The 57,172-nt window shown below is 36.5% G+C and carries 64 protein-coding genes, 1 rRNA gene and 1 pseudogene (1 of these 66 cut by a window edge); 35 read left to right on the top strand and 31 right to left on the bottom strand.

Features of this window, described 5'->3' with window-relative positions; all coding sequences use genetic code 11:
• Nucleotides 1–208: the start of a MocR-like pyridoxine biosynthesis transcription factor PdxR gene (gene pdxR / locus I2F23_RS06420; protein ID WP_195771732.1), read on the bottom strand. 1,295 nt of this gene lie to the left of the window's left edge; 208 of the gene's 1,503 nt are visible here — the first part of the coding sequence; the start codon lies at nt 206–208; the stop codon falls past the left edge of the window.
• Nucleotides 209–351: 143 nt separating this feature from the next.
• Here pdxR and gabT point away from each other — a divergent pair, with 143 nt between their 5' ends.
• Nucleotides 352–1,602, top strand: a complete 1,251-nt coding sequence (gabT, locus tag I2F23_RS06415; protein ID WP_195771731.1) for a 4-aminobutyrate--2-oxoglutarate transaminase — start codon at nt 352–354, stop codon at nt 1,600–1,602.
• A 30-nt stretch (nt 1,603–1,632) separates the two neighbouring features.
• Nucleotides 1,633–3,075, top strand: coding sequence for an NAD-dependent succinate-semialdehyde dehydrogenase (locus I2F23_RS06410; RefSeq protein ID WP_195771730.1), 1,443 nt, complete (start codon nt 1,633–1,635; stop codon nt 3,073–3,075).
• A gap of 42 nt (nt 3,076–3,117) precedes the next feature.
• Here the strand turns inward: I2F23_RS06410 and I2F23_RS06405 are convergent, their stop codons facing one another.
• Entirely contained in the window at nt 3,118–3,495 is a 378-nt protein-coding gene (locus tag I2F23_RS06405) for a hypothetical protein (RefSeq protein WP_195771729.1), read from the bottom strand.
• 50 nt (nt 3,496–3,545) lie between these two features.
• Complete coding sequence (locus I2F23_RS06400; protein ID WP_195771728.1) at nt 3,546–4,157, bottom strand: LysE family translocator; 612 nt, start codon at nt 4,155–4,157, stop codon at nt 3,546–3,548.
• A gap of 235 nt (nt 4,158–4,392) precedes the next feature.
• On the opposite strand from I2F23_RS06400, the gene I2F23_RS06395 reads away from it, so the two are divergent.
• Entirely contained in the window at nt 4,393–4,635 is a 243-nt protein-coding gene (locus tag I2F23_RS06395; RefSeq protein ID WP_195771727.1) for a hypothetical protein, read from the top strand.
• 237 nt (nt 4,636–4,872) lie between these two features.
• The gene (locus tag I2F23_RS06390; protein WP_195771726.1) at nt 4,873–5,241 is read left to right on the top strand and encodes a hypothetical protein; all 369 of its coding nucleotides are present in this window, start codon (nt 4,873–4,875) and stop codon (nt 5,239–5,241) included.
• A gap of 131 nt (nt 5,242–5,372) precedes the next feature.
• On the opposite strand, the gene I2F23_RS06385 is transcribed toward I2F23_RS06390, so the two are convergent.
• Nucleotides 5,373–6,185 (bottom strand): hypothetical protein, encoded by an 813-nt coding sequence (locus tag I2F23_RS06385; protein WP_195771725.1) that lies wholly within the window; start codon nt 6,183–6,185, stop codon nt 5,373–5,375.
• 95 nt (nt 6,186–6,280) lie between these two features.
• Here I2F23_RS06385 and I2F23_RS06380 point away from each other — a divergent pair, with 95 nt between their 5' ends.
• Nucleotides 6,281–6,838 carry a TetR/AcrR family transcriptional regulator gene (locus I2F23_RS06380; RefSeq protein WP_195771724.1) on the top strand — a complete coding sequence of 186 codons (558 nt, stop codon included), beginning with the start codon at nt 6,281–6,283 and terminating at the stop codon, nt 6,836–6,838.
• Between the two features lie 98 nt (nt 6,839–6,936).
• Nucleotides 6,937–7,491: a YqcI/YcgG family protein gene (locus I2F23_RS06375; RefSeq protein WP_195771723.1), complete on the top strand. Its 555-nt coding sequence runs from the start codon at nt 6,937–6,939 to the stop codon at nt 7,489–7,491.
• 58 nt (nt 7,492–7,549) lie between these two features.
• Here the strand turns inward: I2F23_RS06375 and pncA are convergent, their stop codons facing one another.
• A complete protein-coding gene (pncA, locus tag I2F23_RS06370) occupies nt 7,550–8,170 on the bottom strand; it encodes a bifunctional nicotinamidase/pyrazinamidase (RefSeq protein ID WP_195771722.1) in 621 nt (206 codons plus the stop codon).
• 314 nt (nt 8,171–8,484) lie between these two features.
• Between pncA and dapA the strand changes: the two genes are divergently transcribed.
• From dapA to I2F23_RS06350, 4 genes are all read left to right on the top strand, one after another.
• A complete protein-coding gene (dapA, locus tag I2F23_RS06365; RefSeq protein WP_195771721.1) occupies nt 8,485–9,378 on the top strand; it encodes a 4-hydroxy-tetrahydrodipicolinate synthase in 894 nt (297 codons plus the stop codon).
• 12 nt (nt 9,379–9,390) lie between these two features.
• Nucleotides 9,391–10,002 carry a lipoprotein-34 precursor (NlpB) gene (locus tag I2F23_RS06360; protein ID WP_195771720.1) on the top strand — a complete coding sequence of 204 codons (612 nt, stop codon included), beginning with the start codon at nt 9,391–9,393 and terminating at the stop codon, nt 10,000–10,002.
• A gap of 37 nt (nt 10,003–10,039) precedes the next feature.
• Nucleotides 10,040–10,759: a phosphoribosylaminoimidazolesuccinocarboxamide synthase gene (purC, locus tag I2F23_RS06355; RefSeq protein ID WP_195771719.1), complete on the top strand. Its 720-nt coding sequence runs from the start codon at nt 10,040–10,042 to the stop codon at nt 10,757–10,759.
• A 212-nt stretch (nt 10,760–10,971) separates the two neighbouring features.
• Entirely contained in the window at nt 10,972–11,871 is a 900-nt protein-coding gene (locus I2F23_RS06350; protein WP_195771718.1) for an alpha/beta hydrolase, read from the top strand.
• Here the strand turns inward: I2F23_RS06350 and I2F23_RS13905 are convergent.
• The 3 genes and pseudogenes from I2F23_RS13905 to I2F23_RS06340 all read right to left on the bottom strand — a co-directional run bounded on the left by I2F23_RS13905 (nt 11,863) and on the right by I2F23_RS06340 (nt 14,017).
• Nucleotides 11,863–12,190 (bottom strand): annotated as a pseudogene (locus tag I2F23_RS13905) (tRNA-binding protein). The gene I2F23_RS06350 and the pseudogene I2F23_RS13905 overlap by 9 nt on opposite strands.
• A gap of 11 nt (nt 12,191–12,201) precedes the next feature.
• Nucleotides 12,202–13,473: a replication-associated recombination protein A gene (locus I2F23_RS06345; RefSeq protein ID WP_195771757.1), complete on the bottom strand. Its 1,272-nt coding sequence runs from the start codon at nt 13,471–13,473 to the stop codon at nt 12,202–12,204.
• A gap of 100 nt (nt 13,474–13,573) precedes the next feature.
• A complete protein-coding gene (locus I2F23_RS06340; RefSeq protein ID WP_195771717.1) occupies nt 13,574–14,017 on the bottom strand; it encodes a MerR family transcriptional regulator in 444 nt (147 codons plus the stop codon).
• Between the two features lie 70 nt (nt 14,018–14,087).
• Between I2F23_RS06340 and I2F23_RS06335 the strand changes: the two genes are divergently transcribed.
• Nucleotides 14,088–14,723 (top strand): cation transporter, encoded by a 636-nt coding sequence (locus tag I2F23_RS06335; protein WP_195771716.1) that lies wholly within the window; start codon nt 14,088–14,090, stop codon nt 14,721–14,723.
• A gap of 31 nt (nt 14,724–14,754) precedes the next feature.
• On the opposite strand, the gene I2F23_RS06330 is transcribed toward I2F23_RS06335, so the two are convergent.
• On the bottom strand, nt 14,755–15,207 hold the full coding sequence (locus I2F23_RS06330; protein WP_195771715.1) for a YcgN family cysteine cluster protein: 453 nt from the start codon (nt 15,205–15,207) through the stop codon (nt 14,755–14,757).
• 252 nt (nt 15,208–15,459) lie between these two features.
• Between I2F23_RS06330 and I2F23_RS06325 the strand changes: the two genes are divergently transcribed.
• The 7 genes from I2F23_RS06325 (at nt 15,460) to ahr (ending at nt 20,315) form a co-directional block, all read left to right on the top strand.
• Nucleotides 15,460–16,194, top strand: coding sequence for a dienelactone hydrolase family protein (locus tag I2F23_RS06325; RefSeq protein WP_195771714.1), 735 nt, complete (start codon nt 15,460–15,462; stop codon nt 16,192–16,194).
• Nucleotides 16,195–16,294: 100 nt separating this feature from the next.
• Nucleotides 16,295–16,675: an HIT family protein gene (locus tag I2F23_RS06320; RefSeq protein WP_195771713.1), complete on the top strand. Its 381-nt coding sequence runs from the start codon at nt 16,295–16,297 to the stop codon at nt 16,673–16,675.
• 86 nt (nt 16,676–16,761) lie between these two features.
• The gene (mutY, locus tag I2F23_RS06315) at nt 16,762–17,811 is read left to right on the top strand and encodes an A/G-specific adenine glycosylase (protein ID WP_195771712.1); all 1,050 of its coding nucleotides are present in this window, start codon (nt 16,762–16,764) and stop codon (nt 17,809–17,811) included.
• 23 nt (nt 17,812–17,834) lie between these two features.
• A complete protein-coding gene (locus I2F23_RS06310; RefSeq protein WP_195771711.1) occupies nt 17,835–18,380 on the top strand; it encodes a M23 family metallopeptidase in 546 nt (181 codons plus the stop codon).
• A complete protein-coding gene (locus I2F23_RS06305; RefSeq protein WP_195771710.1) occupies nt 18,380–18,631 on the top strand; it encodes a PH domain-containing protein in 252 nt (83 codons plus the stop codon). The genes I2F23_RS06310 and I2F23_RS06305 overlap by 1 nt, the downstream gene beginning before the upstream one ends.
• A gap of 77 nt (nt 18,632–18,708) precedes the next feature.
• Nucleotides 18,709–19,257, top strand: coding sequence for a DNA-3-methyladenine glycosylase I (locus I2F23_RS06300; protein WP_195771709.1), 549 nt, complete (start codon nt 18,709–18,711; stop codon nt 19,255–19,257).
• Between the two features lie 32 nt (nt 19,258–19,289).
• Entirely contained in the window at nt 19,290–20,315 is a 1,026-nt protein-coding gene (ahr, locus tag I2F23_RS06295; RefSeq protein ID WP_195771708.1) for an NADPH-dependent aldehyde reductase Ahr, read from the top strand.
• 113 nt (nt 20,316–20,428) lie between these two features.
• Here ahr and I2F23_RS06290 read toward each other — a convergent pair whose 3' ends face one another.
• The 4 genes from I2F23_RS06290 to I2F23_RS06275 all read right to left on the bottom strand — a co-directional run bounded on the left by I2F23_RS06290 (nt 20,429) and on the right by I2F23_RS06275 (nt 23,717).
• Entirely contained in the window at nt 20,429–20,962 is a 534-nt protein-coding gene (locus tag I2F23_RS06290) for a GNAT family N-acetyltransferase (protein ID WP_195771707.1), read from the bottom strand.
• Between the two features lie 198 nt (nt 20,963–21,160).
• Entirely contained in the window at nt 21,161–21,982 is an 822-nt protein-coding gene (gene dapB / locus I2F23_RS06285) for a 4-hydroxy-tetrahydrodipicolinate reductase (protein WP_195771706.1), read from the bottom strand.
• Nucleotides 21,983–22,106: 124 nt separating this feature from the next.
• Nucleotides 22,107–23,234 (bottom strand): molecular chaperone DnaJ, encoded by a 1,128-nt coding sequence (gene dnaJ, locus I2F23_RS06280; protein ID WP_195771705.1) that lies wholly within the window; start codon nt 23,232–23,234, stop codon nt 22,107–22,109.
• A gap of 105 nt (nt 23,235–23,339) precedes the next feature.
• Nucleotides 23,340–23,717, bottom strand: coding sequence for a hypothetical protein (locus tag I2F23_RS06275; protein WP_195771704.1), 378 nt, complete (start codon nt 23,715–23,717; stop codon nt 23,340–23,342).
• A 371-nt stretch (nt 23,718–24,088) separates the two neighbouring features.
• Here I2F23_RS06275 and ppc point away from each other — a divergent pair, with 371 nt between their 5' ends.
• Nucleotides 24,089–26,776 (top strand): phosphoenolpyruvate carboxylase, encoded by a 2,688-nt coding sequence (gene ppc, locus I2F23_RS06270; RefSeq protein WP_195771703.1) that lies wholly within the window; start codon nt 24,089–24,091, stop codon nt 26,774–26,776.
• Nucleotides 26,777–26,821: 45 nt separating this feature from the next.
• Here ppc and I2F23_RS06265 read toward each other — a convergent pair whose 3' ends face one another.
• Nucleotides 26,822–27,088, bottom strand: coding sequence for a metal/formaldehyde-sensitive transcriptional repressor (locus I2F23_RS06265; RefSeq protein WP_195771702.1), 267 nt, complete (start codon nt 27,086–27,088; stop codon nt 26,822–26,824).
• A 60-nt stretch (nt 27,089–27,148) separates the two neighbouring features.
• On the opposite strand from I2F23_RS06265, the gene dmeF reads away from it, so the two are divergent.
• Nucleotides 27,149–28,135, top strand: coding sequence for a CDF family Co(II)/Ni(II) efflux transporter DmeF (gene dmeF / locus I2F23_RS06260; RefSeq protein ID WP_195771701.1), 987 nt, complete (start codon nt 27,149–27,151; stop codon nt 28,133–28,135).
• A gap of 124 nt (nt 28,136–28,259) precedes the next feature.
• On the top strand, nt 28,260–29,549 hold the full coding sequence (locus I2F23_RS06255; RefSeq protein ID WP_195771700.1) for a solute carrier family 23 protein: 1,290 nt from the start codon (nt 28,260–28,262) through the stop codon (nt 29,547–29,549).
• 45 nt (nt 29,550–29,594) lie between these two features.
• Here the strand turns inward: I2F23_RS06255 and I2F23_RS06250 are convergent, their stop codons facing one another.
• From I2F23_RS06250 to I2F23_RS06240, 3 genes are read right to left on the bottom strand one after another with little or no spacing between them, the layout of a single operon-like run.
• Nucleotides 29,595–30,650, bottom strand: coding sequence for an aromatic ring-hydroxylating oxygenase subunit alpha (locus I2F23_RS06250; RefSeq protein ID WP_195771699.1), 1,056 nt, complete (start codon nt 30,648–30,650; stop codon nt 29,595–29,597).
• 28 nt (nt 30,651–30,678) lie between these two features.
• Complete coding sequence (locus I2F23_RS06245; protein WP_195771698.1) at nt 30,679–31,644, bottom strand: PDR/VanB family oxidoreductase; 966 nt, start codon at nt 31,642–31,644, stop codon at nt 30,679–30,681.
• Nucleotides 31,645–31,690: 46 nt separating this feature from the next.
• The gene (locus tag I2F23_RS06240) at nt 31,691–32,740 is read right to left on the bottom strand and encodes a Rieske 2Fe-2S domain-containing protein (RefSeq protein WP_195771756.1); all 1,050 of its coding nucleotides are present in this window, start codon (nt 32,738–32,740) and stop codon (nt 31,691–31,693) included.
• 106 nt (nt 32,741–32,846) lie between these two features.
• Between I2F23_RS06240 and I2F23_RS06235 the strand changes: the two genes are divergently transcribed.
• The 4 genes from I2F23_RS06235 to I2F23_RS13990 all read left to right on the top strand — a co-directional run bounded on the left by I2F23_RS06235 (nt 32,847) and on the right by I2F23_RS13990 (nt 35,215).
• Nucleotides 32,847–33,764: a LysR family transcriptional regulator gene (locus I2F23_RS06235; RefSeq protein WP_195771697.1), complete on the top strand. Its 918-nt coding sequence runs from the start codon at nt 32,847–32,849 to the stop codon at nt 33,762–33,764.
• Nucleotides 33,765–33,866: 102 nt separating this feature from the next.
• A complete protein-coding gene (locus tag I2F23_RS06230) occupies nt 33,867–34,205 on the top strand; it encodes a DMT family protein (RefSeq protein ID WP_195771696.1) in 339 nt (112 codons plus the stop codon).
• Between the two features lie 167 nt (nt 34,206–34,372).
• Nucleotides 34,373–34,672 (top strand): ArsR/SmtB family transcription factor, encoded by a 300-nt coding sequence (locus tag I2F23_RS06225; RefSeq protein WP_195771695.1) that lies wholly within the window; start codon nt 34,373–34,375, stop codon nt 34,670–34,672.
• A 15-nt stretch (nt 34,673–34,687) separates the two neighbouring features.
• On the top strand, nt 34,688–35,215 hold the full coding sequence (locus tag I2F23_RS13990; RefSeq protein WP_195771694.1) for a rhodanese-like domain-containing protein: 528 nt from the start codon (nt 34,688–34,690) through the stop codon (nt 35,213–35,215).
• A gap of 40 nt (nt 35,216–35,255) precedes the next feature.
• Here the strand turns inward: I2F23_RS13990 and murJ are convergent, their stop codons facing one another.
• Together murJ and ampD are read right to left on the bottom strand one after the other, a co-directional pair.
• On the bottom strand, nt 35,256–36,797 hold the full coding sequence (murJ, locus tag I2F23_RS06215; protein ID WP_195771693.1) for a murein biosynthesis integral membrane protein MurJ: 1,542 nt from the start codon (nt 36,795–36,797) through the stop codon (nt 35,256–35,258).
• A gap of 54 nt (nt 36,798–36,851) precedes the next feature.
• Complete coding sequence (gene ampD / locus I2F23_RS06210) at nt 36,852–37,430, bottom strand: 1,6-anhydro-N-acetylmuramyl-L-alanine amidase AmpD (RefSeq protein ID WP_195771692.1); 579 nt, start codon at nt 37,428–37,430, stop codon at nt 36,852–36,854.
• Between the two features lie 178 nt (nt 37,431–37,608).
• On the opposite strand from ampD, the gene I2F23_RS06205 reads away from it, so the two are divergent.
• Complete coding sequence (locus tag I2F23_RS06205) at nt 37,609–37,983, top strand: diacylglycerol kinase (protein WP_195771691.1); 375 nt, start codon at nt 37,609–37,611, stop codon at nt 37,981–37,983.
• 58 nt (nt 37,984–38,041) lie between these two features.
• Here the strand turns inward: I2F23_RS06205 and gap are convergent, their stop codons facing one another.
• Together gap and I2F23_RS06195 are read right to left on the bottom strand one after the other, a co-directional pair.
• The gene (gap, locus tag I2F23_RS06200) at nt 38,042–39,043 is read right to left on the bottom strand and encodes a type I glyceraldehyde-3-phosphate dehydrogenase (RefSeq protein WP_195771690.1); all 1,002 of its coding nucleotides are present in this window, start codon (nt 39,041–39,043) and stop codon (nt 38,042–38,044) included.
• 59 nt (nt 39,044–39,102) lie between these two features.
• Nucleotides 39,103–39,390 (bottom strand): hypothetical protein, encoded by a 288-nt coding sequence (locus tag I2F23_RS06195; RefSeq protein WP_195771689.1) that lies wholly within the window; start codon nt 39,388–39,390, stop codon nt 39,103–39,105.
• 760 nt (nt 39,391–40,150) lie between these two features.
• Between I2F23_RS06195 and sodC the strand changes: the two genes are divergently transcribed.
• Nucleotides 40,151–40,696, top strand: a complete 546-nt coding sequence (sodC, locus tag I2F23_RS06190) for a superoxide dismutase family protein (protein WP_195771688.1) — start codon at nt 40,151–40,153, stop codon at nt 40,694–40,696.
• Nucleotides 40,697–40,797: 101 nt separating this feature from the next.
• Here sodC and rph read toward each other — a convergent pair whose 3' ends face one another.
• Together rph and tsx are read right to left on the bottom strand one after the other, a co-directional pair.
• On the bottom strand, nt 40,798–41,514 hold the full coding sequence (gene rph / locus I2F23_RS06185) for a ribonuclease PH (protein ID WP_195771687.1): 717 nt from the start codon (nt 41,512–41,514) through the stop codon (nt 40,798–40,800).
• Nucleotides 41,515–41,671: 157 nt separating this feature from the next.
• A complete protein-coding gene (tsx, locus tag I2F23_RS06180) occupies nt 41,672–42,523 on the bottom strand; it encodes a nucleoside-specific channel-forming protein Tsx (protein ID WP_195771686.1) in 852 nt (283 codons plus the stop codon).
• Between the two features lie 326 nt (nt 42,524–42,849).
• Between tsx and I2F23_RS06175 the strand changes: the two genes are divergently transcribed.
• From I2F23_RS06175 to I2F23_RS06165, 3 genes are all read left to right on the top strand, one after another.
• Complete coding sequence (locus I2F23_RS06175) at nt 42,850–43,749, top strand: 5'-methylthioadenosine/S-adenosylhomocysteine nucleosidase (protein WP_195771685.1); 900 nt, start codon at nt 42,850–42,852, stop codon at nt 43,747–43,749.
• 66 nt (nt 43,750–43,815) lie between these two features.
• A complete protein-coding gene (locus tag I2F23_RS06170; RefSeq protein WP_228284784.1) occupies nt 43,816–44,601 on the top strand; it encodes a 5'-methylthioadenosine/S-adenosylhomocysteine nucleosidase in 786 nt (261 codons plus the stop codon).
• A 143-nt stretch (nt 44,602–44,744) separates the two neighbouring features.
• A complete protein-coding gene (locus I2F23_RS06165; RefSeq protein WP_195771683.1) occupies nt 44,745–45,362 on the top strand; it encodes a TetR family transcriptional regulator in 618 nt (205 codons plus the stop codon).
• Nucleotides 45,363–45,400: 38 nt separating this feature from the next.
• Here the strand turns inward: I2F23_RS06165 and I2F23_RS06160 are convergent, their stop codons facing one another.
• On the bottom strand, nt 45,401–46,018 hold the full coding sequence (locus I2F23_RS06160; RefSeq protein WP_195771682.1) for a thiol:disulfide interchange protein DsbA/DsbL: 618 nt from the start codon (nt 46,016–46,018) through the stop codon (nt 45,401–45,403).
• Between the two features lie 179 nt (nt 46,019–46,197).
• Between I2F23_RS06160 and ubiG the strand changes: the two genes are divergently transcribed.
• The 4 genes from ubiG (at nt 46,198) to I2F23_RS06140 (ending at nt 48,954) form a co-directional block, all read left to right on the top strand.
• On the top strand, nt 46,198–46,914 hold the full coding sequence (gene ubiG, locus I2F23_RS06155) for a bifunctional 2-polyprenyl-6-hydroxyphenol methylase/3-demethylubiquinol 3-O-methyltransferase UbiG (RefSeq protein WP_195771681.1): 717 nt from the start codon (nt 46,198–46,200) through the stop codon (nt 46,912–46,914).
• Entirely contained in the window at nt 46,911–47,582 is a 672-nt protein-coding gene (locus tag I2F23_RS06150; protein WP_195771680.1) for an HAD family hydrolase, read from the top strand. Before ubiG ends, I2F23_RS06150 begins: the two co-directional genes overlap by 4 nt.
• A gap of 36 nt (nt 47,583–47,618) precedes the next feature.
• The gene (locus tag I2F23_RS06145) at nt 47,619–48,365 is read left to right on the top strand and encodes a YciK family oxidoreductase (protein WP_195771679.1); all 747 of its coding nucleotides are present in this window, start codon (nt 47,619–47,621) and stop codon (nt 48,363–48,365) included.
• A gap of 172 nt (nt 48,366–48,537) precedes the next feature.
• A complete protein-coding gene (locus tag I2F23_RS06140; protein WP_228284783.1) occupies nt 48,538–48,954 on the top strand; it encodes an RcnB family protein in 417 nt (138 codons plus the stop codon).
• Nucleotides 48,955–48,976: 22 nt separating this feature from the next.
• Here I2F23_RS06140 and I2F23_RS06135 read toward each other — a convergent pair whose 3' ends face one another.
• The 6 genes from I2F23_RS06135 to argA all read right to left on the bottom strand — a co-directional run bounded on the left by I2F23_RS06135 (nt 48,977) and on the right by argA (nt 56,064).
• On the bottom strand, nt 48,977–49,459 hold the full coding sequence (locus I2F23_RS06135) for an FKBP-type peptidyl-prolyl cis-trans isomerase (RefSeq protein ID WP_195771678.1): 483 nt from the start codon (nt 49,457–49,459) through the stop codon (nt 48,977–48,979).
• Nucleotides 49,452–49,988 carry a signal peptidase II gene (gene lspA / locus I2F23_RS06130; protein ID WP_195771677.1) on the bottom strand — a complete coding sequence of 179 codons (537 nt, stop codon included), beginning with the start codon at nt 49,986–49,988 and terminating at the stop codon, nt 49,452–49,454. Before lspA ends, I2F23_RS06135 begins: the two co-directional genes overlap by 8 nt.
• Complete coding sequence (gene ileS, locus I2F23_RS06125; protein ID WP_195771676.1) at nt 49,981–52,818, bottom strand: isoleucine--tRNA ligase; 2,838 nt, start codon at nt 52,816–52,818, stop codon at nt 49,981–49,983. Before ileS ends, lspA begins: the two co-directional genes overlap by 8 nt.
• 57 nt (nt 52,819–52,875) lie before the next feature.
• Nucleotides 52,876–53,874, bottom strand: a complete 999-nt coding sequence (gene ribF, locus I2F23_RS06120) for a riboflavin biosynthesis protein RibF (protein WP_195771675.1) — start codon at nt 53,872–53,874, stop codon at nt 52,876–52,878.
• 98 nt (nt 53,875–53,972) lie between these two features.
• Nucleotides 53,973–54,596: a TetR/AcrR family transcriptional regulator gene (locus tag I2F23_RS06115; RefSeq protein WP_195771674.1), complete on the bottom strand. Its 624-nt coding sequence runs from the start codon at nt 54,594–54,596 to the stop codon at nt 53,973–53,975.
• A 127-nt stretch (nt 54,597–54,723) separates the two neighbouring features.
• Nucleotides 54,724–56,064, bottom strand: a complete 1,341-nt coding sequence (gene argA, locus I2F23_RS06110) for an amino-acid N-acetyltransferase (protein WP_195771673.1) — start codon at nt 56,062–56,064, stop codon at nt 54,724–54,726.
• A 195-nt stretch (nt 56,065–56,259) separates the two neighbouring features.
• Between argA and I2F23_RS06105 the strand changes: the two genes are divergently transcribed.
• Nucleotides 56,260–56,931 carry a DUF1345 domain-containing protein gene (locus tag I2F23_RS06105; protein WP_195771672.1) on the top strand — a complete coding sequence of 224 codons (672 nt, stop codon included), beginning with the start codon at nt 56,260–56,262 and terminating at the stop codon, nt 56,929–56,931.
• Between the two features lie 81 nt (nt 56,932–57,012).
• On the opposite strand, the gene rrf is transcribed toward I2F23_RS06105, so the two are convergent.
• Nucleotides 57,013–57,127: ribosomal RNA gene (gene rrf, locus I2F23_RS06100) — 5S ribosomal RNA — on the bottom strand.
• Nucleotides 57,128–57,172: the final 45 nt, after the last annotated feature.

Here is a 57,172-nt window from a genome sequence, read left to right as displayed (position 1 = left end):
CCTGTAATTGGTCGTAAGCACTTAAAACCGTATTTCTAGACACATGTATTGCTTGAGCAAGATCGCGTGATGCGGGCAATCGTGTACTTGGTTGTACAACACCTTTGACAATAGCATGTCTTAAACAACGAAATAAGCGATAATGTAACGTACCAGTTTGCTCATTTTGTAAATGTTGTAAGACATAATCTCCAAGTAGACTCCGCAATTGGTACCCTCCACATTTAAGAAAATGGCTCTCGTCAACATCTATAAAAACAGACACATTAGAGCATAAGAAATTTCTGACTCAGCTTTACATTATAAAGCATTGTATATGCACGATGTAGCCATAAACTCAAGGATGCCACCATGGAAAAAAATACTTTAAATACTCGTAAGCAAAAAGCTACCCCTCGTGGTGTAGGTGTTATGTGTAACTGGTACGCAGAGAAAGCTGAAAACGCTACGATTTGGGATACCGAAGGACGTGTATTTACAGATTTTGCAGGTGGAATTGCTGTACTCAATACAGGACATCGTCACCCCAAAATTATTAAGGCCGTCACGCAACAACTTGAACATTTTACGCATACTGCATATCAAGTCACACCTTATGAAAGTTATATTTCTCTCGCAGAACGTATTAATGACATTGCGCCAATTGAAGGTGAAGCAAAAACAGTATTTTTTACAACAGGTGCAGAAGCTGTAGAAAATGCGGTAAAAATTGCAAGATCGTATACTGGTCGTCATGGCATTATTACATTTGGCAATGCATTTCATGGCCGTTCTTTTATGACCATGGCAATGACAGGAAAAACAGCACCTTATAAACGTGATTTTGGTGTAATGCCTGCTGGTGTATTTCATGCTCGCTATCCGGTGGCATGCAATGGTGTCACTGTCGATGATGCCATTGAAAGTATTCATAATATTTTTAGTGAAGACATCTCTGCACATGATGTCGCTGCAATTGTTCTCGAACCTGTTCAGGGTGAAGGTGGTTTTCATATTGCTCCACCTGAATTTCTGGTTCAGCTCAGAAAAATTTGTGATGAACAGGGTATTTTACTCATTGCAGATGAGGTTCAATCTGGCTTTGCTCGCACAGGTCAAATCTTTGCAATGCAATATCATCAAGTAAAAGCTGATCTCATCACTATGGCAAAAAGTTTAGGTGGCGGATTTCCAATTTCAGGTGTAGTCGGTCATGCAGAAGTCATGGATGCACCCCAAGCTGGAGGCCTTGGTGGCACATATGCAGGTAGTCCAGTTGCTGTCGCTGCCGCTCATGCTGTTTTAGATATTATTCAAGAAGAAAACTTATGTGAGCGTGCGCATACTTTAGGTAAATCACTTGTTTCTTTACTTGAGCAGTTAAAAGAAAGTTATCCTTCTGTTATTCAAGATGTTCGTGCACTTGGTTCGATGATTGCGGTTGAAGTGACAACAGCCGATATTGCGAAAGCAATACAAAATCATGCAATGGAAAATGGTTTGCTGTTATTAACTTGTGGTAAATATGGCAATGTAATTCGCTTTCTTTATCCACTGACTATTCCAACAGAACAATTTAATGCAGGGTTACAAATCCTAGAACAAAGTTTTGCATCTTTATAAATACAAAAGCGTAAAGCACGGAGAAATTTAATGATTGCAACAAAACTACAATACCTACTCAAACATCCCGATATTTCTTTTGATAAGCAAACTTCGGATTATCTTGAAGTCACAGATGCAGCAACCAATGAAACTTTGGCATGGGTTAAAAAGCATGACAAAGTTGCTGTAGAAAAAATCATTCAGCGAGCTGAAAAAGCACAAGTATCTTGGAAAAATCAAACTGCTTTGGCACGTGCAGATATCTTATTGGCTTGGTATCAATCAATGATTGAACATAAAAAAGATCTTGCACAAATTCTTACAGCAGAACAAGGTAAATCGCTTGCAGAGGCTGAAGGTGAAATTGGCTATGCAGCTTCATTCATTCGTTGGTTTGCGGAGCAAGCAAGACGAACTGAAGGTGAAATTATTCCACAAACCCAAAGTCATCAACGTCTTCTTGTCATTAAACAACCTATTGGTGTTACGGCGGCAATTACCCCTTGGAACTTTCCTGCAGCAATGATTACACGTAAAGCAGGACCTGCTCTCGCCGCAGGCTGTGCCATGATTGTTAAGCCTGCTGAGCTAACCCCATTAACTGCTTATGCACTTGAAGTGTTAGCACTACAAGCAGGTTTACCTCAAGACCTCTTAATTCATGTAAGTGGTGAAACTGAAGATGTTGGACAAGTTCTTTGTGAAAGTGATGTTATTCGCAAATTGAGTTTTACAGGATCTACAGAAGTCGGGCGTATTCTCATGAAGCAATGTGCGCCCACTATTAAAAAACTTTCTTTAGAACTCGGTGGAAATGCACCTCTTATTGTGTTTGACGATGCCAACCTAGAGCAAGCAGTCCAAGGTATTATGGCAAGTAAATTCCGTAATAGTGGACAGACGTGCGTTTGTGCAAATCGTATTTATGTACAAGACGGTATTTATAACGCACTAAGCGAGAAACTCGTTGAAGCTGTTAAAAAACTTAAAGTCGGTGATGGTCGCGATGAAGGTGTAACTCAAGGGCCACTCATCGAACAAGCTGCTGTAGATAAAGTTTTATCACACATTGAAGATGCAACATCTAAAGGTGCCCATATTGCAACGGGTGGAAAATCTACAGATCAAGGCGCTTGCTTTTTTGAACCAACAGTCCTTACAGATGTTACACAAGACATGAAAGTTGCCAAAGAAGAAACTTTCGGACCAGTTGCACCTCTTTTTCGTTTTAAAGAAGAAAGCGAAGCGATTACTATGGCAAACGATACAGAGTTTGGCTTAGCTGCCTATTTATTTACGCAAAACACTGGTCGCCAATGGCGTGTTGGCGAAGCTTTAGAATATGGTATGGTAGGTATTAATACAGGTGCAATTTCAAATGAAGTCGCACCATTTGGCGGAATTAAACAATCTGGTCTTGGTCGTGAAGGTGGTCAGGTCGGCATTGACGAATACCTTGAAACAAAGTACTTATGCCTTGATATTTCATAAACACATTAACCAGCCTTATTTACTAAAATAAGGCTGGTTTTTTTATGCATTAAAACGACAACCGCATTGCTTACACAAATAATCAAAAAAAACATTCTTATCGACAACTGTACCAGCTTTATTCCCAAACTTTCTACCTAAAAAACCACCTGTTACACCTGCACTAATTGCACCGACAAAGGTACCAATTGTTGCACCTGTAATAACACCTAAAGGTCCGGCCAATGTCCCAATAGCGGCACCTGTAGATGCACCTGCTGCTGCACCACCAACTGTGCCTGCGGCAACACCTGCAGAACCAAGAACAATGCCACCTAAACTTTTTAACCGCTGTTCATGATCTCTAATTTCTAGTTCAGATGAACCACACTTTGGACATATCATCATTTTTCCAGATTTATGAATGCATGTTTTAATCATAAACTGTATTCCATGCATGTGCGTTGGCAAAAAACCTCTTTCATTTTTCCTTATGTTAAGCTGGTGATCGCTCCATAAATGGCAATAAATATTAAAATTATCCCGCAGAGATATAAAGTTTTAGAGTAATGTCGACTTTTAGATAATCGATTAAATCCCATATAAACAATAGATAGCGTAAGAAAATCTAAAATAATCCAGAGAACAATCAGAACCATCAAACTCATATTTACATCGGATGTAACATTGACAAACTGAGGAAAAAAAGCCGAGAAAAAAATAATATCTTTAGGATTAGAAATACCTACCAAAAAACCCTTCTTAAAACCACCTGCTTGAGGAGAAATTTGATCTATTTTTTCTTTATTGCCACTCTCTTTTGCATCCTTGAGTGTCTCATAACCCAAATATGCGATATATAAACAGCCCAACAATTTAAATAAAATAAAAAACTGCATATTTAAAGTAAATATGCCCTTTAAAATACAAATAGAAGCGACAATTAAAACTAATGAAGCAGTATTGGTACCGAAAATTGTTTTTAAAGCTTGTAAATATCCACCTTTTAATCCTGCACTAGCAACAAGTAGCATAACAGGGCCAGGAACAGCAATCATTACTACAACCGTAATAATATAGCTCAATAACTCTAACCAATTCATTTCTTTACCTTTCTATTTTTCAATTTCAAATAATTGATTGAGATATGAAAAATAATAAATTTATACGATAAAAATATTCAACTAAAAATATATTATTTATGTGCCTTGTTTTACAAAAATATATATAACCGTGATTATTTTTATTAAATCACAGCGAATATGTTACTTATATTCTGTTTAAATACTAAACTTACATATATATACTCTCATATTTAAAATTAGATATTTATCTCCTATGAATACTAGTACAATATTGCTTACCAACTCCCCAACATTAATTACAAATAAAAAAGTTTATCTTCAGGGAATTAATGGGAATTTCCTATTTGCTTTTTCAGATAAACGTCCAACACTCGACATTGTTCGACATGCACATGTAGACAATGAAATCTATATTGATGAAAATTTAGGCAATTTATGGGTGTGGAAAAAGTACTCATGGAAGACTAAATTAATTGTTTCAAAATCACATAAATAGTATATAAATTAATAATATAAGATAATTTGTGGTACTGAGTTAAAATTAATAATTAAACCAATACTGTCATTTTTATATGTATATTTTAATTTAAAAAATAATCTTTAATTTAAGTACCATTTAAGTTATTTACATTAAATAGAGAACTATTTAACTAAATTAGACAGACCGGTCTTTATTAGTGTAAAATAAAACCAATTCAAGCAAGAAAGTTGAAGAAAAATGCATTTGTACGAAATGACTTTTCAGATTACACCTTGGGAAACTTACAGCAGAGTTTTCCCATGTAACAATACAGAAAATAGAGAATTATTCTTTGAACATATACAGAATAATAACTATAAAGAAATAGTGAACTTACTCAATACAGAAGGTAGCGATATTTCAGTATTTACAAATGTATATAGTGAAATTAATGATAATCTAGAAAAAATGAAAGAAATTTTTATTCAGACTGGTAATGCTGCTATTGATGATTTTACATTTTTGAACGTAGAAAAAACTACAAATCCTTCAAATTACTTAACAGTAGAATCGATTGATATAGATAATGACATTTACTCAGTATCAGCAAATGAAGACTTAGAGCTTGTAAACATTATTTAATATATAAATAAAGCTAAAAAAATAAATACTTTATAATAATAAAATTTTAGCTATATAAGTAATTTTAAATACATACTAACATCTACTCTAAATAATCATTTGCCTAACAGGTCTAGTTATAACAACTACACTTATTCCATCTTACTCCAAAATGCATACCATAAGTCACAATACTCAATCGCGACTTTTCTAACGTCTTCAAAGTCTGTTAAATGTAATGCATGATTAAGTAATAGCCATAAGTCTTCTTCATGAAGATCATCTGCAGCCGAGATACTTTCATCCTCTGTAGTACCATGTACGTCATAGTAGCCCTGATCTATATCGATATCTAAATTTTTAACAGACTGTTTCAATGGTGGAGAGAATGTAATCACTTGTTGTTCCGCAATTGCAAGTGCCAGTACCACTTTAATGTAGTCAGAATAAGTGTTTTCTAAAAATGTTCTGAGATTGTTTGCTTCTTGAGAACACACATATTGCTCAATTTTTTCTTTAGAAATACTTAAATCATCAAGCACGCGATTAAACAAACAAAAATGGGCATTCAAAGGCGTATCATCATAACTATTATGTTCTGAAGACAAACCGAACTCATCATTAATATTAAAGGCAATCAGGAATCTTGGGTACATTTTAATTGTTGGAAATATTTTCGGATCTAGCTGGCGTGCCTGAAATTGTGACATTAACAGTGCATCCGTAAATATCTCAACAATACTGTGTTGATACTCTAAATGTATATCTTGTACTTGTTCTAAACTAAAAAATTTATTGTTCAATTTTTCAATAATGGCATGTTTGAATAATGGATGTGCTAGAATCTCTTTTTTCAAACCAATAAGTTTATTTTCGCTTTCATTCCATATATTTTCAGGAATAGATTTTTTTAGAAGATCAATGGCAGTATACCTAGCCGATTGATTATTCGCTATATTACACACAAGGCTTCCCCTTTTTTAATACAACTAACAGACTTATCTGTATATAATATTACACATAATATTTTTATATCATAATATTTTAAAGAGATTAAATGATGTCAAAAAAGCAAAAAGATATCCTTTATAAGGCTATAGAATTGTTTAACCAATTTGGTTATGCAAGTGTGGGAATTGACCGCATTATATCGGAATCGAAAGTAGCAAAAATGACATTTTATAAGTATTTTCCGTCTAAGGATAATCTTATTACAGAATGTCTTTTAGAAAGAGATCGACTTATCCGAGAAAGTATTCAGTCTTCATTAGAAGAGAATCAAGACTCTTATTTCAAACTAAAAACAATTTTTGATTGGTTTGAAAAATGGTTTTATCAGGAAGACTTTCATGGATGTATGTTCATTAAAGCCTTAGATGAGTTACCGCATCATCCAGACTCCCAAACAATATCAAAAGCTCACAAACAATGGTTAACCGATACGATAGAACAACTATTACAGGAAATGAATGTTGTAGATAATCATAAATTAGCCATACAAATTCGCTTATTACTCGACGGTGCTATTATTCATGAACAACTATTTAAAGATTATCAAGCAATCACTTTCGCATGGGATGTTGTTGCAGCAATGTTATCGCATGCTACGATCTCATAGCTAGTTACAAAAAAGTGAAAATAAATACAGAACTGTCTATCTTTTTAATGTATCATTACATACATACAAAATGTTAATATATATTTTTGGGTGATTATATGATTTACCAGTCTGAAGATCATTTCACGCATGATAGAAGTTGGAAAAATGAAATCATTGATGATTTAAAATCTGTTGCGATAGCAAAGAATTTTCCATGTACATCTGCCCAAAAATTTATTACGACGCATCGGTTCTTCTATAGTTTCTGTTGCAAAGAGCAGTTTAAAAACTATCATCAGTTTACTTCTGCTCTCTTGCTCTATACCAATACGCTGAAAGAACATTTAGATGATTCTTTAGTTGAACAACCATTAGTCGTATTTTTTGATAAAAACTTGAATCGATTCTTCAAGCATAATCCAAAGGAGCTCATTTGGGATGCCTTAGGTTATGCACAGCAGTTTGATTCTGGGTTATCAAATAACAGAAAATTTAATGAGATGACAGATACCAAACAAACTTTCTTTTTCAATGATTTAGAGCTTTGTTTAAATATTGTTGACTCATCTGTCAAATACTCCCGAGGTGTTTTTGACAAGAACCTGATGCTTATATTGCATCTAAAGAAAAAAAATAGCCCTCGTATAATTACAATGAAAAAAGCGAGTTAACGTTTTTTATCCCAACAGTAAAAATATAGTACCCCCTATATTTTTACTGTCCTTTTTTTTAAATATCTTTCATCAAAATTCTTTTGACACCCATTTGTGTCATTTGCAACCAACTTTGCCCTAATGATCCATTTAAATTAATTGCAGCTGTCGCATCTTCGATGACATAAGTGTTAAATCCAAGTTTAATTGCATCGATCGCAGTCCAAGCTACACAAAAATCTGTAGCAACACCTACAATATATACCGTATCAATTTCTCTTGAATTTAAATATCCTTTTAAGCCAGTAGATGTCTGATGATCGGCTTCTAAAAATGCAGAATAACTATCAATATGTTGATGAAATCCTTTGCGAATAATTAATTGTGCTGTTGGAATATCTAGTGCAGGATGAAAATCTGCATCATGAGTGCCTTGTACGCAATGTTTTGGCCATAAAACTTGCGTACCATATGCTAACTCTATCGTTTCAAAAGGCTGTTTGCCTATATGATTTTCTGCAAATGAAATATGGTCTTCTGTATGCCAATCTTGAGTAAGTACAACACAACCAAACTGCCTAGCTATTTGATTGATACTTGGAATAATCTGGTCTGCCTCTTTTACTGCAAGGTTTCCCCCAGGCATAAAGCCATTTTGTACATCAACCACAATTAACGCAGATTTTTTAGATACCATATGAGCACCTTCTATATAACAAGATATTTATAAAATTACGACGAATAATATGTAATTACATCTATTTTTTTCAAAAAATGAGCAGGTTTATTTTTTCTATTTAATAAACAGACAAATATGGTTGAAAAAATAACAAAAAATGACTATAAAGTTTTATAGACTTATTTCAAATGATATTGTTCTTCACGTCATGATCATTCATAATTTGAATAAGCATTATGCAATGATCAATTTTTTCATTCAATTTTAAAATTACTTTCACCATCCGCTTTATTGATTAAAATATGGATGACCAAACAGGATATTTTTTCAAAATGACTCAGCTAGCTCAGAATATTCAAGGCTCAATTGTCGCACTCGTCACCCCTATGTTTGAAGATGGCAGCGTAGATTGGAAGGGTCTAGAAAAGCTCGTTGAGTGGCATATATCCCAAGGTACAAATGCTATTGTTGCTGTAGGTACAACTGGTGAGTCATCTACACTTACCATGCATGAGCACGCTCAAGTGATCAAAGAAATCATTCGTGTTGCAAATAAACGTATTCCTATTATTGCAGGTACAGGTGCAAACTCAACGCATGAAGCGATTGAGCTAACCAAAGAAGCTTATGAATTTGGTGCTGACGCAGTTCTCTCTGTAACACCTTATTATAATAAGCCGACACAAGAAGGTTTATACCAGCACTTTAAAGCAATTGCTGAATCTGCAGATATTCCTGTTATTCTTTACAATGTTCCAGGTAGAACCAGTGTAGATTTAAAAAATGAAACTGTTGTTCGCCTTGCAGAAATTGAAAATATTATTGCAATTAAAGATGCAACAGGTGATGTCCCTCGTGGTCAAGCACTCATTGAACAATTAAATGGTAAAATGGATGTGTTTTCAGGTGATGACGATACTGCCGTAGAACTCATGCTTTTAGGCGGTAAGGGAAATATCTCAGTGACTGCAAACATTGCTCCAAATACAGTCAGTCAAGTCTGTAAAGCTGCTATTGCAGGAAACGCCCAAGAAGCACGCCATTTAAATGAAAGAATTGCAAATCTAAACAATATTTTATTTTGCGAATCCAATCCAATTCCTGTGAAATGGGCACTATACGAAATGGGTCTTATGTCTACAGGTATTCGACTTCCGCTTACGCCACTTGCAGAAGAATATAGAACACCGCTGAATGAGGCACTCAAAGAAGTCGGAATTATTTAAGAGCACAATATTATGCAATTACGTTTAGGTCTTACATTTATCACACTTTCAGTGTTAGCAATCACAGGTTGTAGCACTTTAGGCCATAAATTGGCTGTGAATAATGGATCTTTAGATTATAAAAAAGCAACTACGCTTGAACCACTTAAATATCCAGAAGGTGATCAAGTTAGACCTGCAACTCCTTTATATCCTGCTCCAACGATTGATCCACTTGCACTTCAACACGCACCTGATTTTGAAAATCAAAAGGGAAATCGATTTGCAATGCCTAGACCAGGCGAAATAGTTGCAAATAGAACATCTGCAAAACAGGGATTGTATGTCCGTCCTACTGTATTATTTGATGCTCAGCAAAATCCTTTACTGAAAGTCAGCGGTAAACCTGATACTATTTGGCAGTATACGCTTGGCGCGCTCAATCATCTGAACTATCAGGTCACTGACCAAAGTCGTTCAAAGTATCAAGCAACGATCCAAGGTAATGATGGTACATATATCATTAAACTTTCGGCTGTTGGCAAAGACAGTACAATCGTATTGTTTAACCCTGATAATAGTTTTGCTGATCAAACAAAAGCAAAAGCATTATTGGATCAAATTTCTCAAAATTGGCCAGCCTAAATTTTAAGCATTATTTTTGAAAAAACAGGTTTATCCCATGTTAAAACAAGCCCTGCTCTATACCGGTAAAGCAAAATCTGTGTATGAAACAGATCATCCAGATCATTTAATTTTAGTGTTCCGTGATGATGCTTCAGCATTCAACGGCGAAAAAGTTGCTCAATTAGACCGTAAGGGCAAGGTAAATAACCTATTTAATGCCTTCATTATGGAAAAACTTGCAGAAGCAGGTATCGAGACCCATTTTGAAAAGCTTTTAAATCCAAGCGAAGTGTTAGTTAAGAAATTAGATATGATTCCTGTAGAGTGCGTTGTTCGTAACTATGCAGCAGGTTCATTATGCCGTCGTTTGGGTGTAGAAGAAGGTAAACAACTTACACCACCAACATTCGAGCTCTTTTTCAAAGATGATGCTTTAGGTGATCCAATGGTGAACGAGTCACAGTCTGTGGCTTTAGGTTGGGCAACTGAAGAACAACTTGCACAAATGAAAGTACTTACTTATAAAGTGAATGAAGTACTTACTGCTCTCTTTAATGAAGGCGGTATGATCCTTGTCGACTTTAAACTTGAGTTTGGTGTATTCCATGATCGTATCGTTCTTGGTGATGAATTTTCGCCAGATGGTTGCCGTCTATGGGATAAAGAAACAAAGAAAAAACTAGATAAAGACCGTTTCCGTCAAGGACTTGGCGATGTCGTAGAAGCATATGAAGAAGTTGCACATCGTTTAGGCGTAAATCTAGACAGCATCTAATCATATTCAATATGATAAAAACCGAGTTATTTAGCTCGGTTTTTTTCTGCTTCAGTGATAAATAAATATAGAAGGCCATATTCAAAAATAGAGAACAGGCGAATAGAAAACTACAGGTACTAACAATATTTATCCTGTGGTTTAAGAATAGATTAAATATAGATGAATTATGCTCTCCCCTTAGTTTCTAATTCTTTGTAGGGTGATCATCAATGTTAAAAAGCTATTTTCTATTCATTTTTGCAATATTTATTACACCTCATCTTTTGTGGGCACAACCTATAAATATTGCTATATGGCCCAATCAAAATCTACTTCATCAGTCATTATTAGAAAAAAATGTAGATAGACAGGATATAGAAGCGCCAATGATCGCTTTATATCAACCGCAGCAAGAGAATAATAAGCATACTGCAATATTAGTACTCAGTGGTGGAGGTTATGCACATGAAGCATTAAATAAAGAAGGAACGCCAACTTCAAAATGGTTAAAAAAACAAGGTTTTACTGTATTTGAACTTATTTACCGACTACCTAATATTAAAGAAAATGCCAACTCACGCAATGATCCATTTGCAGACGGCCAACGTGCTATTCGTATTATTCGTGCAAGTGCAGAAAAATATGGTTACGATGCACATAAAATTGGTGTATTAGGCTTTTCAGCAGGAGGACATCTCGCAGGGATTTTAAGTACACGATGGAATACAACATTTTATAATCAACAAGATGCTTTAGACTCTATATCTGCACGTCCTGACTTTACAGTTTTACTTTATCCTGTCATTCATATGGAAGCTCCTCTTAATACTACACACTCTTACTATAGCCTTTTAGGACACACCCAAAATATTGCTCTAGAAAAAGCATTTTCTGTAGATGAGCAAGTCTCTTCCAAAATGCCGCCGGTATTTTTCGCACATGCAGAAGATGATGAAACTGCACCGATCATGCACAGTCTTCTCTTAGAACATTCATTGAATAAAGCACATGTTCCATACCAGTTTTATAAGTTTAAAAATGGTGGTCATGGTTGGGGACTTGGAAAGCAAGGTACAGAAACCACCGCATGGCCCCATCTATTTTTAGACTGGTTTCAAACCTTACAATAACTTTGTACCAAACGAAAATCCACCATCAAGGACACATAAAACGACTTCACCTTTTTTATTGTGTAGCCCTATGACCAAGCATTCTGACATAAACTTTCCAATCTGTTTTTTTGGAAAGTTTATAACCGCCATGACTTTTTTCTTTTAAACTAGTAGCCTCATATAAATCATTAATTCAAGTACTCGACTTACATATACCAATTTCATCATCAAAATCGACAAGCAATGTATAAGCAAGTTTCCTTACTTTTGGAAAATCGATTACATCAATAATTTGACCTACATGTAACTCTACTTTTTCAAAATCACTCCATGTAATTTCTTATATATTTATTCCTGTTCTTTATTCCAACGGCGTTGTTGTAATTTTTCACCCTCTACTTCTCTTTTATTACGTGCAGACTCATATAACTTTGTACCTTTTAATTCAGGTGGGAGGTAATCTTGAGTTACAAAATGTTCAGGGTAGTCATGAGGATACAAATATTCGACACCATAGCCTTGTTCTTTCATTAAAGTCGTTGGTGCATTTCTTAAATGAAGTGGTACCGAAACATCAGTTGTCTTTTCAGCGAGTGCCATGGCTTTATTTATTGCCAGATATGTACTGTTACTTTTCGCACTAGTTGCAAGATAAACTGCACATTGACCTAAAATAATCCTTGCTTCAGGCATACCAATGACTTGTACAGATCTGAAACACTCACCTGCGAGAAGAAGTGCATTTGGATTAGAATTCCCAATATCTTCAGAAGCAGCGATCAGCATTCTACGTGCAATGAATAATGGATCTTCTCCACCCTTAAGCATTCGTGCCATCCAATATAAAGCAGCATCAGGATCACTCCCACGAATCGACTTAATAAAGGCAGAGACAAGATCATAATGTTGCTCGCCACTTTTGTCATAGCGTGCAATATTTTGCTGTGCAACTTTAACAACAAGTGCATTGGTAATATGATTGACATCTTCATTCATATCGAATGTACTTGAAACTAAGTCTAACAAATTGAGTGCTTTTCGCGCATCGCCTGCTGAAAATTGAATAAGTGCTTCAAATTCATCAACAAATAAGTGACGGGCTTGTAAAATTTTATCTGTCGCAATCGCATGATTTAATAAATGAACAAGCGCCTTTTCATCTAAAGCATTTAGTGTATAAACCTGACAACGTGACAATAACGCGCTATTTACTTCAAACGATGGGTTTTCTGTAGTTGCACCTACAAGCGTAATTTTGCCTTTTTCGACTGCACCCAGTAGTGCATCTTGTTGAGATTTATTAAATCTATGAATTTCATCAATAAATACTACAGGCGTAAGTAGATCACCACTTTCAGCAATTACCTCTCTTAACTCTTTCACGCCTGTATTTAGAGCAGATAAGCTTACAAATGGTCGATCGATCGCTTGAGCAAGTAACAGCGCAATCGTTGTTTTGCCAACACCTGGCGGCCCCCAAAAAATAATAGAAGGTAAATGGCCTTGATCAATCATCTGACGTAAAGGCGCATGCTCACCCAACAAATGATCTTGCCCCATAATTTCAGATAAATCACGTGGACGAATACGTTCAGGTAAAGGAATGTGGCTGTCTGTCATCATGAATAATATGTAATCAAATCTAAATAAGAAGAAGTATTTCTACATCATGCCATGCTTTATAAAAAAAATCGCCATGCACATCATGTGGTTGTTGGGCTTAATGTAAATCAATCGTGCTTACATGTCCAAAAGATTGCTCATCATCCGAACGTTGTAATGCTTGAATAATTTGGCAGGACTGAATAGTTTCATCTGAATGGCACGAATGCTGTAATTGTTCCAATTGCTCTTTAAATACTTTTAATTGAGCAATTTTTTCATTCACATGTGCTAAATGGTTAGTAATTACCTGTTTTACTTCCGAACAATTATTTAATGGATGCTGTAACTGCAAATGAAGTGCTTCTATTTCTTTTAAAGACATGCCTAACTCACGACAATGCCGAATAAAAGTGAGTCGTGTAAGACTATCTTCATCATAGTAACGATAATTATTGTTTGCGCGTTGTGCAGGCGCAATCAATTTTTTCTTTTCATAAAAACGAATCGCATCTGCGCTTAGTTTTGTTTTTTTTGCTAACTCACCAATTGTAAATTTCATATTTACCTCTTGACCCTAGAGTTACTCCAAGCTTTCTAATGAGTTTAAATAACTTCTGGGGGATTTTCAAATGGCTGGATGCGCTTGCAGTCACGACATTCCAAAAAAGTCGTACTCAAAAAAATTTCGTAATGCGTTATGGATTGCACTCATACTCAATCTAAGTTTATTTCTCACCGAAGTGATTGGTGGTATGCAGTCAGGTTCTGCTGCACTTTGGGCAGATGCACTCGATTTCGCAGGTGACTCTTTTAATTACATTCTTTCACTCATCGCATTGGGAATGAGTTTATATTGGCGTGCCAATGCTGCTCTCCTCAAAGGTGCAATGATGCTTTTATTCGCAGGGTTAGTTGTTGGAAAAGTCATCTGGTCTTATGCCAATGGACAGCCACCTGAAGCAATAACAATGGGGCTGATTGGTATCTTAGCACTAGGCGCGAATATCATCAGCGCTTTGGTACTTTATGCTTTTAGAGAAGGTGATTCAAATATGCGTTCGGTATGGATTTGTAGCCGTAACGATGCCATTGGTAATATCGCTGTTTTACTCGCAGCACTTGGTGTATTTGGGACACAAAGCATTCTTCCAGACTTAATTGTTGCTTTTATTATGGCAGTACTTGGTTTTTCAGGTGGGCTACAAATTGTGAAAAAGGCATGGGCTGAACGTCAAGAATCTCAAGAACATCACCACGCACACTAGCTTCAATCTAAACATCTCATTGTACGTTGGACTATCTTACCCAACGTACAATATATTCATCAATATCATCATCATTAATTTCTTTTTCTGAAATACAGCGACCAGCAACGGATTTTTTAGCCTGAATCACACTCTTACGTGAGCCTGTGTTCAAATAATGCCAAGATGGTAAATTTTTTCCTTCATATAAACGGCGATATGCACAGCTCGTAGGTAACCAATAAGCGATTTCAGTAATTTTTTGAAGGGTGAGTTGAATACAGTCTGGTACAAAATTTTTACGATGAACATAGTCGGAACAGTACCCCGTTGAACAATCTAATAACTGACAAGCAACTTTAGTATAAGCAACCTCATCCGTTTCATCATCTTCAAGCTTAATTAAACAACATTGGCCACAACCGTCACACAATGCCTCCCATTCATCTGCATTGAGTGCTGCTAGGGGATATTTTTTCCAAAACAATGGACGTAACGAGGGCATTTTTCCAACCAACTGAGGTACAACATAGCAGATATTATAACAGCTCAAGAATGGTAAAATATATTGTCTTCTCAATGCAGATTTTTGCTTTTTGACACATAAAAAATATTGACGATGGGTTATAGAGAACCACATGATAAAGGTAAGATTTAGACAACAAGAACTAAGTTCTTGGACATAGCAACTCTAATCTGCCCGATATACTTCTAAAGAATACTTATTAAATAAAAACTTAACTGATAGGAAAATAATATGTCTGACATTACAACCCGCGAAATTGAATACACGGCACATGACGGAAAAAATTTTGTTGGTTTTTTTGCAGCACCTAAAACAGACCAACCTGTCGCAGGTATAATCGTTGTACCTGAGTGGTGGGGACGTGACAACTATGTTGTAGAGCGTGCAAAAGCACTTGCAGAAAAAGGCTACGCAGCTTTTGCAGTAGACATGTATGGTGATAAAAAAACAACCGATGAAGCCAGTCAAGCACACGAATGGATGAATGAGACATTCGCACAACCCAATACCCTTGTAGATCGTGCGAATGCGGCTTTAGCAACCTTAAGCGCCCAACCTGAAGTTGATCCGAATAGACTCGCTGCAATTGGTTTTTGTTTTGGTGGTAAAGTCGTTCTTGAACTTGCACGAGCAGGCGCACCCATCCAATCTGTTGCATCATTTCATGGCAACCTACAAACTCAAAACCCAGCCAAAGAAGGAGTTTTCAAAGCAGCAACTTTAATTTGTCATGGTAAAGATGACAGTATGGTAAGTTTAGAAGATGTAGCGAATATAACCCAAGAACTTGAAAGTGCCCACGTGCCACATCAAGTTCTTGTTTTAGAACATGCAAAACATGGATTTATGAACCCACTTGCAGATGAGCGCGCTAAAAAAACAGGTGTAGATGTGGGATACAATGCACAAGCAGAACAAAAAAGCCTAATTGCTTTAGATGAGCTACTTCAAACCACACTCAAGTAAAACCTCATTAAAATGAGTTAGACTAAAGATAAGCCAATAATATAAAGAGATCGGTTAAACTCTTTATATTATTCAATGATATGGCCTAAAGGAACACATCATGTCCTCAGAAAAATGTATCTATTGCGATGTAGATGAGTACGATATCATTGCAAAAAACGAATTTGGTGTAGTTTTTCCAGAGCCTACTTCATTGTCTAAAGGTCATGTGGTTATTGTACCTTTACGCCATATCAGTTCATTTTTTGAAATTACAGATCAAGAACGAAAAAGCTTAATGTCTTTGCTAGAAAAAGCACGTAATGAATTAGAAATGCGCTATAAACCATCTGGTTATCATATTGGTTTCAATGATGGTGATGTATTCGAAGACCGTACTGCGCATCTACACATTCATATTATTCCACGCTATGAAAAACAAGCACTTCAGTTAGATCAACGTTGGGGTGTACACCAACCAGATTTAGATGCTCTATCTTAATGTAGCGTAAATATTAAAATAACTGTTTAAACCTTATTTTTAATCTAATTCGATTTATAATATGTCGTATTAAGAATAGGGTTTATATGTCGAATTTTTCTTTTTCTCAAGCATTACTCAACTGGTTTGATGACTATGGTCGTCATGACCTACCTTGGCAAGTTTCAGATAATCCTTACAAAGTATGGGTATCTGAGATTATGCTTCAGCAAACCCAAGTTAAAACAGTCCTCAAATATTTTGACCGCTTTATTGAACGCTTTCCAACTGTTGTTGCACTGGGCGAAGCATCATGGGAAGAGGTCGCTCCTTATTGGGCAGGACTTGGATACTATGCAAGAGCAAGAAACTTACATAAAGCTGCAACTCAAGTCGTTAAGAATAATAAAATACTTCCACAAACCTTCGAAGAATGGATTGCGCTACCTGGTATTGGACGTTCGACAGCAGGCGCACTCATGTCACTCGGATTACGTAAATACGGCGTAATTATGGATGGTAATGTGAAGCGTGTACTCGCTCGGTTCTTTGCTATTGAAGATGACTTAACGAAGTCTATTCATGAAAAGGAAATGTGGCGTCTTGCAACTTCACTTTGTCCAACAGAGCGCAACCACGACTATACACAAGCAATTATGGATTTAGGTGCAACAGTATGTACCCCTAAAAAACCATTATGCCTTTATTGTCCAATGCAAAAACATTGCAAAGCACATCAACAAGGACTTGAAAACGAGCTTCCTTTTAAGAAAACAAAAAAACCTGTACCAATAAAATATGCAAAGGTTCTACTACTTCGCTCTCATAATCTTTGGCTTTGGTATCAGCGTCCATCGACTGGATTGTGGGGTGGCTTATGGTCTCTTCCAATTTATGATGTACCAATACAGCAAGAATATCGTGCTTTGAGTCTACCATCCGTTGAATCGACATTTGAAATTAAGCACAGCTTTACACATTTTACATGGCAATTAGAAGTTCAAGTTGTAAGTATTACACCTGAACAAAAAGAGATCTTTGCTAAAAATATTGGTGGTGAATGGATAACACCAGAACAAGCAGACGAACGAGGTATTCCAACTGCAATGAAAAAAGTGATTACGACAGCCAATAAATATAAAGATCTTGGTGTTTAAACCCATGTAAAAAGGATCTTTCAGTGAAATATTCAACCTCTATTATTATTCTTTGCTGTACTTTTTTGATCAGTGCATGCCAGCATACTCCTGTTAAAAAATCACATCCCTTACCTGCAAGAGATGTTCAATATTTGAAACAATTGCCACTTAGCCCTGTTTTACCAATTCCTGTCTTTGGTATTACACGTCAGCAGCTCACAGACACTTGGGGAGCTGCACGCAGTGTAGGTAGACGCCATGAAGGTGTAGACATTATGGCTCCACGTGGAACACGTGTCATTAGTGCAACAGAAGGAATCATCGCTAGCCTACAAGGCAATAACTTAGGTGGAAATGTTGTTTGGATTCTAGGCCCTAGTGGCTCATGGCACTATTATGCACATTTAGATCGTCATAAATCTGGATTACGTGTGGGCGACTATGTTCACATTGGTGATACAATTGGCTATGTGGGAAATAGTGGCAATGCAAAATATACAGCAAGCCATTTACACTACGGTATTTATTTAACAGGCAAAGGACGTGGTGCAACAAACCCCTTCCCTTATTTAAATGGTGATTTTTAATGTCTGATCAACAGTTAGCATCTTTAATTGAATTTGCAGAATCTGGCAACCAACAGAAAATTGAATTTCCTGAAATAACTTATCAAGGTTGGATTATGGAAGTTTCTGAAGAAGGACTGCTTATCAGTACAGGATTTAATGAGAAGAAAGGCACTGATGTTTGGCTTTCTTTTGAAGCCTTAAAGAATGCTAAACTATTTTTTTGGGATCAAAAACACAGCATATGGCAAGCATTTAACGACGTTTCGTAATCCCCCATCCCCTATTCTTATCTCATAAACTTTCGTTTAATCTAAACACATTAGATAATAACGATGAGATCAATGATATGTCACGCTGTGGTTGGTGCTTAAACGATTCCATATATATTCAGTATCATGATTTAGAATGGGGAAAACCCTTATATGATGAGCAAAGCCTCTTTGAGTTACTCTGTCTAGAAGGACAACAGGCTGGACTTTCTTGGCTAACCGTTCTCAAGAAGCGCGAATGCTATCGCCACCACTTTTTCCAATTTTCTATCCATGAGATTGCACAATTTTCAGATCATTTTCTAACAGAAAAATTACAAGATCAAGGCTTGATACGGCACGCTAAAAAAATTTATTCAATTCGTGATAATGCTATTGCATGGCAAGCGCTTAAATCAGAAGTGGGTGATGTATCCACATGGCTTTGGTCTTTTGTACAACAAAAAACAATTATCCATCATATCGATAATTACAAGACACTTCCAAGTAGTACAATCATAAGTCAAGCGATGTCAAAAGCGCTTAAAAAGTATCGTTTTAAGTTTGTCGGCCCAACCATCTGCTATGCATTTATGCAAGCTTCTGGCATGGTGAATGATCATGAAAATGATTGTATGTTTAAGTAATATAAAATAAAAACTTAATTCTAGGAGAAACAATGTCTAACAATACGATTCGTGCTTATGCAGCAAAAGAAGCTGGTGCAAAACTAGAAGCATATGAATTCGATGCAGGTGAGCTCGAAGCTCATCAAGTTGAAGTTAAAGTTGAATATTGTGGGTTATGCCACTCCGACCTATCCGTCCTTAATAATGATTGGGGCGTTTCATCTTATCCTGTGGTGGCAGGTCACGAAGTTATTGGCACAATTTCACGCTTAGGCTCAGAAGCAAAAGGTCTTAAAGTCGGACAACGTGTTGGTATTGGCTGGAATGCTGAAAGTTGTGAGTCATGTGATCAATGTATTAGCGGTCATCAAGTCCTTTGTACAGGTGAGCAAACACCAACGATTGTAGGTCATGCTGGTGGTTTTGCAGATAAAGTACGTGCAGGTTGGCAATGGGCTATTCCTTTACCAGATGAAGTTAATCCTGAGAGTGCAGGACCTTTATTGTGTGGAGGTATTACTGTCTTCAATCCAATCATTCAACATGACATCAAAGCCATTCACCACGTTGGTGTCGTTGGTATTGGTGGCTTAGGACATATTGCCATTAAGCTATTGAAAGCATGGGGTTGCGAGATTACAGCCTTTACTTCAAATCTAGATAAAACAGATGAACTCAAGGCAATGGGTGCAGACCATGTTGTTAATAGCCGAGATTCAGAGGCTTTAAAATCACAGACTGGAAAATTTGATCTTTTACTCAGTACGGTGAATGTGACTTTAGATTGGGCAAGTTATCTTTCAACACTTGCCCCAAATGGCAGTCTACATCTCTTAGGTATTCCTTTAGAACCTGTATCAATTCCTGCGCCATTATTAATCAGTGGTACAAAATCATTAGCAGGCTCAACGACTGGTTCACCATCTACATTACGTCAGCTCTTAAAATTTGCAGCACGTAAAAACATTGCACCACAAATTGAGTTATATCCAATGTCAAAAGTGAATGAAGCTATCGAACACCTAAAATCTGGGAATGTTCGTTACCGTGTGGTTTTAAAATCTGATTTTTCTTAATATTTGATATGTTTATGCTCAGACTTCTGGGCATAAACCCCATGATCCCATTTGAATAAATATTTATTTTTAAAAATTATATCTTGTTCTTATATCGCTCTTTAATCTTAAATTTATAAAGCCTCTTTGAATATCGGAACATGATGCATAATTTTATAAATTTGTGCGTTATATTTCGAACCCACTAAATAACCATTTTTGACACCGCCGAGCGACTGTGCAATACGTTGACTGGCAATATTCTCTTCTGCAACAGAATAACTAAATTGCTCAATTCCTAGCTCCTGCGCTGCCCATTCAATGACTGCTTGTACAGATGCTTTACCGTACCCACGTCCATGACTGACTTCTTTAATCCAAATACCAATACGAGGCGCAGTAGTTAAACGATGTAACCCCACAAGCCCTAAAAACTCTTGTGTTTTTCTATCTCGAATAACGAAAACAATCTCTAACTCTCGTTTACGATTTTCTTCCCAACCTTTCCAAACTTTTTCAAAATCAGCAGGGGTTTTAGGTACCTCCCAACTCATAAACTTCGACAAGCTAGGTGTCATTGCTTCAAATGCTTCTCTTGCATCTGTCGCTGAAAAAACGCGTAAAATAATACGCTGAGCTCTTACCTCGACGTTATTTCTTAAAGGCATGGTTTTTTACCGTCATGTTTCTATGAGGAAGCTTAGATTAACTTCAAACCATGACAGTAAATTGACTATATTTAAATCAGTAAAATAATATAACAATTTAATGATCTATTTTATTTAATTTTAAACAAAACACATCATATGAAAATATTGTGATTCAGTTTTCATAAAAAAGCCTGAACAATGTTCAGGCTTATAAAATTAGTTCAAAGGTTTTTTCAAATCTAAGACATCTTGCATATCATATTTTTGTGCTTCTTTTCCAACGACCCATGCAGCCGCACGTACAGCACCAGAAGCAAAGTTCATACGGTTTGTTGCCTTATGTGTCACTTCTACACGTTCACCTTCACCAATGAACATCACGGTATGTTCACCAACAATATCGCCGCCACGAATCGTTTCAAAACCAATCGTTTGACGATCTCTTGGTCCCGTATACCCTTCACGGCCATATACAGCAACTTCTTTTAAATTGCGACCAAGTGTATCAGCCACAGCTTCACCCATCATAAGTGCTGTACCTGATGGTGCATCTACTTTATGACGATGATGTGCTTCAATGACTTCTATATCTACCGTATCACCAAATACTTTAGCAGCAAGTTCAAGAAGTTTAATAGAAACATTTACACCCACCGAGTAGTTAGCTGCATATACAATTGGAATATATTTTGCTGTTTCTTCAAGAATTTGTTTTTGTTCGTCTGAAAAACCTGTCGTACCAATGACCATTGCAACACCTGCATCACGACATAATTTTAGATGCTGTTCTGTTGCAGCAGGTGCTGTGAAGTCAATAATAACATCGACCTCTTTAAGTACAGTTTCTAGTCCACCAACAATTTTCACATCTAGTTTGCCAATGCCCGCCAACTCTCCTGCATCTGCACCCACCAGAGAACTTTCAGGACGCTCTACAGCAGCAGCTAAAGTATAACCCGCTTGTTGTACCGCCTGAATTAAAATACGGCCCATTCGACCGCCTGCACCTAAAATACCAATACGAGGTGAACTAGACATTTTCTTTTCCTAAACATTGAGTCTTTTATGTTATCTAATATAACAAACTAAAATGATCCGTTTCGACCTAAACATAAAAAAAACCTACCATTTGCAGGTAGGTTTTTTATAGTCATTCAATAAATTAATCGAATGTTTCTTTTAAACGATCAAAGAAAGATTTTTTCTTTTCGCTTGAATGATGGTCTGTGCCATCCATAGAAGCTTGAAGCTCTTTTAGTAAATCACGCTGATGACTGGTTAGATTTACAGGGGTTTCGACCACAATACGACAAAGTAAATCACCAACCATGCTTGCACGTACAGGACGAACACCTTTGCCACGCAAACGGAAAACTTTTCCATTTTGTGTGCCTTCAGGAATTTTCAAGCTTACACGGCTATCAAGCGTTGGAATTTCAATTTCTTTGCCAAGCGCTGCATCTGCAATGCTAATCGGTACATCCATATATAGGTCTGCACCGTCACGCTGAAATACAGCATGCTCACGTACAGCAACTTCTACATATAAGTCACCTGCTTGACCATTACGAATTGCTTCACCTTTACCAGTCAAGCGAACGCGGTCGCCATTGTCAACACCTGCAGGAATCGTTACTTCTAACGATTGTTGACGATCTTTTACACCAGAACCATGACAGGTACCACATGGGTTTTTAATAATTTTACCCTGTCCATGACATGTACTACATGTTTGCTGTACAGAGAAAAATCCTTGTTGCATACGCACTTGACCTGCACCATGACAGGTCGTACATGTTTGTACATCATTTGGATTTTGAGAACCTTTACCATCGCAAGCATCACAAGGTGCAGGAGCAGTAAATGTAATGGTTTTCTTAACGCCTGAAACTGCTTCTTCTAACGAGAGCTCCATAACATAACGAAGATCGGAGCCTTTACGTTGACGTTGTTGACCACGGCCACCACCACCAAATGCACCACCGAAAATATCACCAAACTGGCTAAAAATGTCTTCTGCGCTAAAACCGCCGCCGCCGAAGCCACCGCCACCACCAAAGCCACCTTCAAACGCATTATGTCCCATACGGTCATACATACTACGTTTTTCGCTATCTGAAAGTACTTCATAAGCTTCACTTGCTTCTTTGAACTTATCTTCAGCTTCAGCATTGTCAGGGTTGCGGTCAGGGTGATATTTCATCGCCAACTTACGGTAGGCTTTTTTAATTTCATCATCACTTGCGGTTTTAGCTACACCTAAAACCTCATAATAATCACGTTTAGCCATGATAGGCGATGCTCCTTACGGAATTTGAAAAAATACGATAACTTTCGAATAGATTGGGCTATTGATTTATTTTACAAGGGGAGATTTGTAGAAAATTTAATTTTACTAAAATACAGCTTTCTTTTTTACATATCTGACCAAGCCTTTAATAAAGGCATTGAGCAACATCATCCATGCAATAAAGACAAAAACGATTCCAGCAATCGTACAACCTTTTACCCACAAGAAAGTGTCCCAGTAGTAAAAGTGTAAAGGAATAAACCACAATGAGGCAAAAATACTTGTAGTAATAAAAAAGAGAATACTGCGCATAACCCATAAAGCTTGGGCTTGTATCCAAACTTCGACATCTTGTGCATGTGCAACTTTTGCAGACAAGAGGTAGGCAATGACACCTGTGACAGCAGTGAATAATGCAAAAAACATAAAAACATATGCCCAATTCATTAAACGTCGGTGCTTGAGAATATTGTCTTGCCCCATGTAGTGTAGACCTCTCTCATGACCTCTTATGATGCCATGGATCATTGCTTGAAATTATCTTTTAAAATTAGCCCACTACTATAAAGTAGTTTTGTAAATTTAGCATCTACAATCCCAATATAGTTCTGCATAATTCACAAAACTACTAAACAAAATGTAAGTATTTATGTCATTCCTTCACATATTTCTTGGCTATGCTGAACATACACATGATCAGTTCAAATCTTTTCTATTTTTAAACCAATGGTAGACCAATGGCTAAAGATTTTTTGATCTTTATTTGCTATGGTTGAAGGAGATTATTGAGGATTAATAATTCAAAGCATCATTCTTTATTTTATAAGAAACATACTCCTTAGAAGGAATTTATTATGGCACAAGATATCGATGCCCCATTACGCGACGATGTTCGTCTTTTAGGCAATCTCCTTGGAGAAACTTTAAAAAGACATGTTGGAGAAGATCTGTTTAACCAAGTTGAACAAATTCGTGCTTTGGCAAAGGGTGCAAGTGATGGTCAAATTGAAGCTGAAAAAAAGCTAGAAGAATTATTTTTGAACCTTGAGGATGATGCTTTCCTTCCACTCACACGCGCCTTTACCAATTTTTTAAATTTTGCAAATATTGCAGAACAATACCATGTTGTACGTGGACGTCGAGAAGCTGAATTCGATACAGCACGAACTTCACCAAATCCACTCATTCCACTATTTGAAAAACTACAACAGCACGATATTGATCAAGAAACGCTATATCAACAAATCTGTGATTTAAATATTGAGCTTGTACTTACTGCTCACCCAACAGAAGTCAGTCGTCGTACGCTTATTCAAAAGTATGACAATATTAATCTATGTCTTGAAACATTAGATCAGAAGAAATTAACGCCTCATCAACGCACAAAAATTATTGAAGACCTGAAGCATCTTATCTGTTCTGCATGGCATACGGACGAAATTCGTCAACAGCGTCCAACACCTGTAGATGAAGCGAAATGGGGCTTTGCAGTTATTGAGCAAACACTATGGAAAGCGATTCCACGCTTTTTACGTGAATTAAGTGCATTGGTTGAAGAAAAATGTGGTAAGCCTTTGCCAATACACTCAACACCTATACGTTTTGCCTCTTGGATGGGTGGCGACCGTGATGGGAACCCAAATGTTACACATAAGGTTACTCAGCAAGTACTATGGTTTTCTCGCTGGCAAGCAACTGACCTCTACTTACGTGACTTAGAAAGTCTACGTTGGGAACTGTCTATTCAGGAATGTACGCCTGAACTACGCCAAGCTTTAGGCAATGATCATGCAGAACCTTATCGTGAGTATTTAAGAGATACCCGTGAACGTTTACGTTTAACTCACGAATGGCTTGCAGACAAATTGCAAGGTAATCCAACCACAGATCACCCTCGCTTAATTCGTCATAAAAACGACTTATTAGAACCTTTAATGCTTTGTCATAAATCATTAATTGAATGTAATCTTGCAGAAATTGCCAATGGTAATTTACTCGATTTCATCCATCGTGTTCAATGCTTCGGAATTGAGCTACTTAAACTAGATATTCGTCAAGAATCTACACGCCATCGCCAAGCAATTTCAGCAATTACGGAATACTTGGGTCTTGGAAATTTTGAGACATGGACAGAACAGGCAAAGCAAAACTTTTTGCTTAATGAATTACAAAGTAAACGTCCTCTACTTCCTAAAATTATTCATGAACCAAAAACAAGTCTAATCAACCACCCCGATGTACAAGAAGTGTTTGCAACAATGCGTACATTGGCTGAACAACCTCCTGAGTCTTTAGGTGCTTACATTATTTCAATGGCAGAGCATCCAAGCGATGTGTTGGCTGTGCTACTGTTGCAAAAAGAAGCAGGCATTCAGCATCCTTTGCGTGTCGTGCCTTTGTTTGAAACCCTAAAAGATTTAGATGGTGCTTCAAAAGCCATGGATACACTCTTTAATATGCATTGGTACAAACAGCATATTCAGGGTAAACATGAGGTAATGATTGGTTATTCAGACTCTGCAAAAGATGCAGGCTTTATGTCTGCCAATTGGGCACAGTACCGTGCTCAGGAAGAATTAACTGCTGTTGCGAAAAACCATGATGTGCGCTTAACACTATTTCACGGTCGTGGCGGATCAATCAGTCGTGGTGGTGCACCGACTCAACAAGCCTTGTACTCTCAACCACCGGGTTCAATTTCAGGTGCCATTCGTGTTACTGAACAAGGAGAAATGATTCGATTCAAATTTGGTGTCGCAGACATTGCTTTACAGAATTTGGAAATTTATACAGCCGCAACACTTGAGGCGACCCTACTCCCACCTCCTGTGCCTAAAAAGGCATGGCGCACGCTCATGGATCAGATGACAGAAACATCTGTACATGTGTACCGTGCAACGGTTCGTGAAAACCCACATTTTGTAAGTTACTTACGTACAGTTACACCTGAACTAGAGTTACAAATGTTACCTTTAGGTTCTCGTCCTGCAAAACGTAAAGTAAGCGGTGGTATCGAATCTTTACGTGCGATTCCTTGGGTATTTGCTTGGACACAAATTCGTTTAATGCTTCCTGCTTGGCTAGGAACAGGGGCTGCACTAGATGAAATACTCAATGCAGATAAGAAATCGCAATTAGATGAAATGCTACAAGAGTGGCCGTATTTCAAAACGCTTATCGATATGTTAGAGATGGTGTTATCGAAGTCAGATGGTGATGTTGCTTGGTATTACGAAGCACATCTAACAAATGATCCAAACTTACATGCATTAGGCAACGAGTTACGTCAACGACTACAAGATGCGATTGATACATTACTTCGTTTAAAAGGTGAATCTGAGCTATTAAGTCAAAATGAAGTACTTGACCAAGCAATGCGTGTGCGTAAAACGTATCTTCTTCCACTACATTTATTGCAAGCAGAATTAATGCGTCGTCGCCGTGCTTATGTTGCAGAACATCAAGCCGAGCATACGCCTGTAGACCACTCATTAATGGTAAGTATTACAGGAATTGCTGCAGGTTTACGCAATACAGGTTAAGTATTTATTTTAGCAACAATCAATACACATATAGAGAGTAGCCATCTACTCTCTATATTTTTTAAGTAGTTTAAAGAACTCTTCCATTTCACTTTCATTGTATTGAGTACCTGTGAGTACATGATGCTTTAAATGTTCTTCAATTAATTCATTCATCAGTCCATTCACTGCGCCTTTTACCGCGGCAACTTGCTGTAATACCTCTACACAACTCTTTTCCGAGTCGTTAACTGTTTTTTGTATTGCATTAATTTGGCCTTGTAACCGACTTAAACGATTTAAGATTTTTCGATTTTCATGTAAATGACTCATATAGACTTCCTAAAGAAAGAAATATACTATACCCAGTATAGTATATTTAGGATTTATATTATGCAAAAGAGGACATATTCTCCTGCACATTCTCATGTATTTGATCAGGGTAATCCATTAGCCCAAAGAAAAATTTTAATTGCTACCATTTTTACAGCAGTCATGATGGTACTCGAAATCGTTTGTGGCAGTATATTTAATTCAATGGCATTACTTGCAGATGGTTGGCACATGAGCTCGCACATGGTGGCGTTAGGTCTGGCCTATTTTGCATATAAAGCTGCAAAGTACTATGCAAAAGATCATCGTTTTTGCTTCGGTACATGGAAAATCGAAGTACTTGCAGCTTATACAAGCGCTATTATTCTTATGATGGTTGCTGTATTTATGGGATATGAATCTACAATGCGTTTACTCCACCCAATAGCGATTCAATATAACGATGCTATTTTTGTGGCAACACTTGGGCTCATTGTAAATTTAATTTGTGCATGGCTACTTAAAGATAACCACGGTCACGGTCACGGTCACGGTCACGGTCACGGTCACGGTCACGGTCACGGTCACGGTCACGGTCACGGTCACGGTCACGGTCACGGTCACGGTCACGGTCACGGTCACCATGATATTAATCAAAAAGCAGCTTTTCTACACGTTATTGCAGATGCCGCAACATCTATTTTTGCAATTCTTGCACTCTTTGCAGGAAAATATTTAGGTTGGAATTTTTTAGATTCACTATTAGGTATTGTCGGTGCGCTTTTAGTTGCTCACTGGGCATGGGGTCTCATTCAACAGGCAGGAAAAACCTTACTAGATGCAGAGATGGATCATCCACTTGTCGAACGTATTATTCATTCTTTTGATACACTTCAGGATAAAGTCACCATTACAGATATACACCTTTGGAGAGTCGGAACAAATAAATTTTCTTGTATTCTCGCATTAAAAACCAATAGCCCAGATATATCACTCGATATCATTAACAATATACTGTCAAACTATCATGAGATTGTTCATACGAGTATAGAAATACAGAATATATGATATTTTTCAATATCTTAATTTTATCTTGAATCTATGAATCATTTAAAAAAATTATTTTTTTGCAGAATTTTTTTTCAACAACGCGTATCATTGTTTTAATTTTGTCTGCTTCTTTGGTTCTTTTATGTCATGGTTTCCTCAATGGCGCCCATATAAGGGTGAAACCGAAAATCGTCCCGTTGCAACGAACGAGTATCTTCCTGTATCACACAGTATCGTTTTAGGTTTACAACATACTTTCGCGATGTTTGGTGCAACAGTACTTGCACCTATTCTTATGGGGTTTAACCCAAATCTTGCCATTTTAATGTCGGGTATATGTACAATCTTGTTTTTTATACTTACAGGTGGACGCGTACCAAGTTATTTAGGTTCAAGCTTTGCATTTATTTCTGTCGTTGCAGCAGCAACAGGACATGCGATTGGTGCAGGTGCAAACCCTAACTTAGGTGTTGCACTCGGAGGCATTATGGCATGTGGTATAACCTATGCAATCATTGGCCTCATTGTCATGGGCACAGGAACACAATGGATTGAAAAACTCATGCCTCCTGTGGTTACGGGTGCAGTGGTCATGATTATTGGTCTAAACCTTGCACCTGTTACAGTAAAGTCTATTGCGGGCAATCCTTTTGATACTTGGATGGCTCTTATTACCATTTTATGTATGGGTGGAGTTGCTGTTTTTACTAAAGGTTTATTACAACGTCTTTTATTACTGCTTGGACTCGTCCTTTCTTATATTATCTATATTGTTGCAACCAATATTTTAGGTTTGGGTCAGGTTATCGATTTTGGAAAAATCGCTGCCCAACCATGGTTCGGAATACCATCATTCACACACCCAACATTTGATACCAATGCAATTTTAATTATTGCCCCAGTCGCACTTATTCTAGTCGCTGAAAATCTTGGGCATATTAAAGCAGTTGGCGCAATGACCAATGAGAATCTAACACCACAACTTGGTAAAGCATTTTTTGCAGATGGTGTGGCTACAACTTTATCTGGTGGACTCGGAGCACCGGGTATGACAACTTATGGTGAAAACATTGGTGTCATGTCTGTTACTCGAGTGTATTCTTCAATTATTTTCGTCATTGCAGGTGTGTTCGCTGTTTTACTGGGCTTATCGCCAAAATTTGGTGCGGTAATTAGTACCATTCCAACAGCACTACTTACAGGGGCATCTATTGTGGTATTTGGTTTAATTACCATTGCAGGTGCAAAAATTTGGATTCAAAACAAAGTTGATTTTGCACAAAATCATAATCTTATTATTGCTGCTGTAACCATTATTCTCGGTGCAGGTAATTTTGAATTACATTTTGGTAGTTTTAATTTAGGTGGTATTGGTACAGCCACTTTTGCAGCAATTGCACTCAATTTATTATTTAGTCTAAAAAAAGTTTAAAATTTTGGGCAGTGTATTTGTACGCTGCCCTCACTTTCTATTTTTCTACACAATATAGTTTTTACTTAAACCCAAATCTGCCAAAATACGCCGATACATGGTCGAAGAACGATCTGCTTCAAAATGCGCCTCCATAGTTAAATCTAAAGGTAATTCCTCAGGTTTTTGTGACTCGACAAACTCTTGATCTTCAGCAAAAATTTGTGCATTAAAATCATAAACTGCCTGTAAATCTCCTGTGGTATCAAAATTACGCGTCAGTGGTACAAATAGACGAGTTTTATTGTGAGAAGTTGGGCAACAGGCATTAAGTATTTTTAACACGCCATCATTTGGAAAATGTACTGTCAATATTGCTGAAAATGGTGGATATACATCGAACACACGTTTCCATAAGAAATCTTTCGGCGCTAAGTGCTGTAATCCATGTGGATAATTACTCACATCACTCACATATTCAGTATGCAATCCATAGCTTGTTTTTATGGTTGAATATTTAGGAACAATCGGATTTTCACGGCTCGCAAATGCGTTGTGATGTACCCATGCAAAATGTGCAACATCAATAAACCCTTCAAGTTGTCGACCACTTGAACCTGAAATATCAACAAATGGAGGCAAGATATTTTGATGCTCTTCATGTTCCCACGTGTCTAGCTCTGGAAGTAAAGCAGCTTCAAGGTTTCTATTTTGCAAACTAGTCCAAACCAAACCATATTTTAAAATAACTGGAAACTTTGTGAGTGAGAACCGACCTGAAATTTTAACTAAATCAGGCTGTGCGGGAATGTGAGTGCATTTTCCTTCAGCGTTATAACGTAGTCCATGATATGGGCAAATAATATCCTCACCTTCTACCCATCCTTTAGTCAAAGGCACACCACGGTGTGGGCAAATATCACGTACTAAATGAATGTCTCCACTTTCTGTTTTATAAGCTGCAATTTTTACATCTAACAACGTAACTTGCTTAGGTTTTACGGAAAGCTCATCTATAGTGGCTACGGGATACCAATGTTGCGATAAAATTTCCCAATCTCTTTCTTCAAATTGGCTATAGCAAGGCTTATTTACTAAATTTACGACTGGGATTGCATTCATGTTATACCTCGTCTCTTTCGTTCCACTGCTATAAGTTAATTTCTAAGACTGTACTTTTGGCTCTAGAGCAACACAACGCAATGTATTGCTGATCTGCTTGTTTTTCTTCATCCGACTGAACAGTATCTTGATGGTCAACTTCGCCACAAACCACCTGAGTTAAACATGCACCACACATGCCAATTTCACAGGAAATAGGTATATTTATGTTATTTTCGATAAGTACCGTTGCAATAGTCTTGTCGTTCGGCACATGAAATGTTTCCCCTGTAGAGCTTAATCTGACTTGGAAACCATTATCTGGACTGATTGGAATATTTGTTTTTATAGGAGCAAAAGCTTCAAAAAATATTTGCTCATTCGACCATCCATGCAGTAGAGACTTTTCAATACACACATCCATAAAACCCTGTGGCCCACATAAATACATTTGGCTATCTTTTTGAGGCTCTTTTAGGAAATCAGGAAAACTGTTTCGAATACCTTTCCCATCCATTGTTTCAATAATTTCTATAGTGCCATGCTGGAAGTCAGCCCTTAGTCTCTCTAAAAAAGCCACTTGATCAATGGTTTTTACATAATAAAAAAGTTTAAATTGTTTCTTTGACTGCTCTAAGTATTCCGCCATCGTTAAAATAGGTGTAATACCAATACCACCTGCCACTAAATAATACTCATTTGATGGTGCTAATTTAAAATAATTACGTGGCAATGAGATCGTCAGCTCATGGCCAACCCGTAGCGTATCGTGAATAAACTCAGAACCTCCTCGAGAGCTACTTTCTCTTTTTACACAAATCGTATAATGTTGTTCATCCAATGGATGCCCGACCAAAGAATATTGGCGTATTAACATTGGTGTTAAATAAACATCAATATGTGCACCTGCCTCCCAAATAGGAAGAGTAATTTTATCTTTTGACTTGAATACAACCTCAATATTGCCATCGCCTTGAAGTGACATACTTTTAACAACAACCTGAATTTTTTCCATATTTAATGACTCTTTAACGTTTTTGCTACTTATGAGAATTCAGTGGTTAAATTAGAAAAAACTGATCAAATCCTGCTTTTTTCAAACAACGGCGTAACATGATCGAGCTACGATCAGCAGGAATATGTGCCTCAAGAGTTAAGTCGAGAGGAAGTCGTTCAGGTTTTTGTGTTTCAACCATAAGGCGGTCTTCTTCAAATATTTTCAGGTTGTAATCAATCACATCTTCTACGTTGTCATTTAGATCGTAATTTTTCACAATAGGTGCAAATAGACGTGTTTTTCGTGCAGAAATAGGCGAAGCAGCATTCATAATGACTTGCTTTGCGCCCCCTCGAAGGTGAATAGTAAGCGTTGCAGTAAATGGCAAATGAAATTCAAAATGTCTTAAAATTTTAAAATCATCTGCTTTCTTAAAAGTATCGCTGGCTGGATAATCTCCAACTGTACTCCAATAATCTGCATTAAAACCCTGTGCTGTCTCTTGTGTCGTATAGTCGGGTACAAGTTGATTTTCTGGGTCTGCAAATGTCCCTGTATGTACCCATGCAAAGTGTGCAACATCCAAGAACCCTTCTACTTGTCGCCCTGAAAATGCTTCTATATCTACAGGTGTGCATACCACCTGTTGTACATTATCTTCATGCCAAAGTGGCATATTCGGTATAATTTCGGGTGTATCGTGTGTTAGGCATGTCCATACCAAGCCATATTGCTCTACAACACGATAGGTATATAAATTTAGCTTACTTGGAATCGCTTGCTGTGGACTAGATGGAATACGATTACATTTTCCACCCTCGCCAAAGCGTAAGCCATGATATGGACAAATTACACCTTCTCCATCATGAGAACCTAATGTCAGTGGTACGCCACGATGTGGGCAGACATCTCTCGCAACAATAATTTCTCCTTTTACTTTATAAATGACTAAATTTTCATCTAAAAGTGTCGCTTTTACAGGTTCATTTTGAATATCTTCTATACATGCAACGGGATACCAATATTTGGCAAGTTTAAGCCAGTCGCTTACAGAAAATGTGCAATGAGCAGGTAAATCAATATTTAAGGACTGTGTTTTTATCGCTGCACTCATCATTTTCTTTTTCGCTTATTTGGCTAATTAAAATTATTATTATGTGAAGCTACTATTTCGTCTATTATAATGATTTGAATATCTCATTCTAATTTTTAGAACACTTATGGATGCACCATTTTCACGTTTCTCCAACTATTTTATGGCAGTGGCAAGTACAGGAAGTCTGCGCCAAGCAGCTGATCAATTGTATATTTCTGTATCGGCAGTACATCGGCAAATTGCACTGGCTGAAGAAGAACTTGGTGTACCACTTTTTGAAAGACTACCTCATGGTATGCGTCTGACCCTTGCAGGCGAATTACTTTACGCAGATTTAATAAAATGGAAAAAAGATTTTCAGATTACACAAACACGGTTTGATGAAATTCAAGGTCTTACACGAGGAACCGTCGATATTGCATGTATTGCGGCATTAGCAGATAGTTTTCTTATAGATGCTATTGCAAAAATGTCCAAAAAGTACCCTTGGATTAATTTTAATCTGACTGTGGACGAAAGCGATGCTGTGGCACATAAGATCATTCAAAATGAAGTCGACTTTGGGATTATTTTTGAACCTAAACAACATCGAAATTTAGAGGTAATTTCTTTTTTAGAAATTCCTATTGGATTTGTAGTATCACCACAACATGCATTTGCACAATTCAGTGAAATTTCTATTTCTAACACATTAGACCAACGCCATATTACCGCACATCGCCCACTCGTCATTCAGGAAAGAATCGAAGCCATTTACCAACATCATCAGATTCATCCTAATCAACATATTATGTGCAATGATATTGAAATGATCCGCTCACTACTCAAACAAAATTTAGGTCTAGCAATTCTTAGTCAGTTAGATGTTATGAACAGTACTTTAAAAAAAGAGTTGTGCTTTATTCCCATCAAAGATAAAAATATTCATCCTTTAACTCTTGCTTTATGCACAGCACCCCGAAGACAAATATCAAAATCTGCTCAAGCTATGTTAAGTGAGCTAACTTCTACTATGCAGCATTTAGAATCAATTTTTTCGTAAATGTATTTTTAAATATATTGTGTATATATGGCATTTAAATTTTAAACGATTTCATTAAAAGATAAACTATAATCAGTCATCTAGAATGAATGTTGAACAATTATGTATTACGGAATTCTGTTTCTTGTTATTTCAAATTGCTTCATGACACTTGCATGGTACGGCCATTTAAAATTCATGCATGACTCTCCTTTATGGAAAGCAATTTTATTTAGTTGGTGCATTGCTCTACTTGAATACAGTTTTATGATTCCTGCAACTCGACTACTTTCTCAAACAAATTGGTCTTTAGGGCAAGTCAAAATTACGCAAGAAGTCATTACACTTATTGTTTTTACACCATTTATGATTTTTTTGTTCAAACAACCTTTTAAATTAGACTACCTATGGGCCATGGGATGTCTACTTGGTTGTATATACTTCGTGTTTAGAAGTCAGTAACCTTCTTTAGATTTCTGAGAAAGGAGAAGTCATTTATGTTTTTTCTTTCTCATTCCATCTCCATTAAATTCAAACTATTTTTACCTCTAAACTTATCAATGTGTGCTTTTATTCCTCTTTAATTTAGTTTAATCTAAATTAGATTTTACTAAATTAATAAAGAGACCATGAATCCAGAGCAACAATATCAAAATATTTTAAGTGCATCCTGCTTTTTGCAAGCACTCAGTAATCCCAAAAGATTAATGATTTTATGCTTATTAATTCAGGAGGGTGAAATGACTGTTGGAGAAATGAATAAAAAAATAGACTTAAGCGCTTCTGCTTTGTCTCAGCATTTAGCCAAAATGAGACATGAAAATTTGGTGACTTACCGACGAGACTCACAGACTTTATATTATCGTATTCATAATCCAGATGTCATAAAGCTGATAAGTGCGCTCAAAGATATTTTTTGTCCTGAATAACAGAGGAAGATTACAGTGCCAATACATGAGATATCTGCTAAAGAAGCCCCTCAGCTTATTCAAGAAGACTCCCTAATTGTCGACATTCGTTCGAAACAAGAATATATGCGAGAACATATTCGCCATGCGATTAATATCCCTCTCGAAGACTTAGCAAACCATACGCAAGCGTACCAAAATAAGATTATATTTTTCTATTGTAAATCAGGTAATAGAACACAAAGTAATCGAGATTTTTTAGAGAAAAATTTCTCTCAGCAAAATTATATAATTAAAGGTGGTATAGACGCTTGGCGTAATGAAAATTTTTCTATTGTTCAAGATCTAAAACAACCTATAGATATTCAGCGTCAGGTACAAATTACTACAGGTTTACTTATACTTATAGGACTATTGCTCGGTTATACCATATCGACATGGTTTTTTCTTATTTCTACAGCAATCGGTATGGGTTTGGTATTTGCAGGTATTTCAGGATATTGTGGTCTTGCAAAAGTACTTATGAAAGCACCTTGGAATACAAAACCATTCAACTCACAATAAAAAAGTAGCATTTTAGCTACTTTTTTATTTCTCACTATTTTTATGAATGCTTTAAATCTCTTGGTCTAAAACCAACAATGAGTAGCGTCACTGCATATGCAACGACGCCAACGAAACAAAGACCCAATACTTCAGCAATACGCAACCACTGCGATAATTCTCCATTATAAAAATGGATGCCAATAGCTAATGCAATAGCCATAACAATGTTTGCAATAAAATATTGTAGTGCAATTTTTTTCCAGTGTGACCCAAATCTAAAAACATCGCGCTTATGGAGGAAATAATATAATAAACCTGCATTTACAAGCGCAGAGAATGATGAGGAAATACCTAAAGCCATATGAGGCGCATGCCAGTCAATATATTTAAAGAACGTAATTAAAATAACATTCATTAAGGCATTGGCAGCCACCGCAACAAGTCCAATACGTACAGGTGTTTTTGTATCTTGTTGCGCGTAAAAACCAGGTGCAAACACCTTAATTAACATAAATGCTAGAACACCACCACTCATACACTGTAACGCCAATGCAGTCATTTTAGTATCTTGTGGTGTAAATTCTCCATGTTGAAAGAGTGCCTGAATAATCGGTGTAGATAGCATAAATAATGCAAGACTTGCAGGTACACCTACTAAAATAATGACACGTGCTGCCCAATCAATCATTGCTTTAAATTTTTCAACATCTTGCTCGGCATGTCTACTTGAAAGTGAAGGTAAGATTACAGTACCAATTGCAACACCAATCAATCCTAAAGGTAACTCTGTCATACGTTCTGCACTGTATAACCAAGATACAGAGCCATCTTGCATAAATGATGCCCAAATCGTATTCAACAACAAATTGATTTGTGTCACAGATACACCAAATAGCGCAGGAAGCATAAGTTTTAAAATCTTACGCACACCTTCATGTTGAAAGTCTACTTTAGGTGGAATAAGTAGTTTCTTATGCCATAGCTCTGGTATCTGTATTGCAAGCTGAATAATACCCGCAGCAATGACCGCCCATCCTAGCGACATAATAGGAGTTTGCATATATGGTGTAAGCCACCAAGCAGCCGCAATCATAATCGCGTTTAAAAGAACTGGTGAAAATGAAGGACTAAAAAATGAACCATAACTGTTTAAGATACTACTTGCGAATGCCGTCAAAGACATAAACATAAGATAAGGAATCGTTAAACGGAACATCTGTACTGCATCGGCAAACTTATCGGGATGTTCATGAAACCCCGGAGCATATACATAAATAATATATGGTGCAGCCAGCATAGCAATAAGTGTTAATGAAGACATTAACAGCAATAGACAGCCAAAAACTCGGCTAATTAGTATTTGTACCTCAACATGCAATTTGGTTTTATATTCAGTTAAAACAGGAATAAATGCCTGAGAAAATGCACCTTCTGCAAACAGTCGCCTAAAGAAATTAGGTATCCTAAATGCAACAACAAATACGTCAAATTCTTTCCCTGCCCCGAATACATTTAACAGAACCATATCACGTACTAATCCTAAAATACGTGAGAGCATCGTCATTGCACTTACGACAAATGTCGACCGCCAAAGCGCCATTTTTTATACCTAAATTGAGTTGAATGTGGCCATTTAAATTTAAATGGATGATTTTTATTTCGAGATGTTATATTCACCTAATAATTGTCTAAAGTGAGACCAATTAAAATAAGGTCCTGGATCTGTTTTTCTTTCAGGTGCAATATCTGAATGTCCAGCAATATGATGTTGAATTTTAGGATACGTCTGTTGCAGACAATTGACTACATCAACAAGAGCTTGATATTGAACACTCTCAAAAGGCAAGTCATCGCATCCTTCTAACTCAATTCCGATCGAATAATCATTACACTCTGGTAAGCCTAGATAATTCGAACGCCCTGCATGCCATGCGCGGTCATTAAAATTGACCAATTGTATGACTTCACCTGTTCTTAAAATAAGTAGATGTGCAGAGACTTCCATTCCCTTTATTGTTTGAAAATATGGATGTAGTGTCCAATCTAATTGATTTTGAAAGAATTGCTCAATATATCCCTGACCAAATTGAGAAGGAGGTAAACTAATATTATGAATAACCACCATCTGAATATCGGTATTTTCAGGACGTTGATTAAAATTTGGAGATGGTATTTGACGCACCCCGTGTAAAACACCATTTTCTATATAAAAAGGCTGTGTTTTTTCTTGCATTTATCGCCTCAATTCAATGCACATTTCGAAAGAATCGCAGAATACCACTTTAATAAAGTCGTCATTCAAAAACTTACATTTAAAAGTAATTTTTTATATCGTATTAAATTTAACTTTTACTTAATTATATACGAGGTATCATAGCATTCATCTTGCTTATTACGCACTTATTTCATTCATGGGTCAATATTCACCATTTAAAGGCAATCAGGGAATAAAACGTATCATTCATGCGTTCCATTATTCACTTTCAGGTTTTCAATCTGCTTTTAAGCATGAAGCTGCTTTTAGACAAATCGTTTACTTAAATCTCGTTCTTTTTCCAATTAGCTTTTTCATTCAAGCCTCTAAAGCTGAACATATTTTATTAGTCATAGTAGGCCTAATTGCAATTATTGTTGAACTATTTAATTCAGCAATTGAAGCTGTAGTTGATCGTATTTCACTTGAAAGACATCCGCTTGCAAAAATTGCTAAAGACATGGGTAGTGCAGCCCAATTTGTTGCACTCTTTATTATTTTTATCACTTGGGTTACTGTCTTATTCCTTTAAATAAAAAGCCGATATAGAAATATCGGCTTTTTTTAATCATTACAATTTCTTGTAAAAATTATTTTACAGCAACTTGTTCAATAGTATCGATTAAACGGTTAGAGAAGCCCCACTCGTTGTCGTACCAGCTTGTTACTTTTAAGAATTTATCGCCAATCACATTTGTTAAACCAGCATCGAAAATTGAAGATGCAGGGTTTTTAATGATGTCTGAAGATACAATTTCATCTTCTGTATATGCCAATACACCTTTCATTTCATTTTCTGCAGCTTTTTTCACAGCAGCTTTTACTTGCTCAATCGTTACTGTTTCTTTTAAGTTTACAGTAAGGTCAACCATTGAACCTGTAATAACTGGTACACGCACTGCACCACCGTCTAATTTACCTTTTAATTCAGGAATAACTAGACCAATCGCTTTCGCTGCACCTGTAGATGTCGGCACAATGTTTTGTGCTGCACAACGTGCACGGCGCATATCTTTATGTGGAGAATCTTGTAAGTTTTGATCTTGTGTATAAGCATGGATTGTTGTCATGAAACCATCAACAATACCAAAGTTATCATTAATTACTTTTGCTAGAGGTGCAAGACAGTTTGTTGTACAAGATGCATTTGAAACAATATTGTGTTTCTCTTTGTCGTATAGGTCGTTGTTTACGCCTTGAACAATTGTTAAATCTACTTCACTTGCTGGTGCAGAAATAACAACTTTACGCGCACCTGCTTTTAAATGTTTAGAAGCAGCAGGACCACTTACAAATACACCTGTAGATTCTAAAACAACGTCAATGTTAAGCTCTTTCCAAGGTAAGTTTTCTGGATCTCTTTCCTGATAAACAGCGATTTTTTTGCCGCCAATATATAATGCATTTTCTTCTACTTTAACTTCTTCAGGAAAGTTGCCAAACGCTGTATCGTACTTTAATAGATGTGCAAGTTGTTTTACTGATCCAAGATCGTTAATTGCAACAACATTAATTTCGCTTTGTTTTGCTTGAAGTGCACGAACAAAGCTACGACCAATACGACCAAATCCATTAATAGCAACATTAATCATTTTATATTCACCTTTGAAATTAAAATTTCCATCTTCTTTAAAATATATCAGGTACGAGGCTAAGCTTTTGACGTTAACCAATCAACAGCTGTTTTTTCTAGTCCCCAAGAAGCCCAAGGAGACTCCCCTTCTTTGATAGCGGTAACGAATACTTTATCGTCAAAATCGAGTTTTAAATAGTTTTTAATGTAGTCTCGAACTTTTTTGGCATCAGGATAAAGTGTATCTACCACCCAAAAATTATGTAAGATTTTTTGGCATTTTCCCTTCGAAACGGTATGAATTGCGTCTTCAACACGCCCATAGTTCGCTTCATCTGTTTCAAATATAATCGCAAAATATGACATTCCCGACTCCATTAAACTATTTAAAATAGCGCAAGATTAAGTCAATAAAAAAGACTATACACTTCCTCTACACGATGAAAATACACCTTAGGCATTATCTGCCCCAAAGGACATACTACATTAGTATAGAAAAAGTTATTTCTTTGCGTTTACTCCATTTCCCACAAAAAAGTACAAATTTAAGATAACACGAGTTTTATTAAATACAGACTTTTTTACTTTATGATTCCGTAAAAATTTAGTGATCAATCATTATTCACAAATAACGTTCATTTATCATTTCTCTGACACGAGAACTAAGCAAAGCGCTATCTTCCTGAATTGGCTAAATTCTTATTTCCTTCAATCTCAAAACTAGCACATTAAGTTAATCATTATCAATCACTTAAAAAAATAAATTTGTCTAATATTATTTCACTGCTAAACACTATAAATTTAGCCTATTGAAAGGATATATAAATCAATAAATTACTATTAAACGAACCATACGTCTCTTTTTTTACAATCAATTTTTATATAAAAATTAAGATTTTTATTGAAACAAAATGTCTATTCATTTTTTAATTTAACTTATCTTTCATGTATTCTTATTAGATACAGTTCTTCACTTTAATCACTGTTATTTTTAGCCATATATTGTCTAAAAAATTGTAAACTCGATATACAAAGGTCAATCTTTTAAGCAATCAAGGATTGTTTTACTGCGTTTGATTGATCTTTTACGATACTTATAATTCAAATTAAATAGGAATAAATGAAGATGAAGCAACTTTATAAGACTGTAGGTCTATGCTTTACAAGTATTTTAATAGTTACAGGATGTACGACAATTTCTTCAATGCATCATCATTCTACAGAAAAAGTTACTGTATATGCCGTATCTGCACAAGGCATAGGAGAAAAGTTAGGTACGGTAACTTTGGAAGACACATCTGAAGGTCTAAAAATTCAGACTAATTTAGAAAAAATACCATCAGGCCCTCATGGTTTTCATGTACATGAGTATGGTTCATGTCAGCCTGTTGGAAAAGATGGACAAGTAGGTGCAGCTTTAGCAGCGGGTGGTCACTTCAATCCAAACCATGCAGAACATCATGGAACACCAATGACTGGTCACTTAGGTGATTTACCTCTGCTTACTGCCGATGCAGATGGAAATGTTAAAGAAACCAATATTGCACCACGTTTAAAACTCGCAGATATTCGAGGGCATGCAATTGTTGTTCATAGCGGTGGAGACAACTACTCAGATACACCAAAACCTCTTGGTGGTGGTGGTAGTCGTATTGCGTGTGGAGTTATTTAAAAGATTACTGAAATTTGAAAATTTTCTTTAGAGGTATACGATCAGCTCGTATACCTCTACTATAAAACCAGTGATAAAACTGGTTTTATGCTTTTAAAAGCTTACCAACCCAATGCTTCTTGCTGTTTTTGAATAAGGGTTTGAATACCTTGCTCTGCTAAAGCAAGCATACTGTCTGCTTGTTCACGTGTGAAAGGCTTATCTTCAGCCGTTCCTTGAATTTCAATAAACTCACCCGATTGTGTCATTACAACGTTTAAGTCTGTTTGGCAATTCGAATCTTCTTCATAGCACAAATCAAGTAAAGCTTCATCTTGATAAATACCTACAGAAATTGCAGCAATTAAACCTTTTAAAGGATCGTGTTTAATTTTTTTCTTTTCAAGTAACACGCTAATAGCATCTACAAGTGCAATCGCTGCCCCTGTAATAGAAGCTGTACGTGTGCCGCCATCTGCTTGAATAACATCACAATCAATTGTAATTGTATTTTCGCCAAGTTTTTTTAGATCGACCATCGCACGTAAGCTACGGCCAATCAAGCGCTGAATTTCTTGAGTACGACCACTTTGTTTTCCTCGAGCAGCCTCACGATCTGAACGTGTATGTGTAGATCTTGGCAACATACCATATTCAGCAGTTACCCAACCTTGTCCTTGCCCTTTTAAAAATCTTGGCACACTATGATCAATACTTGCTGTACAAAGTACTTTGGTATGACCAAATTCAATGAGAACAGACCCCTCTGCGTAACGAGTATAGTTTCTAGTAATTTTTACGTCACGAAGTTGATCGACAGCTCTCTGGTCTATACGCATTTTTTTTCCTTCAATTTAAAAGCAAATGAATGAAATAATTGTAACAGATTCTATTTATTTTTTTTGACGATTCGAGTGAAGAAAATGTACAAAACAAAACCAGTGTTTAATATCAGCTACCCAAAGTAGCTGATATTTGAGATATTATTTTAAAGACTTAGAAGTGATAACCTAAAGCAAGGTAATAACCCCATCCTGTGCTTTTTTGTGTGAAATCACCACTACCCCAGTTATTTGTTGCACCATCTTTAAACTGACCACCGTTATGGAAATAGCGTGCGCCTGCATATGCACTAAACTCTTTCAGCTTATACGAAAAAATATGGGTTGAAACAAAAGCTTCATTAGTGCGCGTATTACCACCTGTTTTATCAGCTAATTTAGAACCAAAATCGTAGTTAGAGAAAGTAAAGTAGTTTAAAGATGCACCATTTTGGAATGAATACAATGGATAGAAAAATTGTACTTGTAGACGACCGCCATCATCAGATGTATAGGCATTTGCAGCACCATAGTTTTCCCACTGTTGCTTCGCATAAACATTTACACTCATACCCAACTTAGTATGCGTATCAATTGATGTACCTAAACCATAATACAATGTATTTTGGCGTGTAAGCACTGTATTTCCAGCATCTACAATCCAGTCAGTTGCAATAAACCAATCTTTAAATGGGCCAACAGATAAGTCTTTGCCTGTTAAACGATTTAAAGAGACTTTCGGCTCATGTTCCATGAATAACTTAGAACTTTTGCTATCCCAAACACCAGTAATATTTTGGTTCCCATCAAAAAACTTAGGTGCGTCAAAATATCCATACCAATCAATTGGGCCTGTTTGTCCCGAATATTCAAGCTCTAAATAAGCATTCTTTACAGGTTTTGGGCTAAACATTACGTTATTGCTATAAATTCCCCATAACGTTGTGTTCATTGCTGAATTGGCTTGTTGAACAGTACAAAGCGTCGCTGTTGCAGCAAAGATATAGCTCAATAATTTGGTAGACATGATTTCACGTGCTCCTAAGTCACGAACTGTACAATTTTGACCGAGAGTGGCAAAAATGGAATAGAAGGAGTTTTATAAGCAAGGAATATGCCTATTTACATATTCAGTGCAACAAAAATCATCAAATAATCATATTGATGGTAAAACTAAGCTATTATTTTATTTCATTTATATGTGAAAATGTTATTTTTCATCAAAAAATAGTGTTTAATTTATCCATCTATTCATTTATTTTCTACTTTCTTAGAAAGATAATCTGCCAATCTTTTTTGGCATATTGCTTGCTTAACTCCCCTTCAATTATCCTGAAAGGCACTTTATTTAACATGAAAAAGTTATTGACCTTCTTTCTTAGCTTACTCATAAGCACCATCGCCTTTGCTCAAAGCAAATTAGATACGACCTCTCGCATTGCCATTATATGTGCATTTCAACCCGAAATTCCTGAATTACGCGCTGCATTAAAAGATGCAAAGTTACATACAATTAACCGTACCGAATTTTACACAGGTAAAATTGGCGATAAAGATGTCGTACTATTTTTATCAGGCATGTCAATGGTCAATGCTGCAATGACAACTCAAATGGCACTAGATCATTTTAATGTTAAGAATATTGTGTTTTCAGGAGTTGCTGGTGGTGTAAATCCAAACCTTAACATTGGTGATATTTCAGTGCCAGATCAGTGGGGACAATATCTTGAGTCCATTATGGCACGTCAAACCAATGGTAAATTTGTTGCACCTGCATTCTTAAAAACACCTTATCCAAATTTCGGTATGATGTTTCCACAAGATGTTCAAATTGCAAATGGTAGCCAAGCACCTGAAGAGAAATTTTGGTTTAAAGTAGATCCGAATCTAATGGCGCAAGCAAAAGAAATTTTGGCTCAACCACGCCTAGACCGTTGTACTGCAGACAATCATTGTCTTAGTCATACACCAAAAGTTGCTTTTGGCGGTAACGGCGTTTCTGGACAATCATTTATGGACAATGCAGAATTACGCCAATTTGTATTTAATACCTTCCATGCAAATGTTGTAGACATGGAATCTGCTGCTATTGGCCATGTTGCTTATGTCAATGATAAGCCTTTTATTGTATTTCGCGCTTTATCTGATCTTGCTGGTGGTGGCGCTGGTGAAAATGAAGAGAGTACATTCATCCAACTTGCTGCGAAAAACTCATCTCAGATCGTTATCCAATATGTTAAAGCTTTGAAATAAATCACAATTAGAGATCTTACTATGAAAAAGTTCGTTCGACCTGCAATTGTTGCTATTACTTGCATTATGGCTGTACAAGCAACATATGCTCAAACAAAGCAGTCACCTGTGATTATTCAAGGTGCACTTGATATCGAAACTGACCATATCGTAAGTCAGTTGAAAAATGTAAAAGAAAAGACCTATGGTGCTTGGAAGTTTTGGGAAGGTACATATCAAGGTTACCCTGTTGTAGTATCACGTACACTTATGGGTATGACAGATGCTGCAGCTGCAACAACTTTAGCGATTGAACACTATCATCCTGCTGCAATTATTAACCAAGGTACAGCAGGTGGTCACGATCCAAAACTTAATGTGTTTGATATTGTACTAGGAAAAACTTCTGAAAATATTAGTGCATTTATTACACCAAATAAAGCATTGGGTGAAGGTTCAAATACCCTCACATGGAATAAGTCTTTTAATGTTTTACCTAAAAACAATACGCCAGAGGAAGAAAGTCGTCGCCTTCGTTTTGATGCAGATCCGAAACTTCTTGCTGCAGCCAATGCAATTAAAGCAACCTATAAACAAGGAAAAGTTGTTGAAGGCGTTATTGGTTCAGCAGATGTTTGGAATAACGAACTAGATCGTATTAAATATTTCCATGAAAATTACGGAACGTCAGTAGAAGAAATGGAAACCGCTTCTGCTGCACAAGTTGCGTCTCTATATCATGTTCCATTTATCGGTATTCGTGTACTATCGAACAACCTAACCAACAATGGAAGCTATAACCCAAATACGGGTGCAGCATGCCAACAATACGTACTTGATGTTGCTGTAAATTATTTAAAATCTGTGAAGTAACTCACAAGGTCTATTTGTTTCTTTAATAAATAGACCTCTTTTTATCAATTATTTGTAAGATATTATGAGTTTATACTATAAAAATAGAACTCCAATTTATTCTATGTTTAAATTGTTTTTTATATTATTAGATGGAACTTGTAATGTCTATGCGTGCTGAGCGTAAGATACAAAGTCGGCAAGCCATTATCGAAAAAGTCCTTTTACTAAGCTATAACGGGCAGCCATTTCATAGTATGAGTTTACGTGAAATTGCACGTGAAGTAGGCGTTGTTCCTAGTGCACTTTACCGTCATTTCGAAAATAAAGATATGCTTGCTCAAGCAACGATTGATCAGGTAACTGTATTCATAAAAAGTGCACTCTTTCAATCTCGTGCTCGATTTACTACGCATAGCCACGAAACGACTGAAGTTCGTCTAGAAACATTATTTAAATTTGTTGAACAACATGCAACCTACTGGCATTTTTTTATTTCAGAACGTTGGGGAAACTACCCAATACTTGAGAAAATGATTTATCAAGATGTATTTGATCTCACACGTGACTTAGTAAGTGATTTAAGAAAATTAGATCAATATCAGAATACTCACCCGAACGAACTTTATATGTTTGCTGAAATTCTATTAGAGATGTGTTTGGTATGGTCTAAAGATTGGATTAACTTATGCAGAAATAATACGATAGAAATGGAAAAAATAAGTTTTTTTCAAAACTGTTTAAAACGAGTGAGCTTTATTCAGAGCGCACTACTCAAATAAGATCAAAGATACCCGTAGATATCTTTGATCAATCATATTTATTTTTTAGATTTCATTTCTTTATCAATAAGATATGTGAGCACTTGTACTACACGCTCATTTTCACCTTGAATCATATATTTTCCATCAACAACAACTGCAGGTACACCTGAAAGTTGGTATTGCTGTGCAAGTTTATTTGATTCAGCAACTTTCGTGCTTACAGCAAATGAATTGTATGCACTATTAAATTTACTTTCTGGAACACCATATTTTGTAAAGAATTTTGCAGCCGTTGCTTGATCAAAGATTTGTTGATTGTCCACTTGAATTGCATGGAACAACGGTAAATGTGTTTTTTGACGAACACCTAACATTTCAGAAGCCCAGTATGTACGTGCACCTGACTCCCACACAGGATTCATTGCAGCAGGCGTACGAACAAATGTTACATCTTTTGGCATTTGTTTTAACCATGTCTGCATGTGTGGCTCAAGTTTAAAACAGTGCGGGCAGCCGTACCAAAAGAATTCACGGACTTCAACTTTATTGCCAGATACAGGCGTTGGATTTTTTATAACCGTATAGTCTTTCCCTTCAACAAACTGGTCAGCCATCGCATTCATAGAGAAAGCCATTACAGTTGCTGTTAACCCACCTAAAATAAACTTCTTCATATTCTGAGTATTCCCTTTTGCAAGTTTGTAAACTACGTCATAGAGTAACGCTTAATTTAAAAAGATTCATGCAAAAAACGTCTTGTTTCTGTGAAGTTTTTTGCATAGCTAGTCCATTTCTTGATAATAAGCGCTACACTAGATTAAATGAAAGGACTGAATAATTTTAGGTATAACATATGTCAGAATTAAATGTTGATCCACAAGAAATTGCAAAATTTGAAGCACTCGCAGAAAAATGGTGGGACAAAACATCGGAATTTCGCCCACTTCACGAAATTAACCCACTTCGCTTAAACTGGATAGATGAGCATGCAGGGGGACTTGAAGGCAAAAAAATTATTGATGTCGGCTGTGGTGGAGGCATCTTAGCAGAGAGCATGGCACGACGCGGTGCAACTGTACTCGGTATCGATATGGGTGAAGCTCCCCTAAATGTTGCTCGATTACATGCTGAAAAAAATGATGTGAATAATATTGAATATAAGCAAGTGCCTGTAGAACAACTTGCAGAAGAGCAAGCGGGTCAATACGACATTGTTACATGTATGGAAATGTTAGAACATGTACCGAATCCCGCATCTATTATTCAAGCTTGCAAAAAACTTGTAAAACCGGGTGGCCACGTTTTCTTCTCGACCATTAACCGCAATCCAAAATCATATCTATTTGCCATCATTGGTGCTGAATATGTATTGCGTTTACTTCCAAAAGGAACACACGATTATCACAAATTTATTAAGCCTTCGGAGCTTGCTTACGACATTCGTGCTGCTGACTTACAATTAAAAAATATGATTGGTCTTCACTATAACCCACTTACAAAACATTACTGGTTAGCACCAAATATAGATGTGAATTACATGGTTCATACAGTAGATAAGAGATCCGTATGAAAAAGGCCGTTTTATTCGATTTAGATGGCACACTTGCAGATACAGCTGCAGATTTTATTCGTATCATTCAGCAAATCTGTAAAGAGCTTGGTCGTCCAATTCCAGCAGAAGATGCAATACGTGCACAAGTTTCTGAAGGCGCACGTGCAATGGTTCAATTGGTCTATCCAGAACTCAAACAAGACGATGCAACCTTATTAAAATATCGGCAACATTTTTTAGATGTGTATGAACAACAAGTTGTTGTGGATACAGACCTTTTCGCCGGGATGTATCCTCTTCTAGAAATGCTAGAAAAAGAAAATATTCCGTGGGGAATTGTCACCAATAAACCAAGATATCTTACAGAGAAGTTATTAAACGAGTTAAAACTCAACACACGTTGTGCTGTATTGGTCTGTCCTCAAGATGTCAAACATACAAAACCAGACCCAGAACCTATGTATTTGGCAGCAAATACGCTCAATCTTTCCTCAGAAGATATCATCTATGTGGGTGATCATCCTAGAGATATTGATGCTGGAAACAATGCAAATATGCTGACTATTTTGGCAGCTTATGGTTATTTACCACCAAACATGAAAGATAATTTAAATGCTTGGGGCGCAGATATTATTGTACAAAATGTTGAACAATTACATCTAGAAATTGCTAAGCAAATCAGCTAAAAATCACTACATAATAAAGTGAATGGAGGCCACACAATGAAGTACTCAGAATACAAAGCAAATCCAAATTTGCTTAAAGATAAAGTCATTTTAATTACCGGAGCAAGTGACGGTATCGGGCGTACTGCTGCGATCAGTTATGCACTCCATGGCGCAACTGTTGTACTGCATGGTCGAACCCTCAATAAGTTAGAAGTGATTTACGATGAAATTGAAGGTTTAGGCGCACCACAACCTGCAATTTTACCATTACAACTGTCTAGTGCATCTGTAAGAGATTATGAGTTACTTACAGATACGCTCACATCACAATTTGGCCGACTAGATGGGATCTTACATAGTGCAGGAATTCTAGGTGAGCGCTTACCATTGGCTGAATATCCAACAGATACATGGGATGAAGTGCTAGCGGTGAACTTACGTGCGCCATTCGCCATGACACAGGCTTTACTCCCATTATTGTCACAGTCAACGTCTGCATCTGTAGTTTTTACTTCATCAGGTGTGGGACGTGAAGCACGTGCTTTATGGGGGGCTTACTCTATTTCCAAATTTGGAGTAGAAGCAATGAGTCAAATTTTTGCACAAGAAAATACAGATCCGCATATTCGATTTAATTGTATTAATCCTGGCCCGACACGTACTGCAATGCGTGCTAAAGCTTATCCAGATGAAGATCCATTAACCTTACCTACCTCTGAAATGTTAATGCCTGCGTATCTTTATTTAATGGGTGAAGACAGCAAGGACTTAAACGGTCAGAGTATTGATGCTCAAGATTAAATGTATCATCCTCATCTCTAGCAGGGAGATTATTCTCCCTCCACCACCTTTTTAATTTTTTTTAATTCTTGCACCTAAAACTACTTATGATCTTCACACTTTCTCTGCATTTTTTAGATAAAGTAGGCGAAAGTTTTAATAGAAAAATAGCTATTTTAGATAAAGGTGCAATATGAAAAAGTTTTGTCATACCTTGGCATTTGCATCGAACTTGCTTATTTGTGCACCGCTTTATGCACAACCACATCAAATGGGAATGGGGGGAGGTCCTGGGCAGAACTTTATGCACAATGGACCTCAACAAGATGGGTTTTCAAACTTTAATAACAGAGGGTACTCTTCACACCAAGAAGTTTGGCATGACCTACAGCAAATTCGTAAAGTTCAAGAAGAACAAGGTTTTGAACGCTTAAAACAGTTAAAGTGGCAAGCAGGATATACGATGCCTCAACATTATCGTAGTGATAGATATAAAGTTAACTATATCGAATACAATCTGCCTAGGCCCGAAAGAGATCAGCAGTGGTATCGTATTAATAACGATTTTTTACTTATTAATGCCAGTAATACAATTGTGAGTGTCCAATAAAAAAAGCGCCTAGGCGCTTTTTTTACAAAATACTAAAGCTTTGCTCACCTGAAGGTGTCACTTTAAATATTTCCACCTCAAAACTAATATTCTTTCCAGCTAAAGGGTGGTTAAAATCAATTTCGGTCGTATCATCATTCACAGCTTTTACCACGCCAAATAAGCTTGATTTCGCTTTATCTTCAAACTCAATTAAATGACCTACAGTAGGTAACTGTTCAAATTTTACCGTATCAAATGTTTGTACATTTTCAGGATTCCAAGGGCCAAAAGCATCTTCTGGCGGTAGGTGTACCGTACGGCGATCACCTGCACGTAATCCATAAAGTGCTTTTTCAAATCCTGGTAATAAATTCCCATCGCCAATCGTAAGCTTTACAGGTGTCTCATGTTGGCGGGTATTATCAATTTCCACACCATTTTCAAGAGCAACCGAAAAGTGTAATTCAACTTGTGAACCAGCCTCTACTCTAACCTCTTCATTAGGAGTAATGATATCAACCATTTTTTTGCTCCAATTTTTGCTTACGCTTCTTTTCTAAAAAGAAGGTATCAATCAATAATAGAATAGTTCCCAATGTGATTGCACTATCGGCAATATTAAAGGCAGGAAAGTTATAGTGTTGATAATACACATGTATAAAATCGACCACATAGCCTAAAGTAATTCGATCAATCAAATTACCAATCGCACCACCGAGAATAAGTGCCAAAGCTGCAGGCAATACCTTCTGCGTTTTTGGCATGCGCATTAGCCAAAAAACGAATACCAATGACACAATACCAGCAAGGCCAATAAATACATAACGTTGCCAACCACCTGCGCCAGATAAGAAGCTAAAAGCAGCACCATAGTTATGTAAAAGCGTCCAATTTAAAAAAGGAATCACATGCTGGGGATCAGCATATTCAAGTGCTGTACTTGCAATATGCTTCGTCCATTGATCAATCACTATGGCTAGTACAGAAAGTACTAACCATAATGCATTACTCGCATGAAATTTTGAGCCTTTTTCATGTTGTTGATTAGGCATATTTTCTCTCTTCACCTGTACCATCGACGTTGATGATACAACGAGAGCATAATCCCGGATGTTCTGAATGTGTATTTACATCTGGTAATACATGCCAACAACGAACACATTTTTCACCTTCGGCAGCAAGAATCTCTACACGTAAACCTTCAACCTCAGTTTCCTTGCCTTCTTCAGCAAACGCATTTACCTCAACTTGAGAAGTAATGAGTACAAAACGAAGTTCATTTTCTAATGATTTAAGTAGTTTTTCTAATTCAGGTGTTGCCCAGATTTTTACTTTAGCAGATAAATTTCCACCTACAACTTTTTCATTTCGAGCAAATTCAATTTGTTTATTCACTGCAGATTTTACTTGAATAAGTTGCTGCCAAGCTTGCTCAGAAATTTCATTTTCTGCGACTTGAGGCAACTCATACCATGTTTGTGTAAACACGTATTTTTCAGACTGTTCAGGAATTAAAGGCCATGCTTCTTGTGCAGTAAAGCTCAAAATTGGGCTCATCCAACGAACAAAGGCTTGAACAATGTGGTAAAGCGCTGTTTGTGCTGAATGACGAGCTTGTGAATCTGCTTTGGTGGTATATTGACGATCTTTAATAATATCTAGATAGAAACCACCTAAATCATTAATACAGAAACTGGTTAACGCTGTACATACAGCATGAAAATTCATTTCATTATACGCATCAATAATTGTCTTTTGGACTTCATTGGCACGTTGTAAAATATATTGATCCAAAGCAATCAATTGATCTACTGGTAGTGAGTCTTTACTTGGCTCAAAACCTTTAAGATTTGCCAATAAGAAACGCAGCGTATTACGAATACGGCGATAACTGTCACTTACACGATTAAAGATTTCTTTAGATGCTGCAATCTCATAACGATAATCACTTGATGCTACATATAAACGTAATCCATCTGCACCTAATTGCTTTGTAATTTCTTCTAAGGGAATATAGTTCCCTAAAGATTTAGAAAGCTTACGCCCTTTTTCATCGACGGTGAAACCATGCGTAAGTAGCGTTTTGTATGGTGCACGGTTATGTATTGCTACAGATGTCAATAATGAAGACTGGAACCAACCACGATGTTGGTCAGAACCTTCTAAATATAAATCGGCAGGACTATGTAACTCTTCACGTTGATCTAGCACAGCATAATGAGTAGTACCAGAATCGAACCATACATCTAACGTGTCACGTACAGGGTTATATTCTTTTGCTTCATCCGCACTTAAGAATGCATCTGTATCACGTGTAAACCACGCATCAATACCTTCTTTTTCAATCAGCTGAGCAACTTCTTCAATAATTTCAGGTGTACGTGGGTGTAGCTCATTGGTATCTTTATGTACAAAGAATGGAATTGGTACACCCCATGTTCTTTGACGTGAAATACACCAGTCAGGACGACCTTCAATCATCGATTCAATACGGCTTTGTCCCCAGTTCGGTACAAACTTAATATCGTTTTCGATAGATTTTAATGCACCTTCACGTAAGCCATTTTGATCCATATTAATGAACCATTGTGGTGTTGCACGGAAAATAATTGGTGTTTTATGGCGCCAGCAATGTGGATAGCTATGTTGAATCGTTTCATGTGCCCACAGACGACCTGCTTCACGTAATGCATCAATAATTTTAGGAACAGCTTTATAAATATGCTCGCCTACAAATACAGATGCAGCAGGTAAATAAACACCATTTCCACCTACAGGATTTTCTACAGGTAAATTATTTTGTAGACCAACTTTATAGTCATCTACACCATGTGCAGGTGCAGTATGTACAGCACCCGTACCACTTGTTGCAACAACATGCTCACCTAAAATTACAGGAACTTGTCTTTCAACAATTAATGGATGTTGTAACTGAAGCTGATCAAGTTTCTCACCGACAAAATCTGCAATAACTTTTGGATTTTGAAGCTTATAACGCTCATAAGCAGACTGAGCTAAATCTTTTGCAAAAATTATATTTTGCTTACCAGTATCAGTATCAATTTCAATCAGTTGATATTCAATTTCAGCATGTACAGCTACAGCTTGGTTGGCAGGAATGGTCCATGGTGTTGTAGTCCAAATGACCATATCTGTTGCTGTTGTAACGTCTATACCTAAACGCTTTGAAAGATCTTTTAAATCTACAACTGCAAAACCAACGTCAATTGCTTCTGATTTCTTATCCTCATATTCAACTTCAGCTTCAGCCAGTGCTGAACCACAGTCTAAACACCAGTTCACAGGTTTTAGACCGGGTTGAATATGACCATTCTTCTGAATCGCACCTAACGCACGAACAATATCTGCTTCTTGTTTAAAATTCATGGTTAGGTAAGGATTATCCCAATCACCTAAAATACCGAGACGTTTAAAGTCCTGACGCTGTAAGTCAACTTGCTTTAATGCATATTCACGGCAGAGTTTACGGAATGTCGTTGCATCTACTTTTTGCCCGACCTTTCCAACTTTTTCTTCTACTTTTAATTCGATTGGTAAACCATGGCAGTCCCAACCCGGAACATAAGGTGCGTCAAAGCCATCTAAAGTGCGACTTTTAATAATAATATCTTTAAGTACTTTATTTACTACATGTCCTAAATGGATTTGACCATTTGCATATGGAGGGCCGTCATGCAATATATATTTCTTTTTGCCAATACGCGAGTCACGAATTCGCTGATAAATGTTGTCGGCATACCACTCTTCCAACCATTTCACCTCACGTACTGCTAAGTTTGCTTTCATTGCAAACTCAGTACCCGGCAAGTTCAATGTGGCTTTATAATCCACTACATTTTCAGGATTTTGCTTATCGCTCATGCAAGTTACTTCCAGTTTTCAGAGTTTTCTATGACTCGTTGTACTTTAAAATTCAAATTAAAAAGGAAATGTGTTGTTTTGCTTACGAAACTCGTTTAGCTGAACAACATCATCTTGTATTCCTACCTTTAATGCTTCAAGTGAAGCATAATTTTTCTCACCGTGTAAGTAATTTAAAAAAGTTACACGCATAAGTAAACCATACAGATTAGCAGAAACTTCAGGAAAGTGAACTTCTAAACGCCATTCTGGGGTATCTTGTTTTATCGCAGGACGTATGCCTACATGGCCAGCACCAAATAAACTATCTGACTGATAGCCCATAATGCCCTTTAATGCTGATTCATGATTAACGATTTCTCTTAAATTTTTCGTTTCACACACAACATCTACACCATAAATCCCATTTAAACATGGTCTATGACGTTTTAGTGCAACATTGATGGTAGGAAAGTTTAATGTGCGTCCAAGTTTATCGCCATGCTGTACACGACCAATAATGCTATAAGAACGACCTAATAACTGACTCGCAAGCTGTAAATTTCCTTCTTGGAGTACTTTACGAATACGAGTCGAGCTGACTCGTTCGTTATCAAATATAATTGTTTCTAAATTTTTGACGTCAAACCCATATTCTTTCAGAAAATGGCTATTTCCTTGTCGATCTCGACCAAAATGAAAATCATCCCCAAGAACTAAACTTTGTACATTTAATTTATTTTTTAATAATGCAGCGAAATCTTCTGCACTCTGACTACGAAAATGATTATCAAACTTTGCAATAGCAACATAATCAATGCCCAACTCTTTAAGATACTCCACTTTCTCTCTGAGAGAGGAAATTCGAGGAGGTGCTTCTATTCCTTTAAAAAACTCTAAAGGTTGGGGTTCAAATACAATCACCAATGTCTTTAATGATTTTTCTGATGCGACTTCTTTGAGCTGCCGAATCATCGCTTGATGCCCTAGATGTACACCATCAAAATTACCAATACTAACTGCAGTTTTAGGTAAATTGAATGAGGAGGTCAAAGCATGCAAACGAAGTAGATTCATGGAAGGCTCATATAATCCATTTATAAAATAATCTTCACCTATTTTGCCATATTCTGACTCATTCGTCTTGTCATTCTCATTTCATTAAAAAGACTATTTTATAACGCAGTTGTTCTTGCTACTGCACCATGTAATAGAAGTTGTACTGTATTCTGGATTGCACGTTGATGAAATAGACGATTACGTAAAGTTTTCCCCGTAAACACTTCAAATTGCGTGTCGAAATCAGCATAACTTTGAGTCAAAGACCATAAATTCATAATAAATAATTCAGGTGAAATATCAGATGCTATTTTGCCTTGGGCTTGCCATTCAGCAATAACTTTTACTTTACGTCGGAAATGTTTTTTAATCGTGCCTTTTAAAATATTATGAATATAAGGTGCACCTTGAATCACTTCCAAAGCAAACAATTTGGATGCTTTCGGATTAGACCTAGAAAATTCAATTTTACTTTCAATATACTTTGTGAGTAATACTTCAGGCTCTTCATCTACATTTAGCAACTGCATCGACTCTAGCCATTTATGTAAAACAGATGTTAACACTTCTATATATAAAGCTTCTTTATTGGCAAAATAATAGAAAATATTCGATTTATGCATTTCAGATCGTTTTGCAATTTCATCTAAACTTGCACCACTAAAACCATAAATTGAAAATACATCTAAGGCTGCATTCAAAAGTTGACTTCGTTTTTGCATACTTTTTTTTAATTCCATACCATGCAACCTGTCTGAAAAAAGATATATAGATTTTAGATAAAAATCATTGATTTTGCATGGAATTTATCAAAAAAAATTATTTAAAAATCTCTTTAAAGCTATCGCTTTTCTCAATATATATCAATTAACTCAGTAATTTCTTAAATACTAATGAGTTTCTCTGGTAATTATAAAGTTGCTGACGAGCATTCGGTAGCTCATCTACTTGAGCAGGCTGAAAACCATGTTCAATAAACCAATGTGCTGTGCGTGTTGTTAAAACAAACAATTGCTGGATATGATTGTTTCTTGCTTTTTCTTCTAAGAATTTAAGTATCTGACTCCCTCTATTTGACTTACGATAGTTAGGGTCTACAGCCACACAGGCAATTTCTGCAGAGGGTATTTCACTTCCCGTAATTGAGATTGGATAAAGTGCTGCACATGCGAGTATTGCACCATCACGCTCAATAACAGCGAACTGTCCTATTTCATCCTCTAAACGTTCTCTAGAACGATAAACTAATATTCCTTTTTCTTCTAATGGTCTTAGTAATGTCATCAATCCACCTACGTCGTGAATTGTTGCCATACGCACTTCTTCATAAAGATCATCCGTAATCATTGTCCCTACACCATCACGTGTAAATAATTCTTGAATGAGTGCTCCATCATAAGCGAAGGGTAATAAATGAATACGTTGTATACCATGAATTAAGGCATCTTTTGAGCATCCAAGTATTATAGAAAAATGTGGATCATTAGATTTATAAAGCTCAATATAATTGTCTAATTGATTTGAGCATACTTCACGAATTAAATTATTTTGATGATTAACTATACCCTTTTCTTTACCTAAAAATATTAATTTATCTGCTTTTAAGGCAATTGCTGTCTTAGTTGCAACTTCTTCAGCTGATAAGTTAAACACCTCTCCAGTCGTAGAATATCCTGTAGGCCCGAGTAAAATTACATTATTATTTTCAAGTAAGCTTTTCATCATTTTGGTATCTACAGATCTCACTTCACCAGTAAGTTGAAAATCGATCCCATCGACAATACCATACGGTTTTGCAGTAATTAAATTACCAGATATTACATCTATACGAGAGCCAAACATTGGAGAGTTTGCTAAACCCATAGATAATAGTGCTTCAATATGCATACGCGATGCGCCTACTGCACTCATGACTTCAGGTAAGGCCGTTCTTGTTGTAATTCGACGGTTTAAATAAAATTCTGTAATTATATTTTGTTTAGATAGATTTTCATCAATTTGTTTTCTAGCGCCATGCACTAAAACTAAGTTAATACCCAAAGAATGTAACAAAGCAATATCGTGAATAATATGATGAAAATTGTTATCTTTTAGAGCTTCTCCATCAAACATAACCACAAAGGTTTTTCCTCTATGTGCATTAATATATGGGGCAGAATGACGGAACCAATGTAAATAATCTGGTGCTGAATTTGTGCTTTCAAACATAAATAAGCCTTTCTAATTAAAAAACAATTTATGCAAGCATACAGGATTTAAAATATAATCAGAATGCCTATCTAAGTTTCAAAAATAAATCTCATTCATTTTGTATAAATAAAAAATCTACACGTATTTTTAAGTAAAGAGTAAACTTATGATCGTAAATTTATAAGAAAAATTGTTCTAATCAGGAAAATTTAAATGAATGTATTAAAAAAAATATATCACAATATCCGATACCACCCCTACTTTTATTTAATGCTTCCTATAGGTTTAATATTTTTTAACATACTAAGCCATACTACAAATTGGAGTTGGTCTACGATTGTACTCACAAGTTGGAATATTAGCGTAGGCTTATATTTAATTCGTACTTTCTTCATTTTAACCCATTGTGATCAAAAGCATATTTTTCGAAGAGCGAGCAAACAAGATGAGAATAAATGGGTAATTCTATTGCTTGTATGTTGTGCAATAGCTATGTGCTTATATGCGATTCTTATTCATTTATCGCATTTATCAAATGTTCCCTTATTAAAATATGCGCATATAGGTTTGGCTTTACTTACAATTGCGATGGCATGGCTATTTATGCATACTGTATTTGCTATTCACTATGCACATTCTTTTTATATTTCATCAAATAAAGGAGATGATCCTGGTTTAGATTTTCCTAAAACACCTATTCCTTTATATTTAGATTTTATTTACTTCAGTTATGTTATAGGAACTGCTTCTCAAACAGCCGATATATCAATTACTTCTCAAAAAATGCGTATGCTCAATACATTTCACTTAATGCTCGCATTTGCTTTTAATACAATTATATTAGCAATATCTATTAATATAGCAGCTAGTCTAATTACATCCTAAATTTTATATAAAATTCATTTTGATTTTTTAATAATATAAAAGTAAAAAAAGCCTCCTTACGGAGGCTTTTTAGGAATTAGATGCTGGCGATGACTTACTCTCACATGGGTAACCCCACACTACCATCAGCGCTAAGAGGTTTCACTTCTGAGTTCGGGAAGGGATCAGGTGGTTCACTCTCGCTATTGTCGCCAGCATAACTTTTATGGAGAACATTGAGGTCTTAATTATTGCCTCTGTT

The organism is Acinetobacter pollinis, from assembly GCF_015627175.1.
In the GTDB taxonomy this organism is placed as follows: domain Bacteria; phylum Pseudomonadota; class Gammaproteobacteria; order Pseudomonadales; family Moraxellaceae; genus Acinetobacter; species Acinetobacter pollinis.
The sequence above is the reverse complement of the archived record's forward strand: the minus strand, read 5'-3'. Positions and strand labels throughout refer to the sequence as shown.

Coding starts and splice junctions, on each gene's coding strand:
- gabT (WP_195771731.1), top strand. CDS start 352: ATGGAAAAAAATACTTTAAATACTCGTAAGCAAAAAGCTACCCCTCGT.
- I2F23_RS06410 (WP_195771730.1), top strand. CDS start 1,633: ATGATTGCAACAAAACTACAATACCTACTCAAACATCCCGATATTTCT.
- I2F23_RS06405 (WP_195771729.1), bottom strand. CDS start 3,495: ATGATTAAAACATGCATTCATAAATCTGGAAAAATGATGATATGTCCA.
- I2F23_RS06400 (WP_195771728.1), bottom strand. CDS start 4,157: ATGAATTGGTTAGAGTTATTGAGCTATATTATTACGGTTGTAGTAATG.
- I2F23_RS06395 (WP_195771727.1), top strand. CDS start 4,393: ATGAATACTAGTACAATATTGCTTACCAACTCCCCAACATTAATTACA.
- I2F23_RS06390 (WP_195771726.1), top strand. CDS start 4,873: ATGACTTTTCAGATTACACCTTGGGAAACTTACAGCAGAGTTTTCCCA.
- I2F23_RS06380 (WP_195771724.1), top strand. CDS start 6,281: ATGTCAAAAAAGCAAAAAGATATCCTTTATAAGGCTATAGAATTGTTT.
- I2F23_RS06375 (WP_195771723.1), top strand. CDS start 6,937: ATGATTTACCAGTCTGAAGATCATTTCACGCATGATAGAAGTTGGAAA.
- pncA (WP_195771722.1), bottom strand. CDS start 8,170: ATGGTATCTAAAAAATCTGCGTTAATTGTGGTTGATGTACAAAATGGC.
- dapA (WP_195771721.1), top strand. CDS start 8,485: ATGACTCAGCTAGCTCAGAATATTCAAGGCTCAATTGTCGCACTCGTC.
- I2F23_RS06360 (WP_195771720.1), top strand. CDS start 9,391: ATGCAATTACGTTTAGGTCTTACATTTATCACACTTTCAGTGTTAGCA.
- purC (WP_195771719.1), top strand. CDS start 10,040: ATGTTAAAACAAGCCCTGCTCTATACCGGTAAAGCAAAATCTGTGTAT.
- I2F23_RS06350 (WP_195771718.1), top strand. CDS start 10,972: ATGTTAAAAAGCTATTTTCTATTCATTTTTGCAATATTTATTACACCT.
- I2F23_RS06345 (WP_195771757.1), bottom strand. CDS start 13,473: ATGACAGACAGCCACATTCCTTTACCTGAACGTATTCGTCCACGTGAT.
- I2F23_RS06340 (WP_195771717.1), bottom strand. CDS start 14,017: ATGAAATTTACAATTGGTGAGTTAGCAAAAAAAACAAAACTAAGCGCA.
- I2F23_RS06335 (WP_195771716.1), top strand. CDS start 14,088: ATGGCTGGATGCGCTTGCAGTCACGACATTCCAAAAAAGTCGTACTCA.
- I2F23_RS06330 (WP_195771715.1), bottom strand. CDS start 15,207: ATGCCCTCGTTACGTCCATTGTTTTGGAAAAAATATCCCCTAGCAGCA.
- I2F23_RS06325 (WP_195771714.1), top strand. CDS start 15,460: ATGTCTGACATTACAACCCGCGAAATTGAATACACGGCACATGACGGA.
- I2F23_RS06320 (WP_195771713.1), top strand. CDS start 16,295: ATGTCCTCAGAAAAATGTATCTATTGCGATGTAGATGAGTACGATATC.
- mutY (WP_195771712.1), top strand. CDS start 16,762: ATGTCGAATTTTTCTTTTTCTCAAGCATTACTCAACTGGTTTGATGAC.
- I2F23_RS06305 (WP_195771710.1), top strand. CDS start 18,380: ATGTCTGATCAACAGTTAGCATCTTTAATTGAATTTGCAGAATCTGGC.
- I2F23_RS06300 (WP_195771709.1), top strand. CDS start 18,709: ATGTCACGCTGTGGTTGGTGCTTAAACGATTCCATATATATTCAGTAT.
- ahr (WP_195771708.1), top strand. CDS start 19,290: ATGTCTAACAATACGATTCGTGCTTATGCAGCAAAAGAAGCTGGTGCA.
- I2F23_RS06290 (WP_195771707.1), bottom strand. CDS start 20,962: ATGCCTTTAAGAAATAACGTCGAGGTAAGAGCTCAGCGTATTATTTTA.
- dapB (WP_195771706.1), bottom strand. CDS start 21,982: ATGTCTAGTTCACCTCGTATTGGTATTTTAGGTGCAGGCGGTCGAATG.
- dnaJ (WP_195771705.1), bottom strand. CDS start 23,234: ATGGCTAAACGTGATTATTATGAGGTTTTAGGTGTAGCTAAAACCGCA.
- I2F23_RS06275 (WP_195771704.1), bottom strand. CDS start 23,717: ATGGGGCAAGACAATATTCTCAAGCACCGACGTTTAATGAATTGGGCA.
- ppc (WP_195771703.1), top strand. CDS start 24,089: ATGGCACAAGATATCGATGCCCCATTACGCGACGATGTTCGTCTTTTA.
- I2F23_RS06265 (WP_195771702.1), bottom strand. CDS start 27,088: ATGAGTCATTTACATGAAAATCGAAAAATCTTAAATCGTTTAAGTCGG.
- dmeF (WP_195771701.1), top strand. CDS start 27,149: ATGCAAAAGAGGACATATTCTCCTGCACATTCTCATGTATTTGATCAG.
- I2F23_RS06255 (WP_195771700.1), top strand. CDS start 28,260: ATGTCATGGTTTCCTCAATGGCGCCCATATAAGGGTGAAACCGAAAAT.
- I2F23_RS06250 (WP_195771699.1), bottom strand. CDS start 30,650: ATGAATGCAATCCCAGTCGTAAATTTAGTAAATAAGCCTTGCTATAGC.
- I2F23_RS06245 (WP_195771698.1), bottom strand. CDS start 31,644: ATGGAAAAAATTCAGGTTGTTGTTAAAAGTATGTCACTTCAAGGCGAT.
- I2F23_RS06240 (WP_195771756.1), bottom strand. CDS start 32,740: ATGAGTGCAGCGATAAAAACACAGTCCTTAAATATTGATTTACCTGCT.
- I2F23_RS06235 (WP_195771697.1), top strand. CDS start 32,847: ATGGATGCACCATTTTCACGTTTCTCCAACTATTTTATGGCAGTGGCA.
- I2F23_RS06230 (WP_195771696.1), top strand. CDS start 33,867: ATGTATTACGGAATTCTGTTTCTTGTTATTTCAAATTGCTTCATGACA.
- I2F23_RS06225 (WP_195771695.1), top strand. CDS start 34,373: ATGAATCCAGAGCAACAATATCAAAATATTTTAAGTGCATCCTGCTTT.
- murJ (WP_195771693.1), bottom strand. CDS start 36,797: ATGGCGCTTTGGCGGTCGACATTTGTCGTAAGTGCAATGACGATGCTC.
- ampD (WP_195771692.1), bottom strand. CDS start 37,430: ATGCAAGAAAAAACACAGCCTTTTTATATAGAAAATGGTGTTTTACAC.
- I2F23_RS06205 (WP_195771691.1), top strand. CDS start 37,609: ATGGGTCAATATTCACCATTTAAAGGCAATCAGGGAATAAAACGTATC.
- gap (WP_195771690.1), bottom strand. CDS start 39,043: ATGATTAATGTTGCTATTAATGGATTTGGTCGTATTGGTCGTAGCTTT.
- I2F23_RS06195 (WP_195771689.1), bottom strand. CDS start 39,390: ATGTCATATTTTGCGATTATATTTGAAACAGATGAAGCGAACTATGGG.
- sodC (WP_195771688.1), top strand. CDS start 40,151: ATGAAGCAACTTTATAAGACTGTAGGTCTATGCTTTACAAGTATTTTA.
- rph (WP_195771687.1), bottom strand. CDS start 41,514: ATGCGTATAGACCAGAGAGCTGTCGATCAACTTCGTGACGTAAAAATT.
- tsx (WP_195771686.1), bottom strand. CDS start 42,523: ATGTCTACCAAATTATTGAGCTATATCTTTGCTGCAACAGCGACGCTT.
- I2F23_RS06175 (WP_195771685.1), top strand. CDS start 42,850: ATGAAAAAGTTATTGACCTTCTTTCTTAGCTTACTCATAAGCACCATC.
- I2F23_RS06170 (WP_228284784.1), top strand. CDS start 43,816: ATGGCTGTACAAGCAACATATGCTCAAACAAAGCAGTCACCTGTGATT.
- I2F23_RS06165 (WP_195771683.1), top strand. CDS start 44,745: ATGTCTATGCGTGCTGAGCGTAAGATACAAAGTCGGCAAGCCATTATC.
- I2F23_RS06160 (WP_195771682.1), bottom strand. CDS start 46,018: ATGAAGAAGTTTATTTTAGGTGGGTTAACAGCAACTGTAATGGCTTTC.
- ubiG (WP_195771681.1), top strand. CDS start 46,198: ATGTCAGAATTAAATGTTGATCCACAAGAAATTGCAAAATTTGAAGCA.
- I2F23_RS06150 (WP_195771680.1), top strand. CDS start 46,911: ATGAAAAAGGCCGTTTTATTCGATTTAGATGGCACACTTGCAGATACA.
- I2F23_RS06145 (WP_195771679.1), top strand. CDS start 47,619: ATGAAGTACTCAGAATACAAAGCAAATCCAAATTTGCTTAAAGATAAA.
- I2F23_RS06140 (WP_228284783.1), top strand. CDS start 48,538: ATGAAAAAGTTTTGTCATACCTTGGCATTTGCATCGAACTTGCTTATT.
- I2F23_RS06135 (WP_195771678.1), bottom strand. CDS start 49,459: ATGGTTGATATCATTACTCCTAATGAAGAGGTTAGAGTAGAGGCTGGT.
- lspA (WP_195771677.1), bottom strand. CDS start 49,988: ATGCCTAATCAACAACATGAAAAAGGCTCAAAATTTCATGCGAGTAAT.
- ileS (WP_195771676.1), bottom strand. CDS start 52,818: ATGAGCGATAAGCAAAATCCTGAAAATGTAGTGGATTATAAAGCCACA.
- ribF (WP_195771675.1), bottom strand. CDS start 53,874: ATGAATCTACTTCGTTTGCATGCTTTGACCTCCTCATTCAATTTACCT.
- I2F23_RS06115 (WP_195771674.1), bottom strand. CDS start 54,596: ATGGAATTAAAAAAAAGTATGCAAAAACGAAGTCAACTTTTGAATGCA.
- argA (WP_195771673.1), bottom strand. CDS start 56,064: ATGTTTGAAAGCACAAATTCAGCACCAGATTATTTACATTGGTTCCGT.
- I2F23_RS06105 (WP_195771672.1), top strand. CDS start 56,260: ATGAATGTATTAAAAAAAATATATCACAATATCCGATACCACCCCTAC.